Source organism: Nocardia sp. NPDC058705 (genome assembly GCF_042749305.1).
In the GTDB taxonomy this organism is placed as follows: domain Bacteria; phylum Actinomycetota; class Actinomycetes; order Mycobacteriales; family Mycobacteriaceae; genus Nocardia.
The window spans coordinates 1-57,671 of record NZ_JBHYRN010000008.1 but is presented as its reverse complement, the minus strand read 5'-3'; the positions used below and the strand labels follow the sequence as shown (position 1 = coordinate 57,671).

The 57,671-nt window shown below is 68.8% G+C and carries 17 protein-coding genes (1 of these 17 running past the window's edge); 10 read left to right on the top strand and 7 right to left on the bottom strand.

The genetic code is table 11. From position 1 onward, the window contains the following. Window positions 1-103: the start of an ABC transporter permease gene (locus tag ACFW6D_RS12570; protein WP_379327601.1), read on the bottom strand. 938 nt of this gene lie to the left of the window's left edge; only the first 103 of its 1,041 coding nucleotides appear in the window; its start codon is at window positions 101-103; its stop codon lies beyond the left edge, outside the window. Between the two features lie 130 nt (window positions 104-233). Here ACFW6D_RS12570 and ACFW6D_RS12565 point away from each other — a divergent pair, with 130 nt between their 5' ends. Genes ACFW6D_RS12565 through ACFW6D_RS12555 form a run of 3 tightly spaced genes read left to right on the top strand, consistent with a single transcriptional unit; the run spans window position 234 to window position 2,560 of the window. After that, complete coding sequence (locus ACFW6D_RS12565; RefSeq protein ID WP_379327824.1) at window positions 234-1,460, top strand: sensor histidine kinase; 1,227 nt, start codon at window positions 234-236, stop codon at window positions 1,458-1,460. Then, complete coding sequence (locus tag ACFW6D_RS12560) at window positions 1,457-2,074, top strand: LuxR C-terminal-related transcriptional regulator (RefSeq protein ID WP_379327599.1); 618 nt, start codon at window positions 1,457-1,459, stop codon at window positions 2,072-2,074. The genes ACFW6D_RS12565 and ACFW6D_RS12560 overlap by 4 nt, the downstream gene beginning before the upstream one ends. A 60-nt stretch (window positions 2,075-2,134) precedes the next feature. Then, a complete protein-coding gene (locus ACFW6D_RS12555) occupies window positions 2,135-2,560 on the top strand; it encodes a PPOX class F420-dependent oxidoreductase (protein WP_379327597.1) in 426 nt (141 codons plus the stop codon). On the opposite strand, the gene ACFW6D_RS12550 is transcribed toward ACFW6D_RS12555, so the two are convergent. Then, entirely contained in the window at window positions 2,557-3,213 is a 657-nt protein-coding gene (locus ACFW6D_RS12550) for a DUF3105 domain-containing protein (RefSeq protein WP_379327595.1), read from the bottom strand. The two genes, ACFW6D_RS12555 and ACFW6D_RS12550, sit on opposite strands and share 4 nt — an antisense overlap. Before the next feature lie 157 nt (window positions 3,214-3,370). On the opposite strand from ACFW6D_RS12550, the gene ACFW6D_RS12545 reads away from it, so the two are divergent. From ACFW6D_RS12545 to cobM, 3 genes are read left to right on the top strand one after another with little or no spacing between them, the layout of a single operon-like run. Further along, the gene (locus ACFW6D_RS12545; protein ID WP_379327593.1) at window positions 3,371-3,625 is read left to right on the top strand and encodes a type II toxin-antitoxin system Phd/YefM family antitoxin; all 255 of its coding nucleotides are present in this window, start codon (window positions 3,371-3,373) and stop codon (window positions 3,623-3,625) included. After that, window positions 3,622-4,056 carry a type II toxin-antitoxin system VapC family toxin gene (locus ACFW6D_RS12540; RefSeq protein WP_379327591.1) on the top strand — a complete coding sequence of 145 codons (435 nt, stop codon included), beginning with the start codon at window positions 3,622-3,624 and terminating at the stop codon, window positions 4,054-4,056. The genes ACFW6D_RS12545 and ACFW6D_RS12540 overlap by 4 nt, the downstream gene beginning before the upstream one ends. 26 nt (window positions 4,057-4,082) lie before the next feature. Beyond that, entirely contained in the window at window positions 4,083-4,838 is a 756-nt protein-coding gene (cobM, locus tag ACFW6D_RS12535; RefSeq protein ID WP_379327589.1) for a precorrin-4 C(11)-methyltransferase, read from the top strand. Window positions 4,839-4,850: 12 nt separating this feature from the next. On the opposite strand, the gene ACFW6D_RS12530 is transcribed toward cobM, so the two are convergent. After that, window positions 4,851-5,348, bottom strand: a complete 498-nt coding sequence (locus tag ACFW6D_RS12530; protein ID WP_379327587.1) for a hypothetical protein — start codon at window positions 5,346-5,348, stop codon at window positions 4,851-4,853. Between the two features lie 572 nt (window positions 5,349-5,920). On the opposite strand from ACFW6D_RS12530, the gene ACFW6D_RS12525 reads away from it, so the two are divergent. The 3 genes from ACFW6D_RS12525 to ACFW6D_RS12515 all read left to right on the top strand — a co-directional run bounded on the left by ACFW6D_RS12525 (window position 5,921) and on the right by ACFW6D_RS12515 (window position 51,951). Beyond that, window positions 5,921-50,503: a non-ribosomal peptide synthase/polyketide synthase gene (locus tag ACFW6D_RS12525; protein ID WP_379327585.1), complete on the top strand. Its 44,583-nt coding sequence runs from the start codon at window positions 5,921-5,923 to the stop codon at window positions 50,501-50,503. 70 nt (window positions 50,504-50,573) lie between these two features. Next, a complete protein-coding gene (locus ACFW6D_RS12520) occupies window positions 50,574-50,741 on the top strand; it encodes a hypothetical protein (RefSeq protein WP_379327583.1) in 168 nt (55 codons plus the stop codon). A gap of 175 nt (window positions 50,742-50,916) precedes the next feature. Continuing rightward, entirely contained in the window at window positions 50,917-51,951 is a 1,035-nt protein-coding gene (locus ACFW6D_RS12515) for an ATP-grasp domain-containing protein (RefSeq protein WP_379327581.1), read from the top strand. Here the strand turns inward: ACFW6D_RS12515 and ACFW6D_RS12510 are convergent. Continuing rightward, complete coding sequence (locus ACFW6D_RS12510) at window positions 51,903-52,613, bottom strand: TetR/AcrR family transcriptional regulator C-terminal domain-containing protein (protein WP_379327579.1); 711 nt, start codon at window positions 52,611-52,613, stop codon at window positions 51,903-51,905. The genes ACFW6D_RS12515 and ACFW6D_RS12510 overlap by 49 nt on opposite strands. An 87-nt stretch (window positions 52,614-52,700) precedes the next feature. Between ACFW6D_RS12510 and ACFW6D_RS12505 the strand changes: the two genes are divergently transcribed. Further along, window positions 52,701-53,705: an NAD(P)-dependent alcohol dehydrogenase gene (locus ACFW6D_RS12505; protein WP_379327577.1), complete on the top strand. Its 1,005-nt coding sequence runs from the start codon at window positions 52,701-52,703 to the stop codon at window positions 53,703-53,705. Window positions 53,706-53,767: 62 nt separating this feature from the next. Here ACFW6D_RS12505 and ACFW6D_RS12500 read toward each other — a convergent pair whose 3' ends face one another. The 3 genes from ACFW6D_RS12500 to ACFW6D_RS12490 all read right to left on the bottom strand — a co-directional run bounded on the left by ACFW6D_RS12500 (window position 53,768) and on the right by ACFW6D_RS12490 (window position 57,371). After that, on the bottom strand, window positions 53,768-55,798 hold the full coding sequence (locus ACFW6D_RS12500) for a 5-oxoprolinase/urea amidolyase family protein (RefSeq protein WP_379327822.1): 2,031 nt from the start codon (window positions 55,796-55,798) through the stop codon (window positions 53,768-53,770). 224 nt (window positions 55,799-56,022) lie between these two features. After that, window positions 56,023-56,637 (bottom strand): urea amidolyase associated protein UAAP2, encoded by a 615-nt coding sequence (locus tag ACFW6D_RS12495; protein ID WP_379327575.1) that lies wholly within the window; start codon window positions 56,635-56,637, stop codon window positions 56,023-56,025. After that, the gene (locus ACFW6D_RS12490; protein WP_379327573.1) at window positions 56,634-57,371 is read right to left on the bottom strand and encodes a DUF1989 domain-containing protein; all 738 of its coding nucleotides are present in this window, start codon (window positions 57,369-57,371) and stop codon (window positions 56,634-56,636) included. Before ACFW6D_RS12490 ends, ACFW6D_RS12495 begins: the two co-directional genes overlap by 4 nt. Window positions 57,372-57,671 lie beyond the last annotated feature (300 nt).

The window sequence follows — 57,671 nt, the reverse complement described above, 5'->3', positions numbered from 1 at the left end:
GGCCACTGAGGAAGCTCACCAGCACCGCCACCAACAGCACCACCGTGGTGATGAGCAGGAAGCGGCCACGGGCGGCGCGCAGATCTCGGAGTGCGACGAACATGACTCCACTGTGTCGTTCTCGACTGCCGATGCCATCGCACCGGCGCACGAAACGCCGTCCATCCAAGGTCTGGCGGCGGTTACTTCTTTCGATGGATGCCCGCGTGGTTGCCGCACATAAGCTGGTCGACGTGCACTCCTCGCCCCTGACCCCGGTGGTCACCACCCTGCGCCTCGGCCTGCATGTGCTGGTGACGGTGCTGGCGGTGGTGGTCGCGGTGCGTGCGTCGCTGCCCGGCGGTGGCGGTCACGGCATCGCGGTGGTCGCGCTGACGGTGGTGTGGCTGCTGGTGTATTTCGCGGGTGCAGAGTTCTCACCGTCCGTTCCCGATGGCGCGGTGTGGGTGTGGCTGGCGGCGCTGACCGTGTTGTGGCTGGTTTTGCTCGCGTTCACCCCCGATGCGGTCTACCTGGCGTTCGGGTTGTTCTTCGTCTACCTGCACCTGCTGCCACGGCCGTGGAGTCTGATCGCGGTGGTGGCGGCGACGGCGGTCGGCGTGCTCGGGTTCGCGGCGCATCGTGGCTGGTCGGCGGGTGCGGTGGTGGGGCCGGTGCTCGGCGCGCTGGTGGCGATCGGGATCGGGTTCGGCTATCAGGCGCTGCATCGCGAAGCGGTCGAGCGGGAGCGGTTGATCGATGAATTGCTCGGCACCAGAGCGATTCTCGCGGAACAGGAACGGACCGCTGGCAAGCTCGCCGAGCGCGAACGCCTCGCCAAGGAGATCCACGACACCGTCGCCCAGGGGTTGAGCAGTATCCAATTGCTCCTGCACGCGGTCGAGCAGGCAGCACCGGATCATCCTGCGCTGGACCGTATTCGGCTCGCGCGCGAGACCGCCGCCGAGGACCTGGCCGAAACTCGCAGGCTCATCGACGAATTGTCGCCCGCGGCACTGGACGGACAGTCGCTCGCCGTTGCGCTGGAACGCATTTGCCTTCGCGCGCAGTCGCCGACACTGACCACGCAGCTGCTCGTCGAGGGTGAGCCGCAACGACTGCCGATGCCGGTCGAGGCGGCGCTGGTGCGGATCGCGCAGAGCGCGGTGGCCAACGTGGTGCAGCACGCGCGAGCTGAGCGCATGCGGGTCACCCTCACCTACGACGACACCGACGCACACCTGGATATCGTCGACGACGGCATCGGGATCGAGCCGGATATGCTGCGCCACCCCAGATCCGGTGCGTTCGGCCTGGCCGCGATGCGCAGCCGGGTAGAGCAACAAGGTGGTGCGATGACAGTCGAATCCGAACCGGGCCACACCGCGGTGACGGTGTCCTTTCCGCTCGGCGCTACGACCGCATCCGGCTCCGTGTTTCCCGACGGCTCGGCTGCCCTTCCGCCAGGCGCGGACCTGTGATCCGACTACTCCTCGCCGACGACCACGCGATCGTCCGGGCGGGCCTGCGGGCCCTTCTCGATGCCGCCGCCGACGTCCACGTCGTCGGTGATGTCGCCGATGCCGATGCGGCAGTTGCCTTCTGCGCCGCCACCCCCGTCGACCTGGTTCTGATGGACCTGCGCTTCGGCGACGGCCGCTCCGGCGCCTCCGCGACCGCCGGGTTGCGCGCCCTCCCCACGCCACCGAACGTCCTGGTGGTCACCAACTACGACACCGACGCCGACATCCTCGGCGCCATCGAAGCGGGCGCCGTCGGCTACCTCCTCAAGGACACCCCGCCCACCGAACTCCTCGCCGCCGTCCGGGCCGCCGCGGCAGGCGAAAGCGTTCTCTCCCCAACCGTCGCTTCCCGGCTGATGACCAGAGTCCGCCGCGCCGACACCACCCTGAGCCCCCGCGAAGTCGAAGTCCTGCGCCTCGTCGCCGCGGGCCTGTCCAACCGCGACATCGCCAAACAACTGTTCCTCAGCGAGACAACGGTCAAGTCCCACCTCGTCCACATCTACGCCAAACTCGGCGTGAAGTCGCGCACCTCCGCCGTGGCGACAGCACGCGAAAGCGGCGCGATCTGACTCCTCGACATGCTGATTCGCCTTCGGCGCCTGCGCGCCATCTGCGTTTACATTGAGTAGATGGCCTCTTTGTCGGATCCCAAGGTGCGTGAGTTTCTTTCCTACGGCACGCGAACGGGGAAGGTGGCGTTCGTCGCGAAGGACGGTCGGCCGTTGGTGACGCCGGTGTGGTTCATCGTCGAGGGCGACGAGCTGGTTTTCAATACGGGCAAGGCGACGGCGAAGGGGCGGGCTTTCGCGCGTGATCCGCGCGTGGCGCTGTGTGTCGATCTCGAGGAGCCGCCGTATGCGCTGGTCGAGGTGCAGGGCACGGTGACATTGTCCGAGGACCTCGACGAGCTGGTGCGCACCGCGACCGCCATCGCCGCCCGGTATATGGGTGCGGACAAGGCGGAGGAGTTCGGGAAGCGCAACGGGGTGCCCGGTGAACTCGTGGTGCGCGTGCGGCCGACGAAGGTCATCGCGCACTTCGATATGACCGGCTAGCGAGGCATCGGGACGGCGTCGGGACCGGGGGGCGTCGGGTCGTAGGGCGGGGGATCGTTGCGGTCGAACAGGGGCGACGAACAGGTCGCGCCGACTTCCGGTGTGGTGTAAGGGTTTTCGCGCAGAGCGACGATGAACTGGTCGATGCGTTCGTCGTCGGCGGAGTCGAGGGGCAGTTGGTGGCCCCACGATTGCAGCGAGATCGGGTGGTCCATGTCGGGGACGGGTGACATGAGGGTGTACTGCCGGTCGGTCACCCTGGCGCTCAGCGTCGCCTGATCCTGCGCGCTCACCTTCGCAGGGTCGTAGGCGATCCACACCGCGCCGTGTTCGAGGGAGTGCACCGCGTTCTCGGTGCGCAGTGCCTTGGCGTAGACGACGCCGGTGCAGGCTGCCCACTGGGAATCGTGCGGTCCGCCGACTGCGGGAATCGTCGGATAGGCGACTCGCTGGGTGCGCAGCACGTGTTGTTGTCCGGGCGCGATCTCGGTGATGACGACGCCTGGAATCCGGATCGAGGGATCCTGGTTTTCCTCGGTCGGAGCGAAGCTGTCGACAGCGGCGGTGGCCTGACCGACAACCGTGTCCGTCGCACACCCTGCCGCCGAGATCGCGGCCACGACCATCACCACGCAAGCACCCGAGCTGCGCACTCCACCGGTCCTGCTCGAAACCCGCATCGCGGACCCCCGTCTCATCGTCGCCGACGCTCGCCGTTCGATACAGAACCTACTTGCCTGCGCCTCTCGGCCCATAACCAGCAAAAGTGGCTATAATTGGGGAGGGTTTTATGGACACAAAAGGAGCGTCATGGAGATCGGTGTGCGGGACCTGCGAGACCATCTCAGCAGCCATCTGGCCGATGTGCGCGCAGGTCGGACTGTGACAGTGACCGATCACGGTAAGCCGATAGCCCGGATCGTTCCCGTTGATCGGCTGACCGCTTTGGAGCAGCTGCGGGCAGAAGGCCGCGTTCAGCCTGCCCGCAAGCGCAAGCAGCCTGCGGCAGAGCCGGTTCAGGGCAGTGGAATCGTCTCCGATCTCATCGATGATCAGCGCCGGTGATCGGCTACCTCGATACCTCCGCGTTCATCCCGCTGCTGGTTGCTGAGCCCAGTAGTGCTGCGTGTAAACGTTTTTGGGACCTCGCCGATGATGTTGTGTCGTGTCGCTTGCTCTATGTGGAATCGGCAGCGGCGCTGGCTCAGGCACGCCGGATGGGCCGACTCGACGAATCCCAGCTTCGTGCTGCCTCGCGCCTGCGCGACGACTTCTGGCAACAGATCAACGTGACGGAGGTGGACGAGAAACTGGCGGAATCGGCGGCTGCCTTCGCGGAGCGGTATGCGCTGCGCGGTGACGACGCCGTCCACTGTGCGGCGGCTGCGCAACTCGAGGACCCTGACCTGGTTGCCGCGTCCGGTGACGGGAAGTTGCTCACCGCTTGGAAGGCGCTCGGGATCGCCACCTTCGATTCGAACGCACCGGCGCTGTGATCGGCTAGCGCCCTACACTTCCGTGCATGACTGTGCATTTCATCGGGGCAGGCCCCGGCGCCGCCGACCTGCTCACGGTGCGAGCGGTCAGCCTGCTGCGCGAGAGCCCGGTCTGCCTCTACGCGGGCACCTACCTCGACCCGGAGGTCCTCGCGCACTGCGCCCCCGGCACGGAACTGATCGACACCCAGCACCTGGACCTGGACCAGATCATCGACCACCTCGTGCGCGCGACCGAAGCGGGTAAGGACGTGGCACGCCTGTGCTCCGGCGACCCGTCGATCTATTCGGCCCTCACCGAACAGACCCGCAGACTCGACGCCCACAACGTCGCCTGGGACATCACCCCCGGCGTCCCCGCCTACGCGGCCGCAGCAGCGGCCCTCGGCACCGAGCTGACCGTCCCCGAGGTCGTCCAGTCGGTAGTCCTCACCCGAACCCAGGCTCGCTCCACCGCGATGCCACAGGGCGAGGCCCTCGCCAACTTCGCCGCCACCGGCGCCACCCTCGTCCTGCACCTCGCGATCACCCGGATCAGAGCGCTCGCCGAGGAGCTGGTCGCCGAGTACGGCGCGGACTGCCCGGTCGCCGTCGTCTACCGCGCCAGCCAACCCGAACAACTCGTCCTGCGCGGCACCCTGACCGACATCGCCGACCAGGTCGAAACCGCGGGCCTACGCCAAGCCGCGGTCATCCTGGTGGGCCGGGCGATGGCGCTGTCGATCGACTGCGCCCAGTCCCACCTCTACGACCCGGCCCGCGTCCGGCAAGTCAGGGATTGAACCGGCGCACGATCAGCTCATGTCGCCGTATCCCACCGCGGTCCACCCCACGGGGTACGCGGCCGCTTGCACCAGGATCGCCGACTGCGGTACCCAATTGACCATGGTGCCGCGCGTCTCCGGCGGCAGATTCAAGTCGAGTCGGGAGCGTTCGGCAGTGCCCGGACCCGCATCGACACGCTGCACACCACTGGGTAACACAGTCCACTTGTTCCGCTCGTCGGTCCACGTCACGCCCAGGGTGGCCGAGCAGGTCGCGGGCGCTGCCAGGCCAGGGATGGTCGACCGGATACCGACAGGTTCGACGAACGCGACCGGACGACCGTCGGTGGGATCTGCTTCGACTGACAGCCGTACGTCGACATAGCAATTGAGGGCATCGCCCAAGAAGTAGCTGTTCATCGGCCCGTGCGGAGGCCAGCTCGCGGAGGCGGTGGGTGCGGCGACCGCGGCGGCGACAGCGCAGCCGGCGACGGCGGCGGTCAGTGACAGTGAACGGGTGGCGAACATGGCGGTACTCCTGGCTATTTTCGGTAACTCCCCTGTTCGCGCAGGCTATCGACGGAATTCGTGAGGTGTCCAACTCGCGGTCGAACGATTCGGCGCATTTGCGGCAATCGATCCGTCCACGGAATCGCGGTCTGTGCGGGCTACGTGTGATGGGAGCGCCACCTCAACAGCAGACCGTTCGGTGTGATCCATCACTCAGTTCCCACGGTGCACAGCGGCTGCGGCGAGGATGTGAGGACGTAGACAAGCGTCAGCAAACGCACCTCGACAGGCTCACCTGGGGCGATGCCCGCCAGCTATGGAGGTGGTTGGTTGCGGGGCGGGCGCACCGGTAGATTGGTGCGATGGTTTGCGACGAGTAGACCGGCGCTGTCGGTGTGGACGGTTGGGTGCATGGTCTCGGCCGTGTAACGAGACCGGCCCGGCCGATAGATAGTGCCAATGGACATTTTGCCTGATTGATTCGAGAACTGAACCCGAGACGCGGGCGCCACGCTGGTAGTTAGGTGGGCGCTCGCGTTCCGGTGTCGTCGGGGAGCGCCTACCCAGGTGTTCCGGAAGCGAGGTTTGGGTTGGACCGGCTGGATTTCGGCGGAAACGGCGAAACTGGTGACGGACGTGGAGACTCTTCGGAGTACTTCCCGCTCTCGCCCGCACAGCTGGGTATCTGGTACGCGCAGCACGTCGACCCACAGGTGCCGATCAACATCGCCCAGTACGTCGACCTGCGTGGACGCCTCGATGTCGCCGTGCTCGAGCGTGCGAGCGCCGACGCGGCCACCGACCTCGAATCGGGCTGGTTGCGCATCGTCGAGGTCGACGGTGAGCCGATGCAGACCGTGGACCCCACCCAGGACGCGACGCTGATCTATGTCGACCTGCGTGGCGAGGCCGACCCGGAAGCGGCAGCCGCCGCGTGGATGCGCGCGGAGTACAGCCGCCCGCTCGACATCGTCCGCGACCGCCTCGTGCAGGCAGCCGCGCTGCAGCTCAGCGACGACCGCTGGTACTGGTATGCCCGCGTCCACCACATCGTGCTCGACGGTTTCGGCGCCAACAACTTCGTCAATCGCACGGCACAGCTCTATACCGCCGAGGTCACCGGCACCCCGGCCCCACCGAACAAAGCCACCGATCTGCGTGCGCTCTACGAGTCCGAGGTCGTCTACCGCGACAGCACCCGCTTCCAGTCCGACAAGGAACACTGGGCCCAGCGTGTTGCCGGCCTGGAAGAGGGCAGCAGCCTCACCGGCCGTTCGGCCCCGCCCTCGCCGGTCAACGACGTCACCAGCGCCGCACTGAGCCCCGCCCAGGACGAACTGCTCACCGCGGCCATCGCCCGCCACGACAGCACCGCCGCGCCGTTGCTGATCGCCGGGTTCGCGGCCTACCTGGCCCAGATCACCGGCACCGAGGACGTCATCCTCAGCCTCCCGGTCACCGCCCGTACCACCGCGGTGATGCGTCGCTCAGGCGGCGCGACCTCCAACATCGTCCCGCTGCGCCTGCGCGTGGGCCACGACACCACGGTCGCGCAGCTGCTGCGTTCGGTGACCACCGAGGTCTCCGGCGCCCTGCGTCACCAGCGCTACCGGCACGAGGACATCCGCCGTGACTCGGCGGGCGACGGCATGGTCTCCACGGAGTTCTTCGGCCCGTGGGTCAACATCATGCTGTTCGACAACCACCTGAGCTTCGGTGACATGGAGGGCACGCTCAACGTGCTGTCCACGGGCAGCATCGAGGACCTGGGCGTCAACTTCTATCAGTCGCACGGTGGCACCCGCTCCCACATCGACTTCGAGACCAACCCGAACCTGTACTCCGCGGCCGACGCGCAGACCCACCACGGCCGGTTCCTCGAGTTCTTCGACCGCTTCCTGGCCGCCGACGCCGAGCTACCCGTGTGGCAGCTGCCGGTCACCGGCACTGCCGAGCTGGAACGCTCGCTGACCGAGTGGAACGACGCCGCACGCGAGGTCCCCGCGACCACGCTGCCCGCGCTGCTCGACGCGCAGATCCCGCTCACCCCGGACAACATCGCCCTTGACTTCGAAGGCGAAACCCTCACCTATGCCGAATTCGCCGCGAAGGTGAACCGGCTGGCCCGTTTCCTGGTCGCCGACGGTGTTGGCCCGGAATCCCTCGTCGCGCTCGGCATGCGCCGCTCGCTCGACCTCGTCATCGGCATGCACGCCGTGCTGCGGGCCGGTGGCGCGTACGTGCCGATCGACCCGGATCACCCGGCCGACCGCACCGCCTACATCCTCGAGTCCGCGGCACCGGTCTGCGTTCTGACGACCACCGGCGACGACCTCGATCTGCCGGAGAATGTCGCCCGCGTCGAGATCGATCGACTCGACACGACCGGTTTCGACGCCACACCTCTCACAGATGCCGACCGGTTGTCGCCGCTGCGTCCGGACAACACGGCCTATGTCATCTACACCTCGGGTTCCACCGGTCGCCCCAAGGGCGTCGCGGTCACCCATCACGCGATCGTCAACCAAGAGCTGTGGATGCTCGACGAGTACCGGTTGACCGCCGACGACGTCTACCTGCAGAAGACCGCCACCACCTTCGACGTCTCGCTGTGGGGCTACTTCCTGCCGCTGATGGTCGGCGCGAAGCTGGTCATCGCCAGCCCCGACGGCCATCGCGACCCGCTCTACGTCGCGGACATGATCGAACGCCACGGCGTCACCGTGACCGACTTCGTCCCGTCGATGCTGACGGTGTTCGTCTCCCATGCCACGCAGGTCCAATGCGCCACGCTGCGTGCGGTTTTCGTCATCGGTGAAGCTCTGCCTCCCGAGACCGCCGCAGGTCTGCGCGCGATCTCCGACGCCGGCCTGCACAACCTCTACGGCCCCACCGAGGCCGCGGTCTCGGTGACCTATTGGGAGGCAACCGAAGCCGACACCACCCAGGTGCCGATCGGTATCCCCGAGTGGAATGTCGAAGTCTACGTACTGGATTCGCGGCTGCGCCCGGCCGCGATCGGCGCCCCGGGTGAGCTGTACCTGGCGGGCCGTCAGCTGGCCCGCTGCTACCGCGGACGACCCGACCTGACCTCGGATCGCTTCGTCGCCAACCCCGTCGGCGCCCCGGGCGAGCGCATGTACCGCACCGGCGACCTGGTGCGCTGGAACGCCGACGGCGTCCTGGAATACATCGGCCGCACCGACTTCCAGGTCAAGTTCCGTGGTCAGCGTATCGAGCTCGGCGAGATCGAAACCGACCTGCTCGCGCACCCGACCGTCAGCCAGGCCGCGGTTCTGGTGGTCGACACCGCGACCGGCCAGCAGCTCGTGGCCTACATCGTGCCCGCACCGGGCCAGTCCGCCGACCCGGCGACGCTCACCCGCTTCGTGTCCGAGAAGCTGCCCGCCTACATGGTCCCCGCGTCGATCATGGTGCTCGACGCGTTCCCGCTCAACACCTCCGGCAAGCTCGACCGCAAGGCCCTGCCCGAACCCGTCTTCACCGCTGCCGCAGGCGATTTCCGCGCCCCGCGCACCCCCGCCGAGCAGATCGTGGCGGGCATCTTCGCCGATGTGCTCAGCCAGGAACGGGTCGGCGCCGACGACAACTTCTTCGAACTCGGCGGCAACTCCCTGGTCGCCACCCAGGTCGTCGCCCGCATCGGCGCCGCCTTCGGCATCCAGCTGGGTGTGCGCGCCCTGTTCGAGACCCCGACCGTGGCCGGACTGGCCCTGCGGGCCGAATCCGCCACGCCCGCCGATGTTTCCGTCGCGCGGCCGCCGCTGGTCGCGCAGCCGCATCCCGAGCGGGTGCCGCTGTCGCTGGCTCAGCAGCGGATGTGGTTCATCAACCAGTTCGACCCCGCCGCGCCCACCTACAACCTGCCCTTCGTGGTGCGGATGAAGGGCCGCGTCGACGTCGACGCCCTGATCGCGGCGCTCAATGATGTTGTGGTGCGCCAGGAATCGCTGCGCACCATCTTCCCCGACGCCGACGGGGGCTTCCAGCAGGTGCTCGGCGCCGACGAATTCGATCTGGGCATCACGGTGACCCCGATCGACCGCTCGTCGCTGCACGCCGAGCTGATCACCTTCGCCTCCACCGGCTTCGACGTCACCCTCGAACTGCCCATCCGCGTGCAGATCTTCGAGGTCACCGGCGGATCTACTGAGTCCAACGGCGCCGCCCCCGAGGGCTCTGCGTGGTCACGCTCCGCGATCGCCGCCGGTCACGGCGCGGGCACACCGGAGTACGCGGTCGCCTTCGTCGTCCACCACATCGCGGCCGACGGTTTCTCCTTCGGCCCGCTGGCGCGCGATGTCGCCGCGGCCTACCTGGCCCGTGCCGCGGGCGCGGCGCCGAGCTGGCTGCCGCTGCCCGTCCAGTACCGCGACTACACGGTGTGGCAGCACGAACTGCTCGGCGCCGAATCCGACTCGGAGTCCATCGCGGCCCGCCAGATCGACTACTGGCGCCGTGCCCTCGACGGTCTGCCCGACCAGCTCGACCTGCCCGCCGATCGAATTCGCCCGCAGCGGCAGAGTTTTCACGGCGCGCAACTCGGCTTCGATATCGATGCCGACCTACACGCCGAACTGATCGAATTGGCCCGTGCCAAAGGCGTCACCCTGTTCATGGTCCTGCACGCCGCGCTGGCGGTGCTGCTGTCGCGGCTGTCGAACACCCGCGACATCGCGGTCGGCACCCCGATCGCCGGACGTGGCGAGCAGGCGCTCGACGACCTGATCGGCATGTTCGTCAACACCCTCGTGCTGCGTTCGGATGTCGACCCCGGCCTGTCCTTCGCCGACTTCCTCGCCCGGACCCGTGAGACCGACCTGGCGTCGTTCGGCAATGCCGATGTGCCGTTCGAGCGGCTCGTCGACGTGCTCAACCCGACCCGTTCGCAGGCACGCCACCCGCTGTTCCAGGTGATGCTGTCGTTCCAGGAGATGTCGCACGCCGAGCTCGAACTGCCCGGTCTGACGGTCAGCGCCGACGAGCTAGAGGTCGCGATCGCCAAGTTCGACCTGCAGTGGACCATCACCGAACAGCACAGCAGCGGGGGTGCACCGCAGGGTCTCGCGGCGGTCGCCCAGTTCGCGACCGATCTGTTCGACACCGAGACGGTGCAGTCGTTCATCGACCGGCTGCTCTCGATCCTGCGCGCGATCACCGTCGATCCCGCGGTCGCGGTGGGCGATATCGATCTGCTCGGGGCCGAGGAACGCCGCGATGTCGCCCACGAGTGGGTCAGCTCCGCGCCCGACGGTGGCACCGGACGCTTCGCCGACCGTGAAGTCACCCTCGTCGATCTGTTCGAATCCGCCGTCGCGGCGCATCCGGACAATATCGCCGCCCGCTACGGCAACGAGTCGCTGACCTACGCCGAACTCGATCAGCGTGCGAATGCCTTGGCGCGCAAGCTGATCGCTGACGGCGCCGGGCCGGAGTCGCTGGTCGCGGTGATCCTGCCGCGCTCGCTGCACCTGGTTGTCGCGTTGCTCGCGGTGGTCAAGACCGGTGCGGGTTACGTGCCGGTCGACCCGACCTATCCGGCCGAGCGCATCGCCTACGTGCTCGAGGATTCGCGACCGACCAGCGTCGTCATCGATGCCGATTCCGAGGTCGAGCTGGCCGATGGTCTGCCCGTGCTGGTACTCGGTGACTTCGACGATGTCGATGCCGCGCCGATCACCGACGCCGATCGCCTCGCCCCGCTCTCGCCGGACAATGTCGCCTACGTCATCTACACCTCCGGCTCGACCGGCCGCCCCAAGGGTGTCGCGGTCGCCCACCGCAATGTGGTGCGCCTGTTCGCCAACACCGACCGCGATTTCGGCTTCGGCCCCGACGATGTGTGGACGCTGTTCCACTCCTACGCCTTCGACTTCTCGGTGTGGGAACTGTGGGGGCCGTTGCTGTTCGGCGGCACCTGCGTCGTGGTCGACTACTTCACCTCGCGTTCGCCCGAGCAGTTCCTCGACCTGCTGCGGACCGAGCGGGTCACCGTGCTCAACCAGACCCCGTCGGCGTTCTACCAGCTGGCCGAGGCCGATCGCAACGCCGGACCGGGCCAGGACCCCCTTGTCCTGCGCTACGTCGTCTTCGGCGGCGAGGCGCTCGAGCTGCGTCGTCTCGGCGACTGGGTAGCCAGGCACGGCGACGGCCACGGGCCGAACGCCCATGGCCCGCTGCTGGTCAACATGTACGGCATCACCGAGACCACCGTGCACGTGTCCTACCGTGCCCTGGACGCCGAAACCATCGCCGAGGCATCGGGATCGATCGTCGGTCGCGCCATCGCCGGACTGAGCGTGTACGTGCTCGACTCGCGACTGCGGCCGGTGCCGGTCGGTGTCGCGGGCGAAATGTATGTCTCCGGACCGCAATTGGCGCGCGGCTATCTCGGTCGCCCCGACCTGTCCGCCACCCGTTTCGTCGCCAGCCCGATGGACGCGGGTCAGCGGCTCTACCGTTCCGGCGACCTCGCGCGCTGGAACCGTTTCGGCGAACTCGAATACCTCGGCCGCGCCGACGACCAGGTCAAGGTGCGTGGTTTCCGCATCGAGCTCGGTGAGATCGAAGCCGCCGTACTCGCCGTCCCTGGCATCGCCCAGGCCGCGGTCATCGTGCGCGAGGACCAGCCCGGCGGACAGCGGATCGTCGCCTACGTCGTCGCCGAACAGGGCAGGCTCGACCTCGACGAGGTACGCCAGCTCGCCGGCGAACAGCTGCCCGCGTACATGGTGCCCTCGGCGTTCGTACAGCTCGACGCCATCCCGCTGACCGTCAACGGCAAGCTGGACCGGCGCGCGCTGCCCGCACCGGTGTTCGAGGTGCGCGAATTCCGTGCTCCGACAACGCCGATCGAGCAGATCGTGGCGCAGATCTTCGCCGACGTGCTCAGTGTGCCGCGCATCGGTGTCGACGACGACTTCTTCGAGCTCGGCGGCAACTCGCTGATCGCGACCCAGGTGGTCTCGCGGGTCGGCATCGCGCTCGACACCCGCGTTCCGGTCCGGATGCTGTTCGAGGCCTCCACCGTCGCGGCGCTGGCCGCGCGGGTGGAATCGCAGGCAGGCGACGGTGCGCACAAGGCGCTGGTGGCCCGCGAACGCCCCGATCGGGTGCCGCTGTCGCTCGCCCAGCAGCGCATGTGGTTCCTCAACCGCTTCGATACCGCCTCGGCGGTCAACAACATCCCCGTCGCGATCCGGCTCTCCGGTGACCTCGATGTGGCCGCGCTGCAGGTCGCGGTCATCGACGTCATCGACCGCCACGAGTCGCTGCGCACCGTGTTCCCCGACTCCGGTGCGGGCCCGGTGCAGGTGGTCCTCGACGCCGCGCAGATCGTCCCCGACCTCACCCCGTACCGGGTCACCGAGGACAACCTCATCGATCACCTGATCGATCTGGCCTCGATGGCCTTCGACGTGACCAGCGAAGTGCCGCTGCACGCACGGCTTTTCGAGGTCTCCGAGTCCGAGTACGTGCTCGGCATGGTGGTGCACCACATCTCCGCCGACGGCTGGTCGATGGCGCCGCTCTCGCGCGATGTGATCATGGCCTACGCCGCCCGCACCTCGTGGGAAGCGCCGACCTGGGCCGAATTGCCGGTCCAGTACGCCGATTACGCGCTCTGGCAGCGTGAGGTCCTCGGTTCCGAGGACGACCCGAAGTCGCTGATCACCTCCGAGATCGCCTACTGGGCAAAAGAACTCGCCGATCTGCCCGACGAGCTGGTGCTGCCCGCCGATCATCCGCGCCCGCCCGCCGCCTCCTACCGCGGTGGCACCTACAGCTTCGTGATCGCGAGCGAAACCCAGCGCGCCCTCGCCGAATTGGGCCGCCGCTACAACGCCTCGCTGTTCATGGTCATGCACAGCGCACTGGCCGTGCTGCTCGCCCGCGCCAGCGGCACCACCGATATCGCGATCGGCACCCCCGTCGCGGGCCGTGGTGATCAGGCGCTGGACGACCTGGTCGGCATGTTCGTCAACACCCTGGTGCTGCGGTCCCAGGTCGAGGGCGCCACCCCGTTCGCGACCCTGCTCGATCAGGCCCGCGAGACCGACCTGCAGGCCTTCGCCCACGCCGACGTGCCGTTCGAGCGCCTCGTCGAGGTGCTCAACCCGGCCCGCTCGCAGGCACGGCACCCGCTGTTCCAGGTGATGCTGTCGTTCCAGAACAACAAGCAGGCCTCGCTGCAGCTGCCGGGCCTGGCGGTCAGCGGCATCGACTACGACGCCCAGCTGGCCAAGTTCGACCTGCAGCTCACGCTCACCGAGGTGCAGGACACCGACGGTGAAGTCGGCGGCATGTCGGCCGAGTTCTCCTATGCGCTCGACCTTTTCGAAGAGTCGACGATCGCCGCGTTCGCCCGCAGGCTCGACAGCATCTTCGCCGCGATCACCGCCGATCCCGAGGTGGCCGTCGGCGATATCGACCTGCTGGCTCCCGAGGAACACGCCCAGGTCCTCGTCGACTGGAACGACACCGCCCACGCGGTGCCGCATGCGTCGCTGGTGTCGCTGTTCGACGCCCAGGTCGCGCGCACACCCGATGCGGTGGCACTGGTCTTCGACACCGAGGAACTGACCTACCGCGAATTGCAGGAGCGGACCAACCGCATCGCCCGCAGACTGATCGCCGATGGCATCGGTCCCGGTTCGCATGTGGCACTGGCCATCCGGCGTTCCACCGAACTGATCGTGGCCATGTACGCGGTGCTGCAGGCGGGTGCGGCCTACGTGCCGCTCGACCCGGATCAGCCCGCCGACCGCCTCGCCCACATCATCGAGACCGCGCAGCCGCAGCTGGTGCTCACCAGCCGCCGCGACGCGTTCGAGTCCGACGGCGTCACCGTGCACGCGGTCGAGAACATCGAGTCCCCTGCTGATTTCAGCGGCGCCCCGATCACCGATGCCGAGCGGGTCCGCCCCTTGCGCGAGACCGACACCGCCTACGTGCTGTTCACCTCGGGCTCGACCGGTCGCCCGAAGGGTGTGGCGGTCGAGCACGCGTCCGTCGTCAATCAGATCTGCTGGATCACCAGCGAATACGGCATCGGCCCCGATGATGTGGTGCTGCAGAAGACGCCGGTCACCTTCGACGTGTCGGTGTGGGAACTGTTCGGCACCTTGGCTGTCGGTGCCAGGATGCTCATCGCCGCGCCCGACGGGCACCGCGACCCGGTCTACCTGTCGGAGATCATCGGCCGCCACGGCGTGACCATGACCTCGTTCGTGCCGTCGATGCTCTCGGTCTTCGCGGGAGCCGCCTCGGCGTCCGAATGCGCAACGCTGCGTACGGTTCTCGTGGCCGGTGAGGCGTTGCCGCCCGCGACCGTCGCCGCCTTCCGGCAGCTGTCCTCGGCCGCCGTGCACAACCTGTACGGCCCGACCGAATTCACCGTGCACGCCACCGCGCACTATGTCAGCGAGGACGTGCCGAGTTCGGTGCCCATCGGGCGGCCGGTGTGGAACAGCCGGGCCTTCGTGCTCGATTCGCGACTGCGGCCGGTTCCGGTCGGTGTCGCGGGTGAGCTGTACCTCAGCGGTGTTCAGGTGGCACGCGGCTACTACGGCCGTCCCGACCTGACCGCCGACCGGTTCGTCGCCAACCCGTACGCCGAGGCCGGTACCCGCATGTACCGCACCGGTGACCTCGTCACCTGGACCCGCGACGGTGAACTGAACTACCTGGGCCGCACCGACTTCCAGGTGAAGTTGCGCGGTCTGCGCATCGAACTCGGCGAGATCGAGGCGACGCTGCTGGCACAGCCGGGCGTCGCGCAGTCCGTTGTGGTCGTGCGCACCGATGCCCACGCCGGTGACAAGCTCGTGGGGTACCTGGTGCCGCAACCGGATTCGGTGATCGATGTCGCCGCGGTGAAGGCGGGCATCACCGCCGAACTGCCCACCTACATGGTGCCGTCGGCGCTGATGGTGCTCGACGCGCTGCCGCTCAACGCTTCCGGCAAGCTCGACCGTAAAGCGTTGCCCGCGCCGGTGTTCGAGGCGAAGATGTTCCGTGCGCCCTCGACCCCGATCGAGGAGATCGTCGCCGAGATCTTCGCCGACCTACTCGGCGCCGAACGCGTCGGCGTGGACGACGACTTCTTCGCCCTCGGCGGCAACTCCCTGGTCGCCACCCAGGTCGCTGCCCGCCTGAGCAAGGCGCTCAACGCCGACGTGGGCGTGCGCACCCTGTTCGAGGCGCCCACCGTCGGTGGTTTGGCCGCGCGGGTGGAATCGCACGCGGGCACCGGTGTGCGCGCCGAACTCACGGCCCGCCAGCGCCCCGAGCACCCGCCGCTGTCGCTCGCGCAGCAGCGGATGTGGTTCCTGAACCGCTTCGACATCGCCGACACCGGCACCTACAACATCCCGGTCGCGGTCCGCCTGCAGGGCCTGCTCGACCTGCCCGCCCTGCGCGGCGCGGTCGCCGACGTGATCGCCCGCCACGAAACCCTGCGCACGGTCTACCCCGTGTACGTCGCGCCCGAATCCGGCCGCGCCACCTTGGCCGATGGCAGCGCCTACCAGAAGGTCCTTGCCGCCGCCGGGTCGATCCCGGACATCGAGCTGATCGAAGCTGTGTCCGATTTCGGGACTCCCGAGGGCCCTGCGTGGTCACGCTCCGCTTCCGCCTCCGGGCCCGCCGGTCGTCCCGGCGAGACCGACATGGCGAGCTCGCTCTACGAGTTCGCCCGCCGCGGTTTCGACGTCACCGCGAAAGCCCCTGTGCGCCTGCGGGTCTACGAACTCAGCGAACGCGAACACGTGCTGGTGCTGGTGGTCCATCACATCGCCGCCGACGGCTTCTCGCTGCGCCCGCTGGTGCGCGACCTGATGACCGCCTACGTCGCGCGCACCGCGGGTACCGAACCCGGCTGGCCCCCGCTGGCAGTGCAGTACGTCGACTACGCGCTCTGGCAGCGCGAAATCCTCGGCGACGAAAACGATCCGACCTCGCTGATCTCCGAGCAGCTCGACCACTGGCGCGACGCGCTGGCCGACCTGCCCGACGAACTGCGTCTCGGCCACAAGTCGCGGCCCGCGCAGGCCAGCTACCAGGCGGGCACGCACCGCTTCGAGCTGCCGGGCGAGCTCGTCGACGCGCTGAACCAGGTCGCGCACGACCACAGCACCACCCTGTTCATGGTGGTGCACAGCGCGTTCGCGGTGCTGCTGTCGCGCCTGTCCGGCACCGACGACATCGCCATCGGCACCCCGGTCGCAGGCCGTGGTCAGCAGGCACTCGACGACCTGGTCGGCATGTTCGTCAACACCCTGGTGCTGCGCGCGCAGGTCGACCCGGCCGCCACCTTCACCGAGCTGCTCGGTCAGGTCCGCGAACACGACCTGGCCGCCTTCGCCCACGCCGATGTGCCGTTCGAACGCCTCGTCGAGGTGCTCAACCCGGCACGCTCGCAGTCGCGGCACCCGCTGTTCCAGGTGATGCTCTCGTTCCAGAACCTGGGCCGCACCACCCTGGAACTGCCCGGACTCACGGTCTCCGAGCTGGGCATCGACCAGCACATGGCCAAGTTCGACCTGCAGCTCGCGCTGAGCGAGGTCCCGGACGACAGCCACATGGACGCCGAACTCGTCTACGCCACAGACCTTTTCGACGCCGACTTCGCGGCACGGTTCGGCGCCCGCCTGCTGCGCGTGCTCACCGCCATCGTGGTCGATCCCGCCGCCCCCGTCGGTGACATCGAGCTGCTCGACACCGCCGAGCGTTCGCTGGTGCTCGATCGCTGGAACGACACCGAATTCGCCGTCGACGCCGCGCTGAGCACCCCCAGCGACGACGACCCGGCCACCCTGCACGCCCTCTTCGAAGCCCAGGTCGCGCGGACTCCCGACGCGATCGCGCTCACGTTCGAGGGGACGAGTCTGTCCTACGCCGAGTTCGCGGGCCGGGTGCGTCAGCTGGCGCGCTGGCTCAAGGACGCCGGCGTCGGGCCGGAATCGTATGTGGCTCTTGGCATGCGGCGCTCGATCGACCTGCTGGTCGGCATGTACGCCGTGTCCGCCGCCGGTGGCGCGTACGTGCCCCTCGATCCCGATCACCCGGCCGAGCGCATCGAGCACATCCTCGAAACCGCGCAACCGGTCTGCGTGCTCACCTCCGGGGAGAGCCTGCCCGCGGCCGCCGGTCGCGAGGTGCGCATCGACCAGCTCGACCTGTCCGGTCACTCGACCGAGCCGGTCACCGATGCCGATCGGCACCGCCCGCTGCGCTCGGACAACACCGCCTACATCATCTTCACCTCCGGCTCGACCGGTCGCCCGAAGGGCGTGGCGGTCAGTCACGCGGCGATCGTCAACCGCCTGGTGTGGATGCACGCCGCCTACGGCCTCGCCGCCGACGACGTGGTGCTGCAGAAGACCCCCGCCACCTTCGACGTGTCGGTCTGGGAGTTCTTCTGGCCCTTGCAGGTCGGTGCGCGCCTGGTCGTCGCCAAGCCGGACGGGCATCGCGACCCGGCCTACCTGGCGCGGCTGATCGTGGCCGAGCAGGTCTCCACGGTGCACTTCGTGCCGTCGATGATGGCCGTGTTCGTCACCGAACCGCTTGCCGCCGAATGCGTCTCGCTGCGCAATGTCTTCGCCTCCGGTGAAGGCCTGCCCGCGCCGACCGCGCAGCGTCTGCGCGAATTGACCGGCGCCGCACTGCACAACCTCTACGGACCTACCGAAGCCGCCGTCGACGTGACCTATCACGAGGTCACCGACGCCGACACCGAGACGGTGCCGATCGGCGCCCCGGTGTTCAACACCCGTCTGTACGTGCTGGATTCGCGACTGCGACCGGTGCCGGTGGGTGTCGCGGGCGAGCTCTACCTCGCGGGCGTGCAGCTGGCCCACGGCTATGTGGGTCGCGCCGACCTGACGATGGATCGCTTCGTCGCCGACCCGTTCGCGCCCGGCGAGCGCATGTACCGCACCGGTGACCTCGTCACCTGGACCGCCGACGGCGAGCTGGAATACCTGGGCCGCACCGACTTCCAGGTGAAGCTGCGTGGTCTGCGCATCGAACTCGGCGAGATCGAGTCCGCTTTGACGGCGCTGCCGGAGATCGCCCAGTCGGTGGTCGTGGTCCGTGCCGACGAGCACACCGGCGATCAGCTGGTCGCCTACGTCATCCCTGCCACCGGCGCCACCGTCGACATCGACGCTGTCAAGGTCGCCCTCGGCACCGAGCTGCCCGTGTACATGGTGCCCGCCGCGTACGTGGTGCTGAATGCGTTCCCGCTCAACGCTTCCGGCAAGCTGGACCGCAAGGCGTTGCCGTCGCCGGTGTTCGCCGCGCGCACGTTCCAGGCGCCGGTCACGCCGGTGCAGCAGATCGTGGCCGCTACCTTCGCCGAGGTGCTCGGCGCCGGTCAGGTCGGCCTCGACGACGACTTCTTCGAACTCGGCGGCAACTCGCTGATCGCGACGCGCGTCGCGGCGCGTCTGTCCGAAGCCTTGGATACACAGGTGCCGTTGCGCGCACTGTTCGAAGCTTCGACGGTGGCCGCGCTGGCCGCCCGCGTCGAAACCCACACCGGTCGCGGCGGCCGCATCCCCCTCGAGGCGCGCCCGCGTCCCGAACTGGTGCCGCTGTCGCAGGCCCAGCAGCGGATGTGGTTCCTCAACCGCTTCGACAACCGCACCGCGGTCAACAACATCCCCGTCGCGATCCGCCTCACGGGTGACCTCGACGTCGCCGCACTCGAGTCCGCGATCGCCGATGTGGTCGCCCGGCACGAGTCCCTGCGTACCTTCTACCCGGCAGCCGACATCACCTCGGGAGCGGTCGAAGAAGGCGCCGGCTACCAGCAGATCCTGCCCGCCGACGAGGTCCGCTTCGCGCTGCCCGCCCAGCCGGTCGCTGCGAGCGACGTGGTCGCGCGGGTCATCGAACTGGCGAGCGTGCACTTCGACGTGACCCGCGAAGTCCCGTTCCGCGCGAGCCTGCTGCGTGTCGACGAACGTACCCACGTGGCCGTGCTGGTCATGCACCACATCAGCGGCGACGGCTTCTCGCTGCGTCCGCTGCTGCGCGATGTCGTCATCGCCTACACCGAGCGCACCCGCGGCGAGATCCCCGCCTGGGCGCCCCTCGAGGTCCAGTACGCCGACTACACCCTGTGGCAGCGTGAGGTCCTCGGCGAAGAGTCCGATCCCGAGTCGGTCGCCGCGAGCCAGCTCACCTACTGGACCGAGCAGCTGCGCGACCTCCCCGACCAGATCGAACTGCCCGCCGACCGCCCGCGCCCCGAGGTCGCCACCAATGCCGGTGACCTGCACCGCTTCTCGGTCGACGCGCACCTGCACCACGCGCTCACCGAGATCGCCCGCGCCCGCGGCGTCACGCTGTTCATGGTGATGCACGCGGCACTGGCAACCTGGGCCGCGCGCCTGTCCAACAGCACCGACATCGCCATCGGCACCCCCATCGCGGGCCGTGGCGAACGCACCCTGGACGACCTGGTCGGCATGTTCGTCAACACCCTGGTGCTGCGCAGCGAGGTCGACTCCAGCGCGAGCTTCAGCGAACTCCTCGACCAGATCCGCAAGGTCGACCTGTCCGCCTTCGCCAACGCCGACGTGCCCTTCGAACGCCTCGTCGACGTGCTCAGCCCCACCCGCTCGCAGGCGCACCACCCGCTGTTCCAGGTGGCGCTCACCTTCGAAGCGGCCACCGCCGCCGACACCGGCACCATCGCACTGCCCGGCCTCGACCTCGACGTCGTCGACTTCGACCCGGGCACAGCGAAATTCGACGTGCAGCTCACCGTGGGCGAAGCCGCCGACGGCTCCCTCGCGCTGTCGTGGAACTACGCCACCGATCTGTTCGACGCCGAAACCGTCGCCGCCTTCGGTGACCGCCTGGTCCGCATCCTGCGCAGCGTCGCCGAGAACCCCGACGTGATCGTCGGCGACATCGACCTGCTCGGTGAAGCCGAACAGCGCGACGTCGCCCAGCGCTGGGTGTCCTCCGGTGTCGACGCCATCGGTCTGCCCGTCATCCACGACGCCAGCACCCCCGCCGGCTACCGACGCGGCCTATTCGGCAACAAGCACACCACCCTGGTCGACCTGTTCGACGCCGCGGCCGCCGCCTACCCCGATCGCATCGCCGCCAAGTTCGGCATGGAGTCGCTGACTTACGGCGAACTCGATCGTCGCGCGAATATATTGGCGCGCAGGCTGATCGACGACGGCGCACGCCCGGAGTCGCTGGTCGCGGTGATCCTGCCGCGTTCGCTCGACCTCGTCGTCGCGCTGCTCGCCGTGGTAAAGACCGGTGCCGGTTACGTGCCGGTCGACCCGACCTACCCGGCCGAGCGCATCGCCTACGTGCTCGAGGACTCGCGCCCCACCAGCGTCATCCTCGATTCCACCGTCCAAGTAACGGTGCCCGCGTACCTGCCCTCGGTGGTGCTCGATGGCTTCGCCGTGGAAACCGGCAATGTCGAAGACGCCGACGACGCCCCGATCACCGACGCCGACCGGCTCGCACCGCTCTCGCCGGACAATGTCGCCTACGTCATCTACACCTCCGGCTCGACCGGGCGTCCCAAGGGTGTCGCGGTCGCGCACCGCAATGTGGTGCGCCTGTTCGCCAACACCGACCGCGACTTCGGCTTCGGCCCGCGCGACGTGTGGACACTGTTCCACTCCTACGCCTTCGACTTCTCGGTCTGGGAACTCTGGGGCCCGCTGCTGTTCGGCGGGTCGCTGATCGTCGTCGACTACTACACCTCGCGCTCGCCCGAGCAGTTCCTGGAACTGCTGCGGGTGGAGCAGGTGACGGTGCTCAACCAGACCCCGTCGGCGTTCTACCAGCTGGCCGAGGCCGACCGGAACGCCGGACCGGGCCTCGAACCGCTCGCTCTGCGCTACGTGGTGTTCGGTGGCGAGGCGCTCGAACTGCGTCGTCTGTCGGATTGGGTTGCGCGCCACGGTGACAGCTCGCCGACGCTGGTCAACATGTACGGCATCACCGAGACCACGGTGCACGTGTCGTTCCGTGCGCTGGACGCGAAAACCATTGCCGCCGCTGCCGGTTCGGTCGTCGGCCGGGCTATCGCCGGCCTCGGCGTGTACGTCCTCGACAACCGGTTGCGTCCGGTGCCGGTGGGCGTCGCGGGCGAAATGTATGTCTCCGGACCGCAGTTGGCGCGCGGCTACCTCGGCCGCCCCGACCTGTCCGCCACCCGCTTCGTCGCCAACCCCCTTGCGGGCCCGAACCAGGGCGGCTCGCGCCTGTACCGCTCGGGCGACCTTGCGCGCTGGAACCGTTTCGGCGAACTCGAATACCTCGGCCGCGCCGACGACCAGGTCAAGGTTCGCGGCTTCCGTATCGAGCTCGGTGAGATCGAAGCCGCCGTGCTCGCGCAGCCGGGTATCGCCCAGGCTGCGGTCATCGTGCGTGAGGATCAGCCGGGTGACCAGCGGATCGTCGCCTACGTGGTCGCCGAGGGCGAACTCGAACCCGACCTCGAGGTCATTCGCAGCGGTGCGGCCGAACAGCTGCCCGCCTACATGGTTCCGGCGGCGCTCGTGCGCCTCGAGTGGATCCCGCTGACCGTCAACGGCAAGCTCGACCGCCGCGCCCTGCCCGCCCCCGCCGTGCAGGCACGCGCCTTCCGCGCACCCGTCACGCCGGTGCAGGAAACCGTGGCCGCGGTCTTCGGCGACGTGCTCGGCCTGGACCGGGTCGGTGTCGACGACGACTTCTTCGACCTCGGCGGCAACTCGCTCATCGCCACCCGCGTCGTCGCCCGCATCGGTGCGGCACTCGGCGCGACGGTGCCCGTGCGCGCCCTGTTCGAAGCCTCCACCGTGGAAGCCCTTGCGGCACGGGTGGAATCGCACACCGGCGGCACCGCCCGCGCGGCGCTGGTCGCCCGTGATCGCGCCGAAGGTGAACTGGTTCCGCTGTCGTTCGCGCAGCAGCGCATGTGGTTCCTCAACAAGTACGACACCACCTCCGCCGCCTACAACCTGCCCGTCGCGATCCGCCTCACCGGCGAACTCGACACCGAGGCACTGTCTTTGGCGCTGGCCGACCTGGTCCGCAGGCACGAGTCGCTGCGCACCCGCTACCCCGAACACGGTGGCACTCCGGTGCAGCAGATCGTTGCGGCGGAACGCATTTCCCTCGACCTGCGTCCGGTCGCGATCGCGCAGGACGAGCTGTTCGAGACTGTCACCGAGTTCGTCTCCACCGGTTTCGATGTGGCCGAACAGGTTCCGATGCGCGCCCGCCTGTTCAAGGTGAACGGGGTGGACGAGCACGTGCTCGTCGTCGTGGTCCACCACATCGCCGCCGACGGTTTCTCGATCGCGCCGCTGACCCGCGACGTGATGCGCGCCTACACCGCCCGCGCCCAGGGCACCGCTCCCGGCTGGGCACCCCTGCCAGTGCAGTACGCCGACTTCGCGATCTGGCAGCGCGCTGTGCTCGGCACCGAGGACGACACCGACTCGCTGATGTCGCGCCAGGTCGGCTACTGGCAGACCCAGCTCGCGGGCGTCCCCGACGAACTGACCCTCCCGTTCGACCGCGCCCGCCCGGCGATCGCCTCGCACCACGGCGCCACCGTGCACCGCGAGCTCTCGCCCGAGCTGATCGCCAAGCTCGACGAGGTCGCCCGCCGCCAGGGCGCGTCGCTGTTCATGGTCATGCACACCGCGCTCGCGGTCCTGCTGGCCCGACTCTCGGGCTCCGACGACATCGCCATCGGCACCCCCATCGCGGGCCGTGGTGAGCAGGCCCTCGACGACCTCGTCGGCATGTTCGTCAACACCCTGGTCCTGCGCACCGGCGTGCGCCCGGCCGAATCCTTCACCGACCTCCTGGAACAGGCACGCGCCACCGACCTCGACGCCTTCGGCAACGCCGACGTCCCGTTCGAGCGCCTGGTCGAACTGCTGGCCCCAGAGCGCTCGCAGTCGCGCAACCCGCTGTTCCAGGTGATGCTGGCCTTCCAGAACCTGGACCGCACCACGCTGGAACTGCCCGGCCTCGCGGTCTCCGCGATCGACCTCGACGAGAGCATCGCCCGCTTCGACCTGCAGTTCACCCTCTCCGAACTGGGCGAACCCGGCCACGGCGGCATGGCGCTGGCACTGAACTACGCCACCGAACTGTTCGACGAGGACACCGTCGCGAGCATCGCCGTGCGCTGGCAGCGCGTCCTCGAGGCGATCGCCGCCGACGCCGCCATCACGGTCGGCGCGATCGACGTGCTCGACGCCGCCGAGCGGGCCGACCTGGTGTTCCGCGTCGGCGAACCGCCGGTGCCCGCCCGCACCCTGCGCAAACTCCTCGCCGAGGCCGTCGCCCAGAACCCGACCGGTGATGCCGTCGTGTTCCAGGGGACGGCCCTGTCCTACGCGGACCTCGACGAACGCTCGAACCGGTTGGCGCGCTTGCTGATCGCCCAGGGGATCGGCGCCGAAGACCTCGTCGCGATCGGCGTTCCACGCTCGGCCGACTCGGTGCTGGCCGCATGGGCCGTCGCCAAGACCGGCGCGGCCTTCGTCCCGGTCGACCCGACCTACCCGGCCGACCGCATCGCCCACATGGTCACCGACTCCGGTTCGCCACTCGGCATCACCGTCGCCTCCGTACTCGGCGGACTGCCGGACATCGCGCCGCATGCCGCAGTCGACATCTCGTCCGAGTCGGAGGGGGCCGAGACGGCACCCGGCAGCCCGGCAGCGGACGCGACGTCGGCCGAGTTCGAGTCGCAGGTCGGCAGTGACTCTGCGGCCACATCCGAGACGACCGCCAGCAGCTCGACCGCGGACGCTCCGGCGGCTGGCTGGCTGGTACTCGACGAGCTGGACCTCGCTCGCTTCGACAGCGCGCCGATCGCCGATACCGAGCTGGTCCGCGCGACCACCCCGGAGCAGCCCGCCTACGTCATCTACACCTCGGGCTCCACCGGCGTCCCCAAGGGCGTCGTCGTCACCCACGCCGGTCTCGCCAACTTCGGCGAGGAACAGGCCAAGCGCTACGCCCTCGACTCCGACACGCGCGCACTGCATTTCGCCTCGCCCTCGTTCGATGCCTCGATCCTCGAACTGCTCCTGGCCCTGGCCCGTGGCGGCACGCTGGTCGTCGTCCCGCCGGGCGTCTACGGCGGCGACGAACTGTCCGAACTGATCCGCACCGAGCGGGTCACCCACGCCTTCATCACCCCCGCCGCCCTGGCCACCTTCGACCCCAGCGGCCTCGACTCGCTGGGCGTCCTGGTCGCCGGTGGTGAAGCGGTCCCCGCCGACCTGGTGTCGAAGTGGGCAGTTCCCCTCGCGGACGGCACAACTCGCGCCTTCCACAACGGTTACGGCCCCACCGAGACCACGATCATGACCAACATCAGCGCCGCGCTGGTGCCGGGCGAACTGGTCACCATCGGTGGACCGACGCGCGGCATGCGCTCGCTGATCCTGGACGCCCAGCTCCAGCCCGTTCCGGTGGGTGTCGCGGGTGAGCTCTACCTGTCGGGCATCCAGCTGGCCCGCGGCTACCACGCCCGCGCAGGCCTGACCGCCGACCGGTTCGTCGCCGACCCGTTCCTGCCGGGGGAGCGGATGTACCGCACCGGTGACGTCGTGCGCTGGACCGCCGATCGCACCGTCGAATACGTCGGTCGCTCCGACTTCCAGGTCAAGATCCGCGGCTTCCGCATCGAACTGGGCGAGATCGACTCCGCCCTCGCCGCGCACGAGACCGTCGACTTCGCCACCACCGTCGGCCACAAGAGCACCGCGGGCGCCGTCTCGCTGGTCGCGTATGTGGTTGCCGCGCCGGGTCATTCGATCGATGTCGCCGCGCTGACCGCGCACGTCGAGGACCGTCTGCCCGCGTACATGGTGCCGTCGTCGATCATGGTGATCGACCATGTGCCGCTGACCCCGGTCGGCAAGCTCGACCGAAAAGCATTGCCGGAACCGGTGTTCGCCACCGAGGTCACCTTCCGTGCCGCGCGCAACCCGATCGAACAGACCATCGCCGAGGTCTTCGCCGAGGTGCTCGGTGTGGAGCGCGTGGGTGTCGACGATTCGTTCTTCGCCCTCGGCGGCGACTCGATCGTCTCCATCCAGCTCGTCTCCCGCGCCAAGGCACGCGGCGTGCTGTTCTCCCCGCGCAATGTCTTCGAACAGCGCACCGTCGCCGGGCTGGCCTCGGTCGCCGAAACCGCCGATGTCGCAGCAGCTTCCGCGATCACCCTCGCCGAGCTGCCGGGTGGTGGCGTCGGCGAGATGCCGCTGACCCCGGTCGTGCGGTTCATGGCGGAGCGCGCCGGCTCGTACAACCGGTTCAACCAGACCATGGCACTGGAACTGCCGGTCGGCATCGACCGCGCCGGCATCGCCGCCACCGTCGGCGCGGTCATCGACCGCCACGACATGCTGCGCTCGCGCCTGCACCAGGTCGACGCCCGCTGGGTCGTCACCACCGCCCCGACGGGCACCGTCGACGCCACCGAGCTGATCGACCACACGAGCTTCGACCCGAACGTCTCCGACGCGGAACTCGTCGAAATCGCCTCGGCCGCACTGGATGCCAGCCTCGACCGCCTCGATCCGGCCACCGGCGTCGTCGTGCGCTTCGTCTGGCTGGAACCGGATGTCGCGTCCTCTCGCGCAGGCCGCCTGATCGTCGTCGCCCACCACCTCGTGGTCGACGGTGTCTCCTGGCGCATCCTCGTGCCCGACTTCGTCTCCGCGTGGGGCCAGCTCTCCTCGGGCCAGCAGCCTGAACTCGGCGCCCCCGCCACCTCCATGCGCGCCTGGGCGCACGCCTTGGCCGACGAGGCGTGCAGCACCGAGCGCGCCGCCGAACTCGACTTCTGGCGCGAGGTCGTCGCCACCCCGGATCCGCTGCTCACCGAGCGGCCGATGGACCCCGCGGTCGACGTCTCCGGCGTGATCGAGAAGCTGCCGGTCGAGGTGTCCGCCGAGGTCACCAAGGCACTGCTCACCACCGTCCCCGCCCTGTTCCACGGTGGCGTCAACGACGGCCTGCTCACCGCGCTGGCCCTCGCGGCGGCGAAGTGGCGCTCCACCCGCACCGGCTCGACCGGTACATCGAACAATGGCGACAGCGCCGCGTCGAACGGTCGCCGTGCGGCCGCTGGAGCGCGGACGGACAACGACGCCCTGCTCGTGCGCCTCGAAGGCCACGGCCGCGAGGAAGAGGTCGCGCCCGGCGCCGACCTGTCCCGCACCGTCGGCTGGTTCACCGCCATCTTCCCGGTTCGCCTCGACCTGGCCGGTATCGACATCGACGCCGCTCTCGCCGGTGGACCCGCACTGGGCCAGGCCGTCAAGGCGGTCAAGGAACAGCTACTTTCGGTGCCCGACAAGGGCATCGGCTACGGCCTGCTGCGGTACATGAACGCCGAGACCGCCGCCGAACTGCCCACGCAGCTCCCCGGCCAGATCAGCTTCAACTACCTCGGCCGCGTCGCCGACAGCGACGTCCCCGACGCCCTGCGCGGCTTCGGCTGGATCCCCGCACCCGAGCTGGCCGCCCTCGGTGGCGCCTACGACGCCGACATGCCCGCCATGGCACCCCTCGACGTGAACGCGATCGTCGTCGGCGACAAGCTCAGCGCCAATATCGGCTACCCGAGCACCCTGCTCGCCGAGGCTGAGGTCCGCGAATTCGCCGACCTGTGGATCACCGCACTGGAAGCTGTTGCTCGGCACGCCAACTCGGCCGACGCGGGCGGCCACACACCGTCCGACTTCGCCCTCGTGCGCGCCACCCAGCACGACATCGACACCTGGGAAACCCGCTACCCCGAACTCACCCAGGTATGGCCCCTCGCAGCCCTGCAGGCAGGCCTGTTCTTCCACGCGCGCCTGGCCGCCACCTCGGTCGACGTCTACACCGCCCAGGCGGTCCTCACGCTCACCGGTCGCGTCGACGCCACCCGTCTGCGCGCGGCAGCCCAGGCTCTGCTGGACCGCCACGAGACCCTGCGCACCGCGTTCGTCACCGACCACGACGGCAATGCCGTCCAGGTCGTCCTCGACACCACCCGCGTGGCCTGGACCGAACACGACCGCATCGAGACCGGCGAATACGCCGACCTCGTCGAAGCCGACCGCACCGCTCGCTTCGACCTGGCGAACCCGCCGCTGATCCGCTTCACCCTGATCCAGGTCGCCGAGCACGAATGGCGCTTCGTGGTGTCCAACCACCACATCCTCCTCGACGGCTGGTCCACGCCGCTGGTCATGCGCGACCTGCTCGCCCTCTACGCCCTGCACGGCGACGCGAGCGCGCTGCCCGCCGTCCGCTCCTACCGGCACTTCCTGGAATGGGTTGCCCGCCAGGATCATTCGGTCTCGGTCGAAGCCTGGTCCGATGCCCTGCGTGGCGTCACCGAGCCGACCATGCTGGCCCGCCCCGACGCGAGCCGCGAGATCGCCGCGTTGTCCGACGAGTACCTGTTCGACCTCGACGAGCCCACCACGGCGCGGCTTGTGGCGCTGGCCGCCGACCTCGGCGTCACCCCGAACACCGTCCTGCAGGTCGCCTGGTCGATCGTGCTCGGCCGGATGACCGGACGCGACGACGTGCTCTTCGGCACCACCGTCTCCGGCCGTCCCGCGCAGCTCTCGGGCGTGGAATCCATGGTCGGCCTGTTCATCAACACCGTCCCGGTGCGCGTGCGTTTCGACGCCGCCGAATCGGTGCGCGACGTGCTCACCCGCACCCAGGGCGAGCAGGCCGACCTCCTCGACCACCACTACATCGGCCTCGCCGAGATCCAGTCCGCCGCCGGCATCGGTGGCCTGTTCGACTCGCTGGTGGTCTTCGAGTCCTACCCGGTCGACGCCGACGGCATCAAGGCCCAGGCCGCCGACATCGACGGCATGGCTGTTGTCGGACTCGACGCCGCCGACGCCACCCACTACCCGCTGTCGCTGATCGCCCAGCTCGACACCCAGCTGCGCATCCGCGCCGGCTATCTGAGCGACCTCTTCGACGCCGCCACCGTGCACCGCATCGCCGAACGCCTGATCCGGGTGCTCACCGCGATCACCACGGAACCGACTGTGGCCGTTGGTGATATCGAACTGCTCGACGCCGCCGAACGCGAACTGGTTGTGCGCGAGTGGAACTCGACCGCGCACGAGGTCGACCAGCAGGCCACCCTCGTCTCGATGTTCGAGGCCCAGGTTGCCCGCACACCGCAGGCCACCGCCCTGTCCTTCGAAGGCACGAGTCTCACTTACGCTGAGTTCGCGCAGCGGGTCTACCGCCTGTCGCGCTGGCTGATCGACCGCGGCGTCGGCCCGGAAACCTATGTGGCACTGGGTATGCGCCGCTCGCTCGACCTGGTCGTCGGCATGTACGCCGTGAGCGTGGCCGGTGGCGCCTACGTGCCGCTCGACCCCGATCACCCGGCCGAGCGCACGGAATACATTCTGGCGACAGCGGATCCGGTGTGCGTGCTCACCTCGGGCACCGACCTGGAGATCGACACCGCACAGGTCCGCATCGACCTGCTCGACCTCGACGGCTACACCGACACCCAGGTCACCGATGCCGAGCGCATCGCGCCGCTGCGTCCGGAGAACACCGCCTACGTGATCTTCACGTCGGGTTCGACGGGTCGTCCGAAGGGTGTGGCCGTCAGTCATGGTGCGATCGTCAACCGTCTGGTGTGGATGCAGGAGGCCTACGGTCTGACCGAGGCCGATGTGGTGCTGCAGAAGACACCCGCCACGTTCGACGTATCGGTGTGGGAGTTCTTCTGGCCCTTGCAGATCGGCGCGAAGCTGGTCGTCGCCAAGCCCGACGGCCATCGCGATCCGGCGTACCTCGCGGAGATCATCCGCGCCGAGGGCGTCACCGTCACGCACTTCGTGCCGTCGATGCTCGCGGTGTTCGTCGCCGATACCGCTGCCGCGCAGTGCGATTCGCTGCGGATGGTGTTCGCGTCCGGTGAAGCGCTGCCGCCCAAGCCTGCCCACCGCTTGCGCGAACTCACCGGTGCGGCGCTGCACAACCTGTACGGCCCCACCGAGGCCGCGGTCGACGTCACCTTCCACGAGGTCGTCGACACCGATACCGACACCGTGCCGATCGGCGCGCCGGTCTTCAACACCCAGGTCTACGTCCTCGACGCGCGCCTGCGCCCCGTCCCGGTCGGCGTCGCGGGTGAGCTCTACCTCGCCGGTGATCAGCTGGCGCGCGGTTACGTCGCACGACCTGACCTGACTGCGGACCGCTTCGTCGCCAGCCCGTTCGGTGAAGACGGCGAACGCATGTACCGCACCGGTGACCTCGTCGCGTGGACCGAACACGGCGAGCTGGAATACCTGGGCCGCACCGACTTCCAGGTGAAGCTGCGTGGTCTGCGCATCGAACTCGGCGAGATCGAATCGGCCCTGACCGGCCTCGATGAGGTCGCGCAGTCGGTGGTCGTCGTGCGCGGCGATCAGCACACCGGCGACCAGCTGGTGGCCTACGTCATCCCCGCGACCGGCCGCACCGTCGACATCGAGGACGCCCGCGAGGAACTGGGCAACAACCTGCCCGCCTACATGGTGCCCGCGGTGATCATCGTCCTCGACGAGTTCCCGCTCAACGCCTCCGGCAAGCTCGACCGCAAGGCGCTGCCCGCGCCGGTGTTCGAGGCCGCGGTGTTCCGCGCCCCGACCACCCCGGTCGAGGAGATCGTCGCCGCCACCTTCGCCGGTGTGCTCGGCCTTGACCGGGTCGGTCTCGACGACGACTTCTTCGCCCTCGGCGGCAACTCGCTGACCGCGACCCAGGTCGCCGCCCGTCTGTCGGCCGCCCTTGACTCCGATATCGGCGTGCGTGAGCTGTTCGAAGCTTCCACCGTCGCCGCGCTGGCGGCCCGCGCCGAGACGCACTCCGGTGCCGAACGCCGCGCACCGCTGGTGCCGCAGCAGCGCCCCGAGCGGGTGCCGCTGTCGCTGGCGCAGCAGCGCATGTGGTTCCTGAACCGCTTCGACCCCGAGTCCGCGGTGGACAACATCCCCGCCGCCGTTCGTCTCTCGGGCCTGCTCGACCGCCAGGCACTGCAGGTGGCCGTGGCCGACGTGCTCGCCCGGCACGAATCCCTGCGCAGCTACTACCCGGAGGTCGCGGGCGCCGGCTACCAGGTGATCGTCCCGACCGGCAAGGTCATCCCCGACCTCGCGCCGATCGAGACCACCGCCGCCGAACTGCCGCAACGCCTTTCGGAACTGGTACTCACCGCGTTCGACGTCACCACCGAGGTGCCGTTCCGCGCCGCCCTGTTCGAGATCAGCCCCACCGAACACGTGCTCGCCCTTGTCGTGCACCACATCTCGGCCGACGGCTTCTCCATGGGCCCGCTCACTCGCGACGTGATGACCGCCTACAGCGCCCGCGTCGAAGGCGCCGAACCGGCTTGGCGACCCCTCGACGTCCAGTACGCCGACTTCGCCCTGTGGCAGCGTTCGGTACTCGGCGACGAGGACGATGCGAAATCGGTGATCGCCCAGCAGATCTCGTACTGGGGCTCGACCCTGCGCGGCCTGCCCGAGCAGCTCGACCTGCCCGCCGACCGACCGCGCCCCGCGGTCGCCAGCGGACGCGGCGCCACCCACACCTTCGAGATCGATGCGAAAACCCATGCGGCACTGGCAGACCTGGCCCGCACCCGCGGCGCGACGCTGTTCATGGTCACCCACGCGGCCCTCGCGCTGCTGCTCTCGCGCCTGTCCGGCGAGAACGACATCGCCATCGGCACCCCCATCGCGGGCCGTGGCGAGCGTGCCCTCGACGATCTGATCGGCATGTTCGTCAACACCCTGGTGCTGCGCACCGAGGTCGACGGCGACGCCAGCTTCACCGACCTGCTCGGCGAGGTCCGCGCGAGCGACATCGCCGCCTTCGGCCACGCCGACCTGCCCTTCGAGCGCCTCGTCGAGATCATCAACCCCGCCCGCTCGCAGGCGCGTCACCCGCTGTTCCAGGTCATGCTGGCCTTCCAGAACACCGCCCAGACCAGCCTGGAACTGCCCGGCCTGACCGTCAGCGGCGTGGATCTGCCGATCGACGTGGCCAAGTTCGACCTGCAGGTCGTGCTCACCGAGAAGCCGGGCGACGCGTCCGGCATCGTCGCCGAGCTGATCTACGCGACGGACCTGTTCGACCCGGCGACGATGGATCGCTTCGGCGCCCGCTTCGCCCGCCTGCTCACCGAGATCGCGGCGACCCCGAACCGTGCTGTCGGCGACATCGCGCTGCTGGATTCCGCCGAAACCGCACTGGCCGTGCACGGTTGGAACGACACCGCACGCGAGCTGCCCGGTGCGGGCACGCTGGTGGACGAGTTCGCCCGCCAGGCCGTGGCCACGCCCGACGCGGTCGCGATGGTCGACCCCGCCACCGGCGAAACCCTTACCTACGCCGAATTCGCTGCGCGGGTACACCGTTTGGCGCATCGCCTGATCGAAGCCGGTGTCGGCCCGGAGACCCTGGTCGCGCTCGGCCTGCGCCGCAGCATCGACCTGGTCGTGGCCGCCTACGCGGTGCAGGAAGCGGGCGGTGGCTACGTGCCGCTCGACCTCGACCAGCCCGCCGACCGCATCGCCTACGTGCTCGAAACGGCCGCCCCGGTCGCCGTCCTCACCACAACCCGTGACGGATTCGGACTCGATGGCGGCGCGGCTGATAATGCCGCCGGATCGCGGGCCGCCACAGACGCTGCCGCGGCCGGTTCGGCCGACGCGACCAGCCCGGCTGCGAACCCGGTCCCCGAGACCGGGGATGTTTCGGGCTCGTCGATCAACCGTGTACCGGCGGGCGATCCGCTGACGCTCGTCATCGACACACTCGACCTCGCGGCGTACCCGGCGACCCCGGTCACCGACGCCGAGCGGATCGCCCCGCTGCTCCCGCAGCACCCGGCCTATGTCATCTTCACCTCCGGCTCGACCGGTCGCCCCAAGGGTGTGGCCGTACCGCACTCGGCCGTGGTCAACCAGATCCGCTGGATCACCGGCGAATACGGCATCGGCGCCGACGATGTGGTGCTGTTCAAGACTCCCGCCACCTTCGACGTATCGGTGTGGGAACTGTTCGGCCCGCTGAGCACCGGCGGCCGGATCGTCGTGGCGAGCCCCGACGGTCACCGTGACCCGCAGTACCTCGCGGATGTCATTGCCGCGCAACGGGTCACGATGACCTCTTTCGTGCCGTCGATGCTCACCGTTTTCGCAGGCAGCATCGATGAAACCGCTGTCGAGGGCGGAGCTCTGTCCTCGCTGCGTGCCCTGCTGATCGCCGGTGAGGCTTTCACCGCCGACACCGTCGTCGCCTTCCGCAAGGTGAGCGACGCGGCCCTGTTCAACCTGTACGGACCCACCGAGTTCACCGTGCACGCCACGCACGGCCCGGTCTCCGACCAGGTCGACGGCGCCGTCCCGATCGGCTCGCCGGTCTGGAACTCGCAGGCCTACGTCCTGGACTCGCGCCTGCACCCGGTCCCCGCCGGTGTCGCCGGTGAGCTGTACCTCGCGGGTGCCCAGCTGGCCCGCGGCTACTTCGGCCGCCCCGACCTGACCGCCGACCGCTTCGTCGCCGACCCGTTCGCCACTGGCAGCACCGCCCAGAGCATCGCGGGTTCGCGCGCCGGTTCCGCCGAGGGTTCGCACACCGACTCCGGCGACGGCACCGCGGGCGCCCGCATGTACCGCACCGGTGACCTCGTCCGCCGCGACGAGTCCGGCGTGATCACCTACCTCGGCCGCACCGACTTCCAGGTCAAGCTGCGTGGTCTGCGCATCGAGCTCGGCGAGATCGAAGCCGCGCTCACCGCGCAGAACACCGTCGCGCAGGCCGTGGTGGTCGTGCGTTCGGATGCGCGCACCGGCGACCAGCTCGTCGGCTACGTCGTCCCCGCCGCCGGTGAGACCGTCGAGATCGACACTCTGCGTGCGCAGCTCGCCGCACAGCTGCCGTCCTACATGGTCCCGGCCGCGTTCGTCGTCATCGACGAGATGCCGCTCAGCGTCAACGGCAAGCTCGACCGTCGTGCCCTGCCCGATCCGGTGTTCGAGGCGCGTGAGTTCCGTGCGCCGCGCACCCCGATCGAGGAGATCGTCGCAACCACCTTCGCCGAGGTCCTCGGCCTGACCGGCGACAGCGCGGTCGGCCTCGACGACGACTTCTTCGACCTGGGCGGCAACTCGCTCATCGCCACCCAGGTGGTCGCTCGCCTCGGTGCCGCCCTCGACACCCGCGTCCCCGTGCGCGTGCTGTTCGAGGCGCCGTCGGTGGCCGCACTGGCCGCCAAGGTGGAAACCCACGCGGGCAGCGGCAGCCGTCGCGAGCTCGTCGCCGGTGCGCGTCCGGAGCAGATCCCGCTCTCGCTCGCCCAGCAGCGCATGTGGTTCCTCAACCGCTTCGACAGCGCGACCGGCGTCAACAACATCCCCCTCGCGGTCCGCCTGACCGGCGACCTCGACATCGACGCCCTGCGTCAGGCCGTGGTCGACGTGGTGGACCGGCACGAGGTGCTGCGCACCGTCTACCCGGAAACCGCCGACGGCCAGGGCGTGCAGATTGTGCTGCCCGTGGGCCAGCTGCCGATCTCGCTGAACCCGATCACCGTGGGCGAGGACGAGATTCGCGATCGGATCAGCGAACTCGTGCTCGCCGGATTCGACGTGACCGCCGAGGTCCCGGTGCGCGCCGAACTGCTGCGCATCGCGGGCTCGATGGACGGCTCGCACCCCGACACCCACGTGCTGGTCTTCGTCGTGCACCACATCTCCGGTGACGGCTGGTCGGTGCGCCCGCTGGCCCGCGACGTGATGATCGCCTACGCCGCCCGCTCGCGTGGTGAGGCACCCGGCTGGGCGCCGCTGCCCGTGCAGTACGCCGACTTCGCCCTGTGGCAGCGCGAAACCCTTGGCTCCGAAGCGGATTCGGCGTCGATGATCGCCCAGCAGGTGGCGTACTGGTCGCAGAATCTGGCCGGGCTGCCCGACCAGCTCGACCTGCCCGCCGATCGCGCCCGTCCCGCCGTGGCGTCCAATCGCGGTGGCGTGCACGAGTTCTCGATCGACCCGACCCTGGCGGCGAGCCTCAACGCGCTCGCCCGCGAACACGGCGCCAGCCTGTTCATGGTCGTGCACGCCGCATTCGCCGCACTGCTGGCCCGCCTGTCGGGCAGCGACGACATCGCCATCGGCACCGCCGTCGCGGGCCGTGGTGAAGCGGTGCTCGACGACGCCATCGGCATGTTCGTCAACACCCTGGTCCTGCGCAGCACCGTCGACCCGGCCCAGCCGTTCGCCGACCTCCTTGCTCAGACCAGGGAGAACGACCTGGCCGCCTTCGGCCACGCCGACCTGCCGTTCGAGCGGCTCGTCGAGATCCTGAACCCGGCCCGTTCGCAGGCACGCCACCCGCTGTTCCAGGTGATGCTGTCGTTCCAGAACACCGGTGAGGCATCCTTCGAACTGCCCGGCCTCGAGGTCGCGGGCGTGCCGCTGGACGTGGTCACCGCCAAGTTCGACCTGCACCTGAACCTGACCGACCGCCACCGTGCCGACGGTTCCGCCGACGGCATGTCGGCCGAATTCGCCTACGCGACAGACATGTTCGACGCCGACACCGTCGCTGCCTTGGCGCAGCGACTGGTGCGGATGCTTACCGCGGTCGTCGCCAAGCCCACCCGCGCGATCGGCGAAGTCGACCTGCTGGCACCGGCCGAATACCGCCAGGTGGTCACCGACTGGAACGCCACCGAGCATCCGGTCGACCAGGCTGCCACGCTGGTGTCGATGTTCGAGGCACAGGCCGCGACCAGCCCGAACGCGACCGCCCTCACTTTCGAGGGGACGAGTCTGTCCTACCGCGAGTTCTCCGCACAGGTGAACCGCCTCGCCCGCCACCTCATCGCCCAGGGCGTCGGCCCGGACACCATGGTCGCGCTCGGCATGCGCCGCTCGCTCGACCTGGTGATCGGCATGTACGCGGTGAGTGTGGCCGGTGGTGCTTACGTGCCGCTCGACCCCGACCACCCGGCCGAGCGCACCCACTACGTCCTCGAAACCGCAGCGCCGGTCTGCGTATTGACCACCGCCCGTGACGAATTCGACGCCGGTTCGACCACCGCGCTGAACATCGAGAGCCTCGACCTGTCCGGCTACTCGGCCGACCCGGTCACCGATGCCGAGCGGATCGCCCCGGTGCGTCCGGAGAACACCGCGTACGTGATCTTCACGTCGGGTTCGACGGGTCGTCCGAAGGGTGTGGCGGTCAGCCACGGTGCGATCGTCAACCGTCTGGTGTGGATGCAGGAGGCTTACGGTCTGACCGAGGCCGACGTGGTTCTGCAGAAGACACCCGCCACGTTCGACGTGTCGGTGTGGGAGTTCTTCTGGCCCTTGCAGATCGGCGCTCGCCTCGTCGTCGCCAAACCCGACGGCCATCGCGATCCGGCCTACCTCGCCGAGATCATCGCCACCGAGGGTGTCACCACCGCGCACTTCGTGCCGTCGATGATGTCGGTGTTCGTCGCCGAACTCGCCGACCGGGCAGCGGTCGCTTCGGCCGACACCGCGACCGCACCCGCCGACGGCACGGATGCCGATTTCGTGGTCGCGGGAGCGAAGACCGCAGGCGCGTCGAACGCCGCGAAGGCGTCGACCTTGCGGTTGGTGTTCGCTTCCGGTGAGGCGCTGCCCGCGCCGACCGCACAGCGGATGCGCGCACTGACCGGCGCATCGCTGCACAACCTCTACGGCCCGACCGAAGCCGCCGTCGACGTCACCTTCCACGAGGTCGTCGACGCCGACATCACCTCGGTGCCGATCGGTGCGCCGGTCTTCAATACCCAGGTGTACGTGCTGGATTCGCGCCTGCACCCCGTGCCCGTCGGTGTCCCCGGCGAGCTGTACCTGGCAGGTGTCCAGCTGGCGCGCGGCTACGTCAACCGCCCCGACCTCACCGCCGACCGTTTCGTCGCCGACCCGTTCGGCACCGACGGCGCCCGCATGTACCGCACCGGCGACCTCGTCGCATGGAAGGCGGTCGGCGAGACCTCCGAGCACGCGTACGGCGAACTGGAGTACTTGGGCCGCACCGACTTCCAGGTGAAGCTGCGCGGTCTGCGCATCGAACTCGGCGAGATCGAGTCCGCGCTCACCGCGCTGCCGTCGATCGCTCAGTCGGTCGTGGTCGTCCGCTCCGACGAGCGCCTCGGCGACCAGCTGGTCGGCTACCTGATCCCGGCCGCCGGTACCAGCATCGACCTCGACGCCGTGCGCACCGAGCTCGGTGGCGCGCTGCCGACCTACATGGTCCCCGCCGCCTTCGTGATCCTGGAGGCCTTCCCGCTCAACGCTTCCGGCAAGCTCGACCGCAAGGCGCTGCCCGCGCCGGTGTTCGAAGCCAAGGTCTTCCGCGCGGCGTCCACCCCGATCGAAGAGATCGTGGCGGGCACCTTCGGCGACGTGCTCGGCGTGACCCGCGTCGGCGCCGACGACGACTTCTTCGAACTCGGCGGCAACTCGCTGCTGGCCACCCAGGTCACCGCCCGTATCGGCGCTGCCCTGGACACCCAGCTCTCGGTCCGCGACCTGTTCGAGGCCTCGACGGTCTCGGCACTGGCCGCCCGCGCCGAGCGCAACGCGGGCTCCGGCCGGGCCCGTCCGCGCCTGACCGCGGGGGAGCGGCCCGCCGTCATCCCGCTCTCGCCGGCCCAGCAGCGCTACTGGTTCCTCAACCAGTTCGACACCTCCACCTCCGCGGTGGACAACATCCCCCTCGCGGTCCGGCTCACCGGCGATCTCGACGTGCCCGCGCTCGAACAGGCGATCGGCGATGTGTTCACCCGCCACGAGATGCTGCGCACCACCTACCCGGGTTCGCCCGACGGCCCGCACCAGGTGATCCTGCCCGTCTCGCAGAGCCGCGCGCAGGTGCACCACATCGCGGTCACCGAGGCCGAATTGCTCAGCACTGTCATCGAATTCGCGATGACAACCTTCGACGTCACCCAGGAAGTGCCGCTCAAGGTCGCGCTGTTCGAACTGTCCGAGACCGACCACGTGCTCGCGTTCACCGTGCACCACGTCTCGGCCGACGGATCGTCGATGGGCCCCCTCGCCCGCGACATCATGGCCGCCTACGTGGCCCGCGTGCAGGGCGAGGCGCCGCAGTGGGCGCCGCTGCCCGTGCAGTACGCCGACTATGCGCTGTGGCAGCGCGAGGTCCTCGGCGACGAGATCGATACCGAATCCCTCGCCGCCAAGCAGGTCGCCTACTGGACCGAAGCTCTCGCGGGTCTGCCCGACCAGCTCGAACTGCCCACCGACCGGCCGCGCCCGCCCGCGCAGTCGTTCCAGGGTCAGGCCATCCGCTTCGAGATCGACCCGGTCCGCCACGCGGCCCTGCACGAACTGGCCAGGGCGAACAACGCCTCGCTGTTCATGGTCGTGCACGCCGCGCTGGCCGTGCTGCTCGCACGCCTGTCCGGCACCGACGACATCGCGGTCGGCACCCCGATCGCGGGCCGTGGTGAGCGCGAACTCGACGACCTGATCGGCATGTTCGTCAACACCCTGGTGTTCCGCACCGCCGTCGACCCCGGCGCCTCCTTCGCCGAACTGCTCGCCGACGTGCGCAACCGCGACCTGGAAGCCTTCGCCAACGCCGACGTGCCGTTCGAGCGCCTCGTCGAGGTACTCAACCCGGTCCGCTCCACCGCGCGCAATCCGCTGTTCCAGGTGGGCCTGTCGTTCCAGAACCTGGCCGACACCACCTTCGAACTGCCCGGCCTGACCGTCAGCGCCGTCGACTACGACTCCCAGCTGGCCAAGACCGACCTGCACGTCACCCTCTACGACCGCTACACCGACGACGGCGCACCCGCCCAGCTGGTCACCGAATTCGGTTACGCCATCGATCTTTTCGACGAGTCGACGGTCCAGAGCTTCGCCGACCGCTTCGTGCTGCTGCTCGACGCGGTCGCCGCCGACGCCACCATCCCGGTCGGCGACATCGACCTGCTCACCACGCCGGAATCCGCGCAGATCGTCACGGCGTGGAACGACACCGCGCACGCGGTCGCCGCCGACGCCACCCTGGTCTCGCTGCTGGATGCCACCGTGGCGGCCACCCCCGACGCCATAGCGCTGGTCGTGGACGATGCGCAGGGCCGCACCCCAGTGGGCCTCGCAACGGAGACGGTCGCCTCGGCCATCGACAACTCGGACGCTGCGGGCGATACCTTCGCCGCGGGCGTTGCGGTCGCAGACGACGGTGGCAGCGCGACAGCTGTCGAAACTGCCGGTCGTATCGAGCTGACCTATGCCGAGTTGGACGCGGAAGTGAACCGCCTCGCCAGGCACCTGATCTCGCTCGGTGTCAGCTCCGAGGATCGGGTGGCGCTGGCGATGCGCCGCTCGGCCGAACTGATCATCGCGATGTACGCGGTGGCCCGCACGGGTGCGGCGTATGTGCCGATCGACCCGGATCAGCCCGCCGAGCGCACCGATTACATCCTGGAAACCGCCGCCCCGGCTGTTGTACTGACGACGGCGAACGCCGAATTCAGCACGGCGGCAGCCGAAGTGGTCGTGCTCGACGAGCTCGATCTGAGCGATGTCAGCGATGCCGCGATCACCGGTGTGGCGCTGGTCCCGGCGAACACCGCGTACGTGATCTTCACGTCCGGCTCGACCGGCAAGCCCAAGGGGGTCGCGGTCTCGCACGGCGCGATCGTCAACCAGTTGCTGTGGGAGACGGCCGAATTCGGCATCGGTGCCGACGATGCGGTGCTGCTGAAGACCGCCGCCACCTTCGACCTCTCGGTCTGGGAGTTCTGGACCGCCGCCGTCGCGGGCGCCCGCCTGGTGGTCGCCACCGCCGACGGCCACCGCGACCCGGCCTACCTCAACGACCTGATGCGGGCCACCGCCGTCACCACGCTGCACGTGGTGCCGTCGATGCTCGACGCGTTGCTCACCGAAGCCGGTGCCGCACTGCCGCGCACGCTGCGCCGCGTCCTCGCCATCGGTGAGGCATTGCCCGCCGCGACCGCGCAGCGTTTCCGCACGGCCAACACTGCCGCACTGTTCAACCTGTACGGCCCGACCGAGGCCGCGGTCTCGATCACCAGCCACGCGGTCACCGACGCGGACACGGTGTCGGTCTCGATCGGTGCGCCGGAGTGGAACAGCCGTGTGTACGTGCTGGATTCGCGCCTGCGCCCGGTCCCGGTCGGCGTCTCCGGCGAGCTGTACCTGGCCGGCGCCCAGCTGGCCCGCGGCTACTACGGTCGCGCCGATCTCACCGCCGACCGCTTCGTCGCCGACCCGTTCTCGGTGACCGGCGAACGCATGTACCGCACCGGTGACCTCGTCGCCTGGAACGCCGACGGCGAACTCGACTACCGGGGCCGCACCGACTTCCAGGTGAAGATCCGTGGCTTCCGCATCGAACTCGGCGAGATCGAAGCCGCGCTGCTGCGTCAGCCGGGCATCACGTCGGCTGCCGTGCTTGCCCACACCGACCCCGTCGTCGGCGATCGCCTCGTCGCCTACGTCGTTGCGGATGCCGCTGCTGTCGCTGACGGCACTGCTGCTGCCAACTCGGCCGATGCCGCTGTCGCCGCCGATGACGTTGCAGCCGACGACGCTGCCGTGGACGCCGCATCTGCGGATGCCGCCGTTGCCGCGCAGACTCGCGCCACCGCCGAGCTCGACAAGCTCGCCCTGCGCACAGCGCTCGCCGCCGAACTGCCCTCCTACATGGTCCCCACCGTGTTCCTGCAGCTCGACGCCCTGCCGCTCAACGCCAACGGCAAGCTCGACCGCAAGGCGCTCCCGGAGCCCGAGGTCGAGAAGGCCGTGTTCCGCGCGCCGGTGAGCCCGAGCGAACAGCTCGTCGCCGCCACCTTCGCCGAGGTCCTCCGCCTCGACGCCGACAAGCAGTTCGGCCTCGACGACGACTTCTTCGCGTGGGGCGGTAACTCGCTGCTGGCCACGCAGGTCGCGGCGCGTCTCGGCGAGGCCCTGGACACGCGCATCCCCGTGCGCTTGCTGTTCGAGGCGTCCACGGTCGCTGCCCTGGCCCATCGGGTCGAGCAGCATGCCGAAACCGGTGACCGCAAGGCACTGAAGGCGGGCCCGCGTCCCGAGTTCATCCCGCTGTCGCTCGCGCAGCAGCGGATGTGGTTCCTCAACCGCTTCGACACCCAGTCCGCCGCCTACAACGTGCCGGTCGCGGTGCGTCTCACCGGCGAGCTCGACGTGAACGCGTTGCGTGCGGCGGTCACCGACCTGGTGGCCCGCCACGAGATCCTGCGCACCATCTACCCGCAGCTCGGGGTGGGTCAGGGGGCAGAAGGCACTGTCGGTGCGGCACAGGTGATCCTGTCGCCCGCGCAGGCCGCGCCGGAACTGCTCGAGCGCACGGTCGCCGCCGACGAGATGGAATCGGCTGTCGCGGAACTGATGTCGACGATGTTCGACGTCACCACCGAGGTGCCACTGAAGGTTGCCCTCTTCCGTGTCGAGAACACCGACGAGTTCGTCCTTGCCCTGGTCATCCACCACATCTCCGGTGACGGTTCCTCGGTCGCCCCGCTGACCCGCGACCTGATGACCGCCTACGCCGCCCGCTCGATGGGCTCCGAGCCCGGTTGGGCGCCGCTGGCAGTCCAGTACGCCGACTACAGCATCTGGCAGCGCGACCTCCTCGGCAGCGAGGACGACGCCGACTCCATGGCGGCCAAGCAGGTCGCGCACTGGAAGCAGGCCCTCGCCGACCTGCCCGATCAGCTCGACCTGCCCGCCGACCGTCCGCGCCCCGCGGTGCAGACCTTCGCGGGTAGCAAGGTCGACCTGCAGATCGACGCCGACACCCACCGCGCGCTGGTCGAACTGGCCCGTTCCGAGGGTGCGACGCTGTTCATGGTCGTGCACACCGCCCTCGCGGTGCTGCTGGCCCGCCTGTCGGGCACCGACGACATCGCCATCGGCACCCCGATGGCCGGTCGTGGCGAAGCGGCCCTCGACGACATGATCGGCATGTTCGTCAACACCCTGGTCTTCCGGACCAAGGTCGACGGCGGCGAAGCGTTCACCGAGCTGCTGGCCCGCCAGCGCGAAGACGACATCGCGGCGTTCGCCAACGCCGACGTGCCGTTCGAGCGCCTGGTCGAGGTGCTCAACCCGGTCCGCTCCACCGCGCGCCACCCGCTGTTCCAGGTCGGTCTGTCGTTCCAGAACCTCAGCCGCGCCACCCTGGAACTGCCCGGTCTGACGGTGTCAGGACTCGACATCGACTCCAAGCTGTCGCAGTTCGACCTGCACCTGATCGCCACCGACCGCTACAGCGATGCCGGTGAGCCCGAAGGCATTTCGGGTCTGTTCACCTACGCCACCGACCTGTTCGACCACGCCACGGTCGAAGGTTTCGTGGAGCGGTTCGTCCGCCTGCTCGGCGCGATCGTCGCCACCCCGCGCACCGCGGTCGGCGACATCGAGCTGCTGGCACCGGTCGAACGCACCCAGATCCTCGACGCCCGCAACGCCACCACCTACCCGGTCGATACCGAGGCCACCCTGGTCTCGCTGCTCGACGCGACCGTTGCCGCCGATCCGAAAGCGACCGCGCTGGTCACCGACGACGGTGCCCAGCTGACCTACGCCGAACTCGATGCGAGGGTGAACCGTCTTGCGCGGCACCTGATCTCGTTGGGTGTGGGTCCGGAGTCGCGGGTCGCGCTGGCGATGCGCCGCTCGGTGGACCTGGTCGTCGCGATGTACGCGGTCGCCAAGTCCGGTGGCGCGTATGTGCCGGTCGATCCCGATCAAGCGGCCGAGCGCACCGACTACATCCTCGAGACAGCAGCACCGGTCTGCGTGCTGACCGATGCCGAGTTCACCACTGATGCAGCCCCTGTGGTGCGTATCGACGAGCTGGACTTGGAATCATTCAGTGCCGCACCGGTTTACGACATCGAGCGCACCGAATCGTTGCGTCCGGAGAACACCGCGTATGTGATCTTCACGTCCGGCTCCACCGGCCGCCCGAAGGGTGTCGCCGTCCCGCACGGCGCGATCGCCAATCAGCTGCAGTGGAAGCTGATCGAGTTCGGTATGGACGCCGCCGACGCGGTATTGCTCAAGACCGCCGCGACCTTCGACCTCTCGGTCTGGGAATTCTGGTCGGCCGCGGTCGCAGGTGGTCGCCTGGTGATCGCCTCGCCCGACGGCCATCGCGACCCGGCCTACCTCAACGAGCTGATGGCTCGCGAATGGGTCACCACGCTGCATGTGGTGCCGTCGATGCTCGACGCACTGCTGGCTTCCGGGATGCCGGATTCGCTGTGGCGGGTCCTGGCTATCGGTGAGGCGCTGCCGGGCTCGCTGGCCCAGCGCTTCCGCGCCGAGTTCAGTCGCACCGAGCTGTTCAACCTGTACGGACCGACCGAGGCCGCGGTCTCGATCACCTCGCACCGCGTCAACGCCGCCGATCAGGGCTCGGTTTCCATCGGTTCGCCCGAGTGGAACAGCCAGGTCTACGTGCTCGACGAGCGCCTGCGCCCGGTGCCCGACGGTGTCGCCGGTGAGCTGTACCTGGCCGGCGCCCAGCTGGCCCGCGGCTATTTCGGTCGTGCCGACCTCACCGCCGACCGTTTCGTCGCCAACCCCTTCGCTGACGGTGCTCGCATGTACCGCACCGGTGACCTGGTGGCCTGGCATAACGGTGAACTCGACTACCGGGGCCGCACCGACTTCCAGGTGAAGATCCGCGGCTTCCGCATCGAGCTCGGCGAGATCGAAGCCGCGCTGCTCGCGCTGCCCGAGATCGCCCAGGCCGCGGTCATCGCCAAGTCCGACCCGCGCACCGGTGACCGTCTGGTGGCCTATCTCGTCGGCACGGATGTCGATGTGGCACACGTGAAGTCGACACTCTCGGCCGGACTGCCGTCCTACATGGTGCCCGCCGCGTTCGTCGTCATGGACGCGCTGCCGCTGAACGTCAACGGCAAGCTCGACCGCAAGGCGTTGCCGGAGCCGGAGTTCGAGGCACAGACGTTCCGTGCACCGTCGACCCCGATCGAGGAGATCGTGGCAGGCGTGTTCGCCGACGTCCTCGGTGCCGAACGTGTCGGTGCCGACGACGACTTCTTCGCCCTCGGCGGTAACTCGCTGCTGGCCACCCAGGTCGCGGCCCGCCTCGGCGCCGCCCTCGACAGCAGGGTGCCCGTGCGCCTGCTGTTCGAGGCGTCGACGGTGGCCGGACTCGCGGTGAAGGTCGAGCAGGGTGCGGGTGCCGGTGGGCGCCGCGCGCTGGTCGCCGGACCGCGCCCGGAGCAGGTGCCGCTCTCGCTCGCGCAGCAGCGCATGTGGTTCCTGAACCAGTTCGACACCGAATCCTCGGTGAACAACATCCCCGTTGCCGTCCGCCTGTCGGGCGCGCTGGATGTCGAGGCGCTGCAACTGGCCGTCGCCGACGTGCTCGCACGCCACGAAACCCTGCGCACGGTGTACCCGTCGGCCAATGGCACACCGCACCAGGTGATCCTGCCGGTCGAGGGCAATGTCCCCGACCTGACGCCGGAAACCGTTACGGCCGAACAGGTTCGCGACAAGATCGCCGAAGTCATCTCCACCGGCTTCGACGTGCTCAGCGAAGTTCCCTTGCGCGCCAAGCTGCTTCAGGTAGCCGACGAGGAATTCATCCTCGTGTTCGTCGCCCACCACATCAGCGCCGACGGCTGGTCCATGGGCCCGCTGACCCGCGACGTGATCATCGCCTACGCCGCCCGTGCGGCTGGCGTTGCCCCGGGCTGGGCGCCGATGCCGGTGCAGTACGCCGACTTCAGCGTCTGGCAGCGCGAGGTGCTCGGCTCCGAAACCGACGAGACCAGCCTCGTCGCCCAGCAGGCCGACTACTGGAAGCGCGCACTGGCCGGTGTCCCCGACGAGCTGAACCTGCCCCTCGACCGGCCGCGTCCGAGCACACAGTCCTTCGCCGGTGGCCGGGTGCTGTTCCCGATCGGCGGCGACATCCACGCCGGACTGTCCGCCATCGCTCGCGAGCAGAACGCGACGCTGTTCATGGTCGTGCACACCGCGCTGGCGGTATTCCTGGCGCGCATGTCGGGCACTTCCGACATCGTCATCGGCACCCCGATCGCGGGTCGTGGCGAGGCCGAACTCGACGACGTGATCGGCATGTTCGTCAACACCCTCGCCCTGCGCACACAGGTGGGTGGGCAGCTGAGCTTCGCGGAGCTGCTGACCCAGGCCAAGGAAGCCGACCTGGCCGCCTTCGCCCACGCCGACATCCCGTTCGAGCGCCTGGTGGAACTGCTCAACCCCGAGCGCTCGACCGCACGGCACCCGCTGTTCCAGGTGGCGCTGTCGTTCGAGAACCTGCCCGACGCCAGCTTCGAACTGCCGGGTCTGTCGGTTTCGGCCGTCGACTTCGACGTCGACACCGCCAAGTTCGACCTGCTGCTCACCGTGCGTGAAGCGGCAGCGGGCGAGGAAGCAGGCGCCTACGCCGAGTTCTCCTACGCCAGTGCGCTGTTCGATCAGTCGACGGTGGAGAAGTTCGCGCAGCGCTTCCAGCGTCTGCTCGCCGAGGTCGTCGCCGACACCACCACCCCGGTCGGCGACCTCGAACTGCTCGACAGCACCGAACGCGACGAACTGCTCACTCGCACAGGCGGTCCCGCCGCTTCGGTGAGTACCCTACCCGAGCTGCTCGCACAGGCCGTGGCGACCAACCCGACCGGTGCGGCAATCATCGCGCCCGGCGCCGAGTCGGGAGCCGGCCGGTCGCTGACCTATGCCGAACTCGACGCCGCATCCTCGCGCTTGGCGCGGGTGCTCGTCGCGCGCGGCGCGGCGCCGGAGACGGTTGTCGCCATCGCCATGCAGCGCTCGCTGGAGACCACCCTCGCCATCTGGGCTGTGATCAAGACCGGCGCGGCCTTCCTGCCGGTGGACCCGAAGTACCCGGCCGAGCGCATCGCGCACATGATGTCGGACTCCGGTGCGGCACTGGGCATTACGGTGTCGGCCGAGGTCGATCACCTGCCTACTCCCGCACTGGGTGACTGGCTGGTCCTCGACGACGCGGCCACCCAGGCCGAGATCGCCGCGCGGCCCGATGTCCCGATGACCGAGTTCGACCGCCGTGGCGAGATCCTGCCCGGGAACACGGCCTACATGATCTACACCTCGGGTTCGACGGGCCTGCCCAAGGGCGTCGTCGTCACGCACGCCGGTGTGCCCAACTTCGCCGCCGCCCAGGTCGCGCAGTTCGAACTCGACTCCAGCACCCGCACCCTGGCCTTCGCCTCCCCATCGTTCGACGCCTCGATCCTCGAGTTCCTGCTGGCCGTCGGCTCGGCGGGCACCCTCGTCATCACGCCGGTCGGCGTGGTCGGCGGCGAGGAACTGGCCGACATCATTCAGAGCCAGCAGCTCACCCACGTGTTCCTCACCCCGCTGGTCGCGGCGTCGATGGAACCCGCGGCGCTGGCCGGACTCGAAGCGCTGATCGTCGGTGGCGACAAGGCCCCCGTCGACCTGGTCGCGAACTGGCACAGCGCGGGCACCCACCCGGCGCACCACCGGTTCTACAACGCCTACGGTCCGACCGAGGCGACCATCGCGACGAACCTGTCCGATCCACTGCTGCCGGGCGACACCATGAACATCGGTGGCCCGATCGCGGGCGCGACCGTGTACGTGCTCGACAACCGTCTGCGGCCGGTCCCCGAGGGTGTGGCCGGTGAGCTGTACCTGGGCGGCGTCCCGCTGGCCCGCGGCTACCACGCGCGCCACGGCCTCACCGCCGAGCGTTTCGTGGCCAGCCCGTACGTCGCGGGCGAGCGGCTGTACCGCACCGGTGACGTCGTCGCCTGGCGCACGGTGAACGGCAAGCCTGTCGTGGAATACGTGGGCCGCAACGACTTCCAGGTGAAGATCCGCGGTTTCCGCATCGAACTCGGCGAGATCGACGCGGTCCTCACCGCGCACGACAACGTCGAGTTCGCCGCCACCATCGGCCGCAAGACCGACGCGGGCGCCACCATCCTGGTGTCCTACGTGCGCGGCGATGTCGACCCGGCTGCCCTGGTCGAGTACGCGGCGCAACATCTGCCCGCGCACATGGTCCCGGCCGCGGTGATGGTCCTCGATGAGATCCCGCTGACCCCCGCGGGCAAGCTGGACCGCCGCGCACTGCCCGAGCCGGTGCTCGCCCCGCGCGAGTTCCGTACGCCGACAAGCGAAGTCGAGGCGATCATCGCCGCCGTCTTCGCCGAGGTACTCGGTGTCGACGCCGTCGGCCTCGACGATTCGTTCTTCGCCCTCGGTGGCGACTCGATCCTGTCCATCCAGCTGGTCTCTCGGGCCAAGGATCGCGGCGTGCTCTTCAAGCCGCGCGATGTGTTCGAAAAGCGCAGCGTGGCAGGGCTTGCCGAGATCGCCGTCCTCGCGGGCGAGGCCGAACAGATCGTGCTGGAGGAACTGCCGGGCGGCGGTGTCGGCGATATCCCGATGCTGCCGATCATGCGCCAGATCCTGGCGAGCGGTTCCACCTACGACCGGTTCTCCCAGTCGATGGTGCTCCGCCTGCCCGAGAACATCACCGCCGAGGTCCTGCACGCCACCATCGGCGCCGTCTTCGACCACCACGACGTGCTGCGTTCACGGGTCGCGAAGGATGCCGAGAACGGTTGGGTCTTCGAGGCTCTGGCGCCGGGTGAGGTCGACGTGACCACGCTCGTACGCCGAGTCGAGGTCGCCGGTGACATCGCCGACGACCAGCTGTCCAAGCTCGCCAGCGTCGAATACGACGAGGCCATGGGCCGTCTCGATCCCGCGAACGCCGCCATGGTGCAGTTCGTCTGGTTCGCCTTCGGTAACAACGCTGACGGGCCGCGCCGCCGTGATGCCCTGCTCATCGTCGGCCACCACTTCGTGATCGACGGTGTCTCCTGGCGCATCCTGATCCCGGACCTCGGCATGGCTTGGGGGCAGATCCTCGCAGGTCAGAAGGTCGCGCTGCCGGTCAACGGCACGTCGATGCGTCGCTGGGCGCACAGCCTGGTCGAGCAGTCGGCCGAGCGCCGCGCGGAACTGCCGTTCTGGCGCGAGGTCGCGACCACTGCCGATCCGCAGCTGGGCAAGCGCGCGTTCGACCCGTTGATCGACACCTTCGCCACCGTCGACCGCGTGCAGGTCACGCTGTCGCCCGAGGTCACCGACGCGGTCCTCACCGCGATCCCCGGCCTCTACCACGGCGGCGTCAACGACGGCCTGCTCACCGCACTCGCGCTGGCCGTATCCCGTTGGCGCGGTGACGAATCCGGGACTGCCGCGCTGATCAAGCTGGAAGGTCACGGGCGCCAGGAAGAGATCGTCGCCGGTGCGGATCTGTCGCGCACCGTCGGCTGGTTCACCACCGCCTTCCCTGTCCGTCTCGATCTGGCGGGCGCCGATCTCGGCGACGCGTTCGCCGGTGGCGCCGTGCTCGCCGATGTCATCAAGTCGGTCAAGGAACAGATGCTCGCGGTGCCCGACAAGGGCATCGGCTACGGCATGCTGAAGTACCTCGACGGTGCCGACCTGCCGAGTGTGGGCCAGATCAGCTTCAACTACCTCGGCCGCGCCACCGCCGGTGAGATTCCGGCCGAACTCGCCGAACTCGGTTGGGTGCCGGTGGCCGATCTCGGTCAGCTCGACGCCGAGATGGACCTCGACATGCCCGCCAACGCGACCCTCGACATCAACGCCATCGTCAATGACGGCGACGAGGGCCCGCAGCTCGGCGCGAACATCGCCTTCCCGAAGGGCCTGCTCAGCGCCGACCAGGCGCAGGAGTTCGCCGACCTGTTCGTAGCCGCGCTCACCGCGCTGGCCACGCACGCGCAACGGGCCGACGCGGGTGGTTTCACCCCGTCCGACATGCCGCTCGTGCGCGTCGGCCAGTCCGATATCGAGCTGTGGGAGCGCGAATACCCCGCGCTGTCGGAGCTGTGGCCGCTCTCGCCGCTGCAGGCGGGCCTGATGTTCCACGCCATGATCAGCTCGGCGACCGTCGACGTCTACACCGTGCAGGCCGTGCTCGACCTGACCGGCACCCTCGACACCGAACGCTTGCGCGGCGCGGCCCAGGCCGTGCTCGACCGGTACCCGAACCTGCGGACCGCGTTCGTCACCGATTCCGCCGGCCAGCCGGTGCAGGTGGTGCTGTCCGAACTCGAGGTGCCGTGGCGCGAGGTCGACCTCACCGACCTGCCCGAAGGCGAGCGGATACCGCGCATGCAGCAATTGCTGCTCGCCGACCGCGCCGACCAGTTCGACATGGCCACCGCGCCGCTGATCCGCTTCGGTCTCTACACGACCGGTGAGGGTAAGGCGCACCTGGCGATCACCGTCCACCACATCCTGGTCGACGGCTGGTCGATGCCGCTGCTCATGCGCGACCTGCTGGTTCTCTACGCGGTGCACGGTGACCTCACGGCGCTGCCGCGCGTTGCCTCCTACCGCAACTTCCTTTCCTTCCTGTCCGGGTGGGATCGCGAAGTGTCACTGCAGGTTTGGGCCGACGCGCTCGCCGGGGTCGAGGGCGCGACCCAGCTCTCGCCCGCGCCGCGCACGGAAGAGCGCTACGAACTCGACAAGATCATCGTCGAGATCGACAGCGACCGCACCAGGGCGCTCGGCAAGTTCGCCGGTGAGCTCGGGGTCACCGTGAACACGCTGCTGCAGACCGCGTGGGGCATCGTTGTCGGCCGCCTCACCGGGCGTGACGACGTGGTGTTCGGCGCGACCGTCTCCGGTCGCCCGGCGGAACTGCCCGGCGTCGAGTCCATGGTCGGCCTGTTCATCAACACCCTGCCCGTGCGCATCAAGATCGACGACCGGATGACCGCGGAGAAGCTGACCCAACGGGTGCAGTCCGAGCAGGCCGAACTGCTCAGCCACCACTTCGTCGGGCTGTCCGACATTCAGCGGGTGGCGGGCACGGGCGCGCAGTTCGACACGCTGGTGGTGTTCGAGTCCTATCCGATGGACAAGGACGCCGTCACCGCGGCGAGCTCGATCGACGGCATGCAGGTCACCGGTGTGGGCCTCGACGACGCCACCCACTACCCGCTCACGCTGGTGGTGATGGCCGAGTCGACCATCGAGATCACGATGAAGTACCTGACCAGCACCTTCACCGCCGACGAGGTTCGCACGCTGTCGCAGCGTCTGCTGCGTGTGCTCGACGAGCTGCTCGACAACCCGACCGGCCTGGTCGGCGACATCGACATCCTCGACGCGAGCGAACGAGCCAAGCTGCTCGCCGATTCCGGTGTGACAGCCGCTGTTTCGGCCCCCGTGACATCGGGTGTCGGCACGCAGACGGTGGCCAAGGTGCTCGCCGAGGTCGTCGAAGCCGATCCGCAGGCACCCGCGCTGCTGCGTGGTGACAGCGAAATCGCCTACAGCGCACTGGATCGCAAGTCCTCGCAGCTCGCCCGAGTGCTCATCGCGCGCGGTGCGGGCCCCGGCGACGTGGTCGCGATCGCGCTGCCCCGCGGCGTGGATTCGGTTCTAGCCGCCTGGGCTGTGCACAAGGCAGGCGCCGCGGTGCTGTTCGCCGGCGAACTCTCCGGCGTCGAAATCGCCGCCGCCGGAGCCGCTTTCGGCATCAGTGCCACGCCGACCGCAGGCGTGGCAGGCCACTGGCTGGTCCTGGCCGACGTCGAAGACGAGATCGCCGCCGCGGCGGCCCACCCCGTCTCCTACGCCGACCGAGTCCGCCCCCTGTCCGAAGACCACCCCGCCTTCGTCCAGATCGCAGGCGAAACCATCTCGACGCTCACCCAGAGCGCCGCGATCACCCTCGCCGAAACCCTCCGCGACGAACACGGCATCGACTACGAATGCACCACCTACACCACCCACGCCTCCGGCCCGGCCGCCATCGGGGAATTCCTGGTCTCGTCCACCGCAGGCGCGCTGTCGGTACTGCCCGACGGTTCGGTCGAAGACGACCTGGCCGACGGTGAGGTCACCCACTGGTTCGTGGTCGCGGGTGATCAGACCGAGGCGGCCGACAGCGAGGTGACGGTGATCATCGCGGAGTGACCGACAACTGCTGTTCAGTGACGTCCGTCTTCAGGCGGACTATTCTGGACCGTGGAACCGGGAGGAAATCATGAGCGGTCAGCACGGTGCGGAATCCGATCCGCGGGCGCAGTGGCGGCACTTGCCCTCGGAGCCGACGGAACTGATCGAGGAAACCGCGGCCGACACCAAGGCGACGGAGCACGGTGTGCCTGCGGTCGATCTCACCGAGGAGTTCGTACGCAAGTACGGGCTCTGACGCGATGGTGACCGTCTGCTCGCGGTGCGTAGATGTGATGTGGGGTCATTCTGCTCGCAATGTGCTGGAAGCAGAACCGGGATAGGGTCCTGTTCTCTTCGAGAACAGGAAGGGAGCGGTCGGTATTACGCTTCGGGTTTGGCTGAGCAGTGCTGGTGCGGCAACGGTTCAGATTATGCGGTTGCTACGGGAGAATCCCGACGGCGTCGATGTCACTATTTATGCCAGCAATGTGGATCCGAGTGCGGTTTCCCTCTCGGCCTGCGATGTGTCGGCGATCGAGCCTCGGTATGTGAGTAACGAGGAGTATGCGCGGTTCGCGCTCGATTTCTGCCGGATGCACCGCATCGATGTGATCGTTCCGCCGCGTCGTCTCGATGCGCTCGCGGGTCGGGTCGCTGAGTTCGCCGCGATCGGCACCAGGGTGATGTGCTCGCCGTTGTCGGCGGTGACGGCATTGACAAGCAAGGTGCGCACCTACGAAATAGCCGGTGCCGCAGGCATTCCCGTGCCCCCGTGGCGGGAGGTGACCACCGCGCACGAGTTCTACGCAGCGGTCGAGGAGTTGTCGCTCACCGGGGAAACGCTGTGCATCAAGCCGAGTGGTGAGTACTCGGCGTTCGGGTTCCGGATCCTGGATGACCGCCAGCTGACCATGGCCGACCTGCGGGTCGCGCCACGGCCGGTGGCCTCGGTCGAGGCGGTAGCGGGTGCGATGAGCAGGGCGGCAGACGCGGGCGAATCGGTCACCCCGCTGCTGGTGATGCCGTTCCTGGAAGGCCCGGAGATCAGTATCGACTGTCTCTCCGCACCGGGAGGTGAACTGCTGGTAGGCATTCCGCGTGCCAAGCAGGGTCGCTTTCGCTTGCTGGTCGACGATCCCGCCGCCGTCGATATCGCCCGTCAGCTCGTTCAGCACTTCGAACTGGCGTATCTCACCAATGTTCAATTGCGTTATCGCGCTGGGGAACCGGTACTACTCGAGGCCAATCCGCGACCGTCGGCCGGCCTGTTCCACACGGAATTCGCCGATGTGAACCTGCCGTGGGCCGCGGTTCGCCTACTGCTGCACGGTGATTCGGGATTGCGGCTGGCGCCGCGACTCGGTGTGTGTCTGGCTGTGGCGGAAGCGGTCATGGAGGTCACCCCGCAGCTGGATGGTCAGCTGTCGGCGGAGCTGCGCCGGAGCGCGGACCTGGTTCCGGGCTGATCGCTTGCCGGTGCCTCTCGGTGCCGAGTTGTCAGCAGGCGGCTCAACCCGTCGAGGAGCAGATCGAGTCCGAAGGTGAAATCGGCTGTGCCGGAGTGAGTTCCGTTGATGACCAGCGAGGCCAATTCGTGCATGTGGGGATGGGTTTCGGTGGGAATGATCGGCAGGAATTGTTGTGCGGCCGAGGCGTATTCGCCGGGTTCGAGCGGGAAGTTGATGGCCTGGAGGGTGAAGCCGTAGATGTGGCTGTCGAGGGCGTTCCAGGCCCGGTCGGCTTGCTCGTAGGTGAAGCCTGCGGCGATCAGGCAGCCGAGGGTGGCGTCGACGTAACGGAGCATGGCGGGGCCGACGTTGACGCGGGAGCCGAGTAGGCCGGTCGCCCAGCGGTGGTTCAGCAGGACCTCGTGGGCCGAGGTCGCTCGGTGGCGCAGCTCTGCCTGCCAGTCGCCGCCGATCGCGGGGACGTAGATCTCCGCGACCACCAGGTCGATGATGCCGTCGTAGAGGTCGTCCTTGTTGGCGACGTGGTTGTACAGCGACATCGCCTCCACGCCGACCGCCTTGGCCAGCTTGCGCATCGACAGGGCGTCGAGACCCTCCTGGTCGGCGAGGGCGATGGCCGCGCGCAGGACTCGTTCTCTGGTGAGGGGCGTGCGCGGCATGGCGGTTCCTTCCTTGACGTACTTACGGCGTAAGCGTAGCGTCTCGTGGTAGAGACTTACGATGTAAGTGCGAAATGAGGGACCCTGATGACCGATGTGGATACGGCTTCGATGACCGCCTGGGTTGCGCCCCGATACGGCGGGGGTGAGGTGCTGCGCAGCGAGATCGTGCCGCGCCCGACGCCGGGGGAGCGGGAGGTGGTGGTTCGGGTTCGCGCGGCGTCGCTGTGCAGCGGGGACCTGCATCTACTCGAGGGGACGCCGTACCTGCTGCGGCTCGGGTTCGGGTTGCGCAGGCCCAAGCATCCGATGATCGGCCAGAATCTGGCGGGTGAGGTGATCGCCGTCGGTTCGCTTGTCACCGAATTCGCGGTCGGTGACCGGGTTTTCGGTGAGGTGCCTAGCGGTGCGTTCGCCGAATATGTCCGCGCCGATGTGAAGTCTTTCGCCACCGTTCCCAACTCGATCGGCTGGGAAGAGGCTGCGGCCGTACCGGATTCGGGCATGACCGCGCTGCAGGGCCTGCGCGACATCGGCAAGGTTCGCCCAGGGCAGCGGGTGCTGATCAACGGCGCGTCGGGTGGGGTCGGCAGTTTCGCGGTGCAGATCGCGAAAGTGCTCGGCGCGCACGTGACCGCTGTCTGCAGCACCCGGCACATCGAGATGGTGCGGAGCATCGGCGCGGATGTCGTGATCGACTACACCGTCGATGATTTCACCTCATCGGACACTCCCTACGACGCGATCTTCGACCTCGCAGGCAACCGCAAGCTGCGCGACTACCTCCGCGTACTCACCCCCGACGGGGCCTACATCTCCTCCGCGGCGGCCCCCGGCGACAACTGGCTCGGCCCCGTCCGCTGGCTCGCCTCGGTCGTCATCGTCAACCTCTTCACCCGCCGAACCCTCAAACCCCTCCTGATGCGCCCCGCACCCGCGGACCTGAACTACCTGGCCGCCCTGGTCTCCCAAGGCGCACTCCGCCCCGTCATCGAGCGCCGCTACCCCCTCGCCGAAGCCCGCACCGCGATCGCCGCCTTCGCCAAAGGCCACGCCTCCGGCAAAACCATCCTCGTCGCACTGGACGAATGATCACCATGCACTGGTGCGAGTATCGCCCGAGAGAGAACAGCGTGAGGGCATGGTGATCTTGATCATTCGGTGAGTTCTCCTGTGGTGCGCCAGGAGTGGCGTTCTTCGGCGAAGGCTTTGGCTTGGGTGGTGCGGAAGGTGGTGATGGAGGGGGCGTTGTCGGTGAGGAATTTGCGGTAGTCGGCTAGGTGGAATTCGCCTGGTTCGGTGGGGATGTCGACCTTGCCTGCGGCGAAGTCGGCGCGGAGGTCGAGGAGTTCCTCCGGCTCGACGGGGTGCCAGCGGATGCGGTCGAAATAGCGGAGTAGCCAGGGGGTTTCGGTGGGGCAGTGGTCTACGCCGGGGCCTGCGGTGCCGGTGGGGCGGGCTCGGTGGTTCCAGACCTGGGTGGTGCGGCCGACGAACTGGTAGCCGCCGGGGCCTTCCATGCCGTAGATGCAGAGGTAGGCGCCGCCGATGCCGACCGCGTTCTCGGGGGTCCAGGTGCGGGCGGGGTTGTACTTGGTGGTGACGAGGCGGTGGCGGGGGTCGGTGGGGGTGGCTACGGGGGCGCCCAGGTAGACGTCGCCGAGGCCCAGGACCAGGTATTCGGCGTCGAAGACGGTGTTGTAGACGTCGTCGACGGATTCGAGGCCGTTCATGCGGCGGATGAATTCGATGTTCCACGGGCACCAGGGGGCGTCGGCGCGGACGCCGTGCATGTAGCGGGTGATCGCCTCGCGGGTGGCGGGGTCGTCCCAGGACAGCGGGAGGTGGACAGTGCGGCTCGGAACGACCAGCTGATCGGAATTCGGCAGTTGCGCTTCGGCTTCGGCGAGGAGGTCGAGCAGGTGGGGAATCGGCAGGACGGCCGGGTCCACTCTGATCTGGAGTGAGCGGATGCCGGGGGTGAGCTCGATGACGCCGCGCAGGCCGATCGCGATGAGGTGCTGGTGCAGGGCGTGGACGCGGGCGCGCAGGCCGAGATCCAAAGTCAGGGTGCCATATTCGACGAGGACGCCGTCGTCGCCTTGGCGTCGGTAGGTCACGCCGGTTTCGTCGTCTACCTCGGTACGGCGCAGGATGCCGTCGTCGCCGTCACGGCCTGCCGAGAGAACGGAGCCGAAGGAGGCGCGGCGGCGCGGACCGAGTTCTGCTGCGGGAGCGGCGTGTTCGGAGCGGATGGGGACGAAGCGGACCTTGTCTCCGGGGGTGAGCTGGCCGAGTTTCCAGCGGTCGGCGGCGACCACCGTGACCGGGCAGACGAATCCGCCGAGGCTGGGGCCGTCGGGGCCGAGCAGGATCGGGGTGTCGCCGGTGAAGTCGAGGGCGCCGACGGTGTAGGCGTTGTCGTGAATGTTCGATGGGTGCAGGCCCGCTTCGCCGCCGTCGGTGCGGGCCCATTCCGGCTTGGGGCCGATGAGGCGGACGCCGGTGCGGTCGGAGTTGAAGTGGACTTCGTAATCGGTGCCGACGATGGTGTCGAAGTCGTTGCGGGTGAAGAATTCCGGTGCGCCGTGGGGGCCTTCGGTGACGGCGAGTTCCCAGCGGTGGGCGAAGGCGGGTTGGTCGGCCATCGGGATCGCGGGGGCCAGGCGGGTCGACGGGGCGCCGAGCGTGAGTGATTCGTCGGCTCGCAAAGCTGCACCGGTTCCGCCGCCGAACTTGCCGAGAGTGAAAGTGGCAGTGCTGCCCAGGAATTCGTCTACATCGATCCCGCCCGAGATCAGGACGTAGGTGCGCATGCCGGGGCCGCGGATCGCGCCGACATCGAGCACGCCGCCTGCCGGGACCTCGACGGTCCGCCATTGCTCGACCGGGATTCCGTCCACGCGGACATCGGCGACCGCGCCGGTCACGCAGACCCAGGTCGCCGCCGAGAACCGCAGCGCGGGTCCGCCGAGCGTGCACTCCAGACCTGCTGCGCCTTCAGGGTTTCCGAGCACTCGATTGCCGAGGCGGAACGACAAGTCGTCCATCGGACCGGACGGTGGAACTCCGATGTGCCAGTAGCCGATTCGACCCGGCCAGTCCTGGACGGTGGTCTGCATTCCGGGGCGAACGACATCTATGCGCCGTTGAGAGGGCAACGACAATGACGGAGTGTCCGCCATCGTTTCCGGGAATGCGCCTGTCGTCTCGGGCTCGCTGGTGTCTGCGACAGGCGACTTGTTCTGGCCGACAGTCGAAGTCGTGGTCGAGGATGCGATTGCGGTGCCCGGCGGGGGGAACTCGGCCGCGTCGACGCCCGAGTTCGGTGCGGGGGGATCGGTGATCTTGCCCGATGCCAGGGGCGGGGCGAGGTCGGCAGCGGGGTCGACCTGGGTGTCGGTGAGGTTCATCGGGTCACCACCATGCGGACCGGCGTTGGGTCGAAACCGTTGCAGGGGTTGTTGATCTGGGGGCAGTTGGAGACCAGGACGAGGGTGTCGATTTCGGCGCGGAGGGTGAGCTTCTTGCCGGGGGCCGACAGTCCGTCGACGATGCCGAGGGTGCCGTCGGGTTCGACGGGGACGTTCATGAACCAGTTGATGTTGGAGACCAGGTCGCGTTTGCCGAGACCCCATTCGAGGGCGGCGGTGAGGAAGTTCTCCACGCAGGCGTGCTGATGGCGCGTGTGGTGGCCGTAGCGCAGGGTGTTGGATTCCTGGGAGCAGGCGCCGGCGATGGTGTCGTGGTTGCCGACCTCGTCGGCGACGACCGTCATCAACGGGGTGCCGCCCTCGGTGAGCAGGACGCTGCCGGTGGTGAGGAAGATATTGCGCTGGGCGGCGACGGTGGCCTGGGCGCTGTAGCGGTCGGTGTGGTCGGCGGCGGAATAGAGCAGGCAGTCGACGGCCTGGTTGCCGTGCAGGTCGATGATGTCGAGGTGGTCGCCCGCTCGGATGATGGCTGACCATGGCGCCTGAGCGGGAACGGTTTCGTCGAGGACGACGGTGCGGGTGGCGGTCATGCCGGAACCTCCGAGTTCTGTGCGGCCGACCAGGCGGCTTCGGTGTTGTCCACTGCGCGTTGGTATTCGGGGTCGCTGTTGGTGGTGATCAGGTCTGCGGGGGAGGGCCAGGCGATGATGTCGAGGTCGCCGGTGGGGCGGTCGTCGAGGGGGTGGGGGGCGTTGGCGAGCAACAGTGTCACCGGGAGGTGGATGATCAGGTCGAGGGTTGCGCCTGCGGGGGCGTTGCCGGTCGACTCGATGGCACCGTTGTTCGCGACCCGCGCGCCGCGGAACAGGGCGATCGAGGGGCCGATGTCGCGGGGTTCGAGGCCCTGTTTGGCGCCTGCGAGGTGGAGTTGGTGGCGGCCTGCGGTGGTGGGTCCGCACAGGGTGTCGTGGTGGCCTGAGGTGTCGAGGACGGTGGCGAGGACGCGGCCCTGGTCGGAGAGCAGCGGGTGGCCCGCGCTGAGGTACGCCTGCCAGGGGACCTTCACGGTGTCGGCGACATTCAGTCGCTCCCAGGGCGATTCGGCGCGCAGGAGGAACAGGTGGGCGCAGGTGGTGCCGGACGGGTCGGCCAGTCGTACGCGGGTGCCGCGGCCGAGCATGATGTTCGCGTAGCTGCCCGAGGGGATGCGTTGTGCGACAACGGGGGTTACGCCGTGCGGGATCTGGGGGCGGGCCGAGGTGGCTGCTGCGGCCTGGGCTCGTGCGTGGGCGCGGGCGCCGTCGGTGGACTGGGTACTCGTCATCGGGTGCCTCCTGTGGTGGTAGAGGGCTGGGGTGGTGGGCAAGTCCGGGGTTGGCAGTCCCAGGCGGGATGTGGGGCAGGGTTTGGGGTTTGGGTTGTCCTGGGGAGGATGTTTGGGCAGGGCGTTCGGGGTTTGGGTTGTTCCGGGCTGGTTTGTGGGGCAGAGCTTCGGGGTTTGGGTTGTTCCGGGTGGTTGGGGGCTGTGTTTGTTGGAGCGCTGGCGCGCTCGAGTCGCGGCCCCGAGGGGCCGCGGGGGGTGGGGGGCGCGAGAGGCCGGCGGGGCCGTCGGCGGGAGAAGGGC

Excerpts from the sequence above, each read along its gene's own strand:
- ACFW6D_RS12490 (WP_379327573.1), bottom strand. The coding sequence starts at position 57,371 with ATGACGAGTACCCAGTCCACCGACGGCGCCCGCGCCCACGCACGAGCC.
- ACFW6D_RS12505 (WP_379327577.1), top strand. The coding sequence starts at position 52,701 with ATGACCGATGTGGATACGGCTTCGATGACCGCCTGGGTTGCGCCCCGA.
- ACFW6D_RS12545 (WP_379327593.1), top strand. The coding sequence starts at position 3,371 with ATGGAGATCGGTGTGCGGGACCTGCGAGACCATCTCAGCAGCCATCTG.
- ACFW6D_RS12500 (WP_379327822.1), bottom strand. The coding sequence starts at position 55,798 with ATGGCGGACACTCCGTCATTGTCGTTGCCCTCTCAACGGCGCATAGAT.
- ACFW6D_RS12520 (WP_379327583.1), top strand. The coding sequence starts at position 50,574 with ATGAGCGGTCAGCACGGTGCGGAATCCGATCCGCGGGCGCAGTGGCGG.
- ACFW6D_RS12495 (WP_379327575.1), bottom strand. The coding sequence starts at position 56,637 with ATGACCGCCACCCGCACCGTCGTCCTCGACGAAACCGTTCCCGCTCAG.
- ACFW6D_RS12510 (WP_379327579.1), bottom strand. The coding sequence starts at position 52,613 with ATGCCGCGCACGCCCCTCACCAGAGAACGAGTCCTGCGCGCGGCCATC.
- ACFW6D_RS12530 (WP_379327587.1), bottom strand. The coding sequence starts at position 5,348 with ATGTTCGCCACCCGTTCACTGTCACTGACCGCCGCCGTCGCCGGCTGC.
- ACFW6D_RS12555 (WP_379327597.1), top strand. The coding sequence starts at position 2,135 with ATGGCCTCTTTGTCGGATCCCAAGGTGCGTGAGTTTCTTTCCTACGGC.
- ACFW6D_RS12515 (WP_379327581.1), top strand. The coding sequence starts at position 50,917 with ATGCGGTTGCTACGGGAGAATCCCGACGGCGTCGATGTCACTATTTAT.
- cobM (WP_379327589.1), top strand. The coding sequence starts at position 4,083 with ATGACTGTGCATTTCATCGGGGCAGGCCCCGGCGCCGCCGACCTGCTC.